The 55,978-nt window shown below is 61.8% G+C and carries 57 protein-coding genes and 1 pseudogene (1 of these 58 cut by a window edge); 26 read left to right on the top strand and 32 right to left on the bottom strand.

The window, feature by feature from the left end; translation table 11 throughout:
- Window positions 1–379 precede the first annotated feature (379 nt).
- The 3 genes from BQ4436_RS02015 to BQ4436_RS02025 are packed head-to-tail and all read right to left on the bottom strand — an operon-like array spanning window position 380 to window position 2,520.
- Window positions 380–1,396, bottom strand: coding sequence for a hypothetical protein (locus BQ4436_RS02015; RefSeq protein ID WP_070975346.1), 1,017 nt, complete (start codon window positions 1,394–1,396; stop codon window positions 380–382).
- Window positions 1,397–2,146, bottom strand: coding sequence for an ATP-binding cassette domain-containing protein (locus tag BQ4436_RS02020; protein ID WP_070975347.1), 750 nt, complete (start codon window positions 2,144–2,146; stop codon window positions 1,397–1,399).
- Window positions 2,143–2,520, bottom strand: coding sequence for a GntR family transcriptional regulator (locus BQ4436_RS02025; RefSeq protein WP_070361735.1), 378 nt, complete (start codon window positions 2,518–2,520; stop codon window positions 2,143–2,145). Before BQ4436_RS02025 ends, BQ4436_RS02020 begins: the two co-directional genes overlap by 4 nt.
- Window positions 2,521–2,698: 178 nt before the next feature.
- Between BQ4436_RS02025 and BQ4436_RS02030 the strand changes: the two genes are divergently transcribed.
- Window positions 2,699–3,952, top strand: a complete 1,254-nt coding sequence (locus tag BQ4436_RS02030) for an NYN domain-containing protein (RefSeq protein ID WP_070975348.1) — start codon at window positions 2,699–2,701, stop codon at window positions 3,950–3,952.
- 182 nt (window positions 3,953–4,134) lie between these two features.
- Here the strand turns inward: BQ4436_RS02030 and BQ4436_RS02035 are convergent, their stop codons facing one another.
- A complete protein-coding gene (locus tag BQ4436_RS02035; protein WP_070975349.1) occupies window positions 4,135–4,872 on the bottom strand; it encodes a PspA/IM30 family protein in 738 nt (245 codons plus the stop codon).
- Window positions 4,872–5,246: a thioredoxin gene (trxA, locus tag BQ4436_RS02040; protein WP_070975350.1), complete on the bottom strand. Its 375-nt coding sequence runs from the start codon at window positions 5,244–5,246 to the stop codon at window positions 4,872–4,874. The genes BQ4436_RS02035 and trxA overlap by 1 nt, the downstream gene beginning before the upstream one ends.
- A 93-nt stretch (window positions 5,247–5,339) precedes the next feature.
- On the opposite strand from trxA, the gene BQ4436_RS02045 reads away from it, so the two are divergent.
- Together BQ4436_RS02045 and BQ4436_RS02050 are read left to right on the top strand one after the other, a co-directional pair.
- Window positions 5,340–5,540, top strand: coding sequence for a heavy-metal-associated domain-containing protein (locus BQ4436_RS02045; protein WP_070361731.1), 201 nt, complete (start codon window positions 5,340–5,342; stop codon window positions 5,538–5,540).
- Window positions 5,540–7,729, top strand: coding sequence for a heavy metal translocating P-type ATPase (locus BQ4436_RS02050; RefSeq protein ID WP_070975351.1), 2,190 nt, complete (start codon window positions 5,540–5,542; stop codon window positions 7,727–7,729). The genes BQ4436_RS02045 and BQ4436_RS02050 overlap by 1 nt, the downstream gene beginning before the upstream one ends.
- Here BQ4436_RS02050 and BQ4436_RS02055 read toward each other — a convergent pair.
- The 9 genes from BQ4436_RS02055 to BQ4436_RS02090 form a co-directional block, all read right to left on the bottom strand.
- Entirely contained in the window at window positions 7,719–7,913 is a 195-nt protein-coding gene (locus BQ4436_RS02055) for a hypothetical protein (RefSeq protein ID WP_070361729.1), read from the bottom strand. The two genes, BQ4436_RS02050 and BQ4436_RS02055, sit on opposite strands and share 11 nt — an antisense overlap.
- A gap of 129 nt (window positions 7,914–8,042) precedes the next feature.
- Entirely contained in the window at window positions 8,043–9,515 is a 1,473-nt protein-coding gene (dnaB, locus tag BQ4436_RS02060) for a replicative DNA helicase (RefSeq protein WP_070975352.1), read from the bottom strand.
- 436 nt (window positions 9,516–9,951) lie between these two features.
- Window positions 9,952–10,404: a 50S ribosomal protein L9 gene (gene rplI / locus BQ4436_RS02065; protein WP_070975353.1), complete on the bottom strand. Its 453-nt coding sequence runs from the start codon at window positions 10,402–10,404 to the stop codon at window positions 9,952–9,954.
- A gap of 47 nt (window positions 10,405–10,451) precedes the next feature.
- Window positions 10,452–11,021 (bottom strand): single-stranded DNA-binding protein, encoded by a 570-nt coding sequence (locus BQ4436_RS02070; protein ID WP_070361726.1) that lies wholly within the window; start codon window positions 11,019–11,021, stop codon window positions 10,452–10,454.
- A 41-nt stretch (window positions 11,022–11,062) separates the two neighbouring features.
- Window positions 11,063–11,359 (bottom strand): 30S ribosomal protein S6, encoded by a 297-nt coding sequence (rpsF, locus tag BQ4436_RS02075; RefSeq protein WP_070361725.1) that lies wholly within the window; start codon window positions 11,357–11,359, stop codon window positions 11,063–11,065.
- 136 nt (window positions 11,360–11,495) lie between these two features.
- Window positions 11,496–11,684, bottom strand: coding sequence for a hypothetical protein (locus tag BQ4436_RS11475; RefSeq protein ID WP_083329391.1), 189 nt, complete (start codon window positions 11,682–11,684; stop codon window positions 11,496–11,498).
- Entirely contained in the window at window positions 11,612–13,126 is a 1,515-nt protein-coding gene (locus tag BQ4436_RS02080; protein ID WP_070975354.1) for a glycosyltransferase family 87 protein, read from the bottom strand. Before BQ4436_RS02080 ends, BQ4436_RS11475 begins: the two co-directional genes overlap by 73 nt.
- Window positions 13,127–13,153: 27 nt before the next feature.
- Complete coding sequence (locus BQ4436_RS02085; protein WP_369822020.1) at window positions 13,154–15,295, bottom strand: transglycosylase domain-containing protein; 2,142 nt, start codon at window positions 15,293–15,295, stop codon at window positions 13,154–13,156.
- Between the two features lie 63 nt (window positions 15,296–15,358).
- Window positions 15,359–15,721, bottom strand: a complete 363-nt coding sequence (locus BQ4436_RS02090) for a DUF5318 family protein (protein WP_070478730.1) — start codon at window positions 15,719–15,721, stop codon at window positions 15,359–15,361.
- Window positions 15,722–15,818: 97 nt separating this feature from the next.
- On the opposite strand from BQ4436_RS02090, the gene BQ4436_RS02095 reads away from it, so the two are divergent.
- From BQ4436_RS02095 to BQ4436_RS02105, 3 genes are read left to right on the top strand one after another with little or no spacing between them, the layout of a single operon-like run.
- On the top strand, window positions 15,819–16,268 hold the full coding sequence (locus BQ4436_RS02095; RefSeq protein ID WP_070361721.1) for a MarR family winged helix-turn-helix transcriptional regulator: 450 nt from the start codon (window positions 15,819–15,821) through the stop codon (window positions 16,266–16,268).
- Window positions 16,269–16,282: 14 nt separating this feature from the next.
- Complete coding sequence (locus BQ4436_RS02100; protein WP_070478591.1) at window positions 16,283–17,242, top strand: universal stress protein; 960 nt, start codon at window positions 16,283–16,285, stop codon at window positions 17,240–17,242.
- Window positions 17,243–17,244: 2 nt separating this feature from the next.
- Window positions 17,245–17,727: a hypothetical protein gene (locus BQ4436_RS02105; RefSeq protein WP_070478589.1), complete on the top strand. Its 483-nt coding sequence runs from the start codon at window positions 17,245–17,247 to the stop codon at window positions 17,725–17,727.
- On the opposite strand, the gene BQ4436_RS02110 is transcribed toward BQ4436_RS02105, so the two are convergent.
- Window positions 17,690–18,598 (bottom strand): oxygen-dependent tRNA uridine(34) hydroxylase TrhO, encoded by a 909-nt coding sequence (locus BQ4436_RS02110; protein ID WP_070975355.1) that lies wholly within the window; start codon window positions 18,596–18,598, stop codon window positions 17,690–17,692. The two genes, BQ4436_RS02105 and BQ4436_RS02110, sit on opposite strands and share 38 nt — an antisense overlap.
- A gap of 10 nt (window positions 18,599–18,608) precedes the next feature.
- Window positions 18,609–20,102 (bottom strand): DUF1846 domain-containing protein, encoded by a 1,494-nt coding sequence (locus BQ4436_RS02115; protein ID WP_070975356.1) that lies wholly within the window; start codon window positions 20,100–20,102, stop codon window positions 18,609–18,611.
- 237 nt (window positions 20,103–20,339) lie between these two features.
- On the opposite strand from BQ4436_RS02115, the gene BQ4436_RS02120 reads away from it, so the two are divergent.
- The 5 genes from BQ4436_RS02120 to BQ4436_RS02140 all read left to right on the top strand — a co-directional run bounded on the left by BQ4436_RS02120 (window position 20,340) and on the right by BQ4436_RS02140 (window position 26,107).
- The gene (locus tag BQ4436_RS02120; RefSeq protein WP_070975357.1) at window positions 20,340–21,134 is read left to right on the top strand and encodes an Fpg/Nei family DNA glycosylase; all 795 of its coding nucleotides are present in this window, start codon (window positions 20,340–20,342) and stop codon (window positions 21,132–21,134) included.
- Window positions 21,135–21,150: 16 nt separating this feature from the next.
- Entirely contained in the window at window positions 21,151–22,578 is a 1,428-nt protein-coding gene (locus tag BQ4436_RS02125; protein ID WP_070975358.1) for a bifunctional ADP-dependent NAD(P)H-hydrate dehydratase/NAD(P)H-hydrate epimerase, read from the top strand.
- Window positions 22,579–22,860: 282 nt separating this feature from the next.
- The gene (locus tag BQ4436_RS02130) at window positions 22,861–23,868 is read left to right on the top strand and encodes a hypothetical protein (protein ID WP_070975359.1); all 1,008 of its coding nucleotides are present in this window, start codon (window positions 22,861–22,863) and stop codon (window positions 23,866–23,868) included.
- 10 nt (window positions 23,869–23,878) lie between these two features.
- Entirely contained in the window at window positions 23,879–24,928 is a 1,050-nt protein-coding gene (locus BQ4436_RS02135) for a hypothetical protein (RefSeq protein WP_143000767.1), read from the top strand.
- Between the two features lie 66 nt (window positions 24,929–24,994).
- Complete coding sequence (locus tag BQ4436_RS02140; RefSeq protein ID WP_083329415.1) at window positions 24,995–26,107, top strand: MFS transporter; 1,113 nt, start codon at window positions 24,995–24,997, stop codon at window positions 26,105–26,107.
- Here BQ4436_RS02140 and BQ4436_RS12135 read toward each other — a convergent pair.
- Window positions 26,099–26,752 carry an ABC transporter ATP-binding protein gene (locus tag BQ4436_RS12135; protein WP_070975362.1) on the bottom strand — a complete coding sequence of 218 codons (654 nt, stop codon included), beginning with the start codon at window positions 26,750–26,752 and terminating at the stop codon, window positions 26,099–26,101. The two genes, BQ4436_RS02140 and BQ4436_RS12135, sit on opposite strands and share 9 nt — an antisense overlap.
- Window positions 26,753–27,724, bottom strand: a complete 972-nt coding sequence (locus BQ4436_RS12140; RefSeq protein ID WP_070975363.1) for an ABC transporter permease — start codon at window positions 27,722–27,724, stop codon at window positions 26,753–26,755.
- Between the two features lie 120 nt (window positions 27,725–27,844).
- On the opposite strand from BQ4436_RS12140, the gene BQ4436_RS02155 reads away from it, so the two are divergent.
- The 3 genes from BQ4436_RS02155 (at window position 27,845) to BQ4436_RS02170 (ending at window position 30,039) form a co-directional block, all read left to right on the top strand.
- On the top strand, window positions 27,845–28,408 hold the full coding sequence (locus BQ4436_RS02155) for a hypothetical protein (RefSeq protein ID WP_143000768.1): 564 nt from the start codon (window positions 27,845–27,847) through the stop codon (window positions 28,406–28,408).
- A gap of 422 nt (window positions 28,409–28,830) precedes the next feature.
- The gene (locus BQ4436_RS02165) at window positions 28,831–29,442 is read left to right on the top strand and encodes a response regulator (protein ID WP_218117849.1); all 612 of its coding nucleotides are present in this window, start codon (window positions 28,831–28,833) and stop codon (window positions 29,440–29,442) included.
- A gap of 195 nt (window positions 29,443–29,637) precedes the next feature.
- Window positions 29,638–30,039, top strand: a complete 402-nt coding sequence (locus BQ4436_RS02170; protein ID WP_070975366.1) for a hypothetical protein — start codon at window positions 29,638–29,640, stop codon at window positions 30,037–30,039.
- Between the two features lie 365 nt (window positions 30,040–30,404).
- Here BQ4436_RS02170 and BQ4436_RS02175 read toward each other — a convergent pair whose 3' ends face one another.
- Complete coding sequence (locus tag BQ4436_RS02175; RefSeq protein ID WP_070975367.1) at window positions 30,405–31,598, bottom strand: multidrug effflux MFS transporter; 1,194 nt, start codon at window positions 31,596–31,598, stop codon at window positions 30,405–30,407.
- 17 nt (window positions 31,599–31,615) lie between these two features.
- Here BQ4436_RS02175 and BQ4436_RS02180 point away from each other — a divergent pair, with 17 nt between their 5' ends.
- From BQ4436_RS02180 to BQ4436_RS02195, 4 genes are all read left to right on the top strand, one after another.
- Window positions 31,616–32,017, top strand: a complete 402-nt coding sequence (locus BQ4436_RS02180) for a hypothetical protein (RefSeq protein WP_070478569.1) — start codon at window positions 31,616–31,618, stop codon at window positions 32,015–32,017.
- A gap of 250 nt (window positions 32,018–32,267) precedes the next feature.
- Complete coding sequence (locus BQ4436_RS02185; protein ID WP_246814932.1) at window positions 32,268–32,942, top strand: SLAC1 family transporter; 675 nt, start codon at window positions 32,268–32,270, stop codon at window positions 32,940–32,942.
- Window positions 32,939–33,868 carry an SLAC1 family transporter gene (locus BQ4436_RS02190; RefSeq protein ID WP_246814931.1) on the top strand — a complete coding sequence of 310 codons (930 nt, stop codon included), beginning with the start codon at window positions 32,939–32,941 and terminating at the stop codon, window positions 33,866–33,868. Before BQ4436_RS02185 ends, BQ4436_RS02190 begins: the two co-directional genes overlap by 4 nt.
- A 27-nt stretch (window positions 33,869–33,895) precedes the next feature.
- Complete coding sequence (locus BQ4436_RS02195) at window positions 33,896–35,092, top strand: plasmid pRiA4b ORF-3 family protein (protein WP_143000769.1); 1,197 nt, start codon at window positions 33,896–33,898, stop codon at window positions 35,090–35,092.
- A gap of 157 nt (window positions 35,093–35,249) precedes the next feature.
- Here the strand turns inward: BQ4436_RS02195 and BQ4436_RS02200 are convergent, their stop codons facing one another.
- From BQ4436_RS02200 to BQ4436_RS02225, 6 genes and pseudogenes are all read right to left on the bottom strand, one after another.
- Complete coding sequence (locus BQ4436_RS02200; protein WP_070975511.1) at window positions 35,250–36,773, bottom strand: ABC-F family ATP-binding cassette domain-containing protein; 1,524 nt, start codon at window positions 36,771–36,773, stop codon at window positions 35,250–35,252.
- Window positions 36,774–37,264: 491 nt separating this feature from the next.
- Window positions 37,265–37,585, bottom strand: coding sequence for a DUF202 domain-containing protein (locus BQ4436_RS02205; protein WP_070975369.1), 321 nt, complete (start codon window positions 37,583–37,585; stop codon window positions 37,265–37,267).
- Window positions 37,586–37,740: 155 nt separating this feature from the next.
- Window positions 37,741–38,373: pseudogene (locus tag BQ4436_RS12595) on the bottom strand (VanZ family protein); the annotation flags it as partial.
- A gap of 22 nt (window positions 38,374–38,395) precedes the next feature.
- On the bottom strand, window positions 38,396–39,517 hold the full coding sequence (locus BQ4436_RS02215) for a hypothetical protein (RefSeq protein WP_143000770.1): 1,122 nt from the start codon (window positions 39,515–39,517) through the stop codon (window positions 38,396–38,398).
- Window positions 39,518–39,571: 54 nt separating this feature from the next.
- The gene (gene leuS / locus BQ4436_RS02220) at window positions 39,572–42,397 is read right to left on the bottom strand and encodes a leucine--tRNA ligase (protein ID WP_070975371.1); all 2,826 of its coding nucleotides are present in this window, start codon (window positions 42,395–42,397) and stop codon (window positions 39,572–39,574) included.
- A gap of 705 nt (window positions 42,398–43,102) precedes the next feature.
- The gene (locus BQ4436_RS02225) at window positions 43,103–44,314 is read right to left on the bottom strand and encodes an IS1249 family transposase (RefSeq protein WP_083329395.1); all 1,212 of its coding nucleotides are present in this window, start codon (window positions 44,312–44,314) and stop codon (window positions 43,103–43,105) included.
- Window positions 44,315–45,536: 1,222 nt separating this feature from the next.
- Between BQ4436_RS02225 and BQ4436_RS02230 the strand changes: the two genes are divergently transcribed.
- The 3 genes from BQ4436_RS02230 to BQ4436_RS02240 all read left to right on the top strand — a co-directional run bounded on the left by BQ4436_RS02230 (window position 45,537) and on the right by BQ4436_RS02240 (window position 47,132).
- Window positions 45,537–46,016, top strand: coding sequence for a hypothetical protein (locus BQ4436_RS02230; RefSeq protein ID WP_070975372.1), 480 nt, complete (start codon window positions 45,537–45,539; stop codon window positions 46,014–46,016).
- A 95-nt stretch (window positions 46,017–46,111) separates the two neighbouring features.
- The gene (locus BQ4436_RS02235; RefSeq protein WP_070975373.1) at window positions 46,112–46,603 is read left to right on the top strand and encodes a hypothetical protein; all 492 of its coding nucleotides are present in this window, start codon (window positions 46,112–46,114) and stop codon (window positions 46,601–46,603) included.
- Window positions 46,604–46,673: 70 nt separating this feature from the next.
- The gene (locus tag BQ4436_RS02240; RefSeq protein ID WP_070975374.1) at window positions 46,674–47,132 is read left to right on the top strand and encodes a hypothetical protein; all 459 of its coding nucleotides are present in this window, start codon (window positions 46,674–46,676) and stop codon (window positions 47,130–47,132) included.
- Here BQ4436_RS02240 and BQ4436_RS02245 read toward each other — a convergent pair.
- On the bottom strand, window positions 47,129–47,650 hold the full coding sequence (locus BQ4436_RS02245) for a flavodoxin domain-containing protein (protein ID WP_070975375.1): 522 nt from the start codon (window positions 47,648–47,650) through the stop codon (window positions 47,129–47,131). The two genes, BQ4436_RS02240 and BQ4436_RS02245, sit on opposite strands and share 4 nt — an antisense overlap.
- 39 nt (window positions 47,651–47,689) lie before the next feature.
- Between BQ4436_RS02245 and BQ4436_RS02250 the strand changes: the two genes are divergently transcribed.
- On the top strand, window positions 47,690–48,109 hold the full coding sequence (locus tag BQ4436_RS02250) for a YbaN family protein (RefSeq protein WP_070975376.1): 420 nt from the start codon (window positions 47,690–47,692) through the stop codon (window positions 48,107–48,109).
- Here BQ4436_RS02250 and BQ4436_RS11495 read toward each other — a convergent pair.
- From BQ4436_RS11495 to BQ4436_RS02260, 3 genes are read right to left on the bottom strand one after another with little or no spacing between them, the layout of a single operon-like run.
- A complete protein-coding gene (locus BQ4436_RS11495; RefSeq protein ID WP_143000771.1) occupies window positions 48,090–48,407 on the bottom strand; it encodes a hypothetical protein in 318 nt (105 codons plus the stop codon). The genes BQ4436_RS02250 and BQ4436_RS11495 overlap by 20 nt on opposite strands.
- 46 nt (window positions 48,408–48,453) lie before the next feature.
- Window positions 48,454–49,872 carry a hypothetical protein gene (locus BQ4436_RS02255; protein WP_143000772.1) on the bottom strand — a complete coding sequence of 473 codons (1,419 nt, stop codon included), beginning with the start codon at window positions 49,870–49,872 and terminating at the stop codon, window positions 48,454–48,456.
- A 27-nt stretch (window positions 49,873–49,899) separates the two neighbouring features.
- The gene (locus BQ4436_RS02260; protein WP_070975378.1) at window positions 49,900–50,511 is read right to left on the bottom strand and encodes a DUF3558 family protein; all 612 of its coding nucleotides are present in this window, start codon (window positions 50,509–50,511) and stop codon (window positions 49,900–49,902) included.
- A gap of 144 nt (window positions 50,512–50,655) precedes the next feature.
- Here BQ4436_RS02260 and panB point away from each other — a divergent pair, with 144 nt between their 5' ends.
- The 3 genes from panB to BQ4436_RS02275 all read left to right on the top strand — a co-directional run bounded on the left by panB (window position 50,656) and on the right by BQ4436_RS02275 (window position 53,072).
- Window positions 50,656–51,459 carry a 3-methyl-2-oxobutanoate hydroxymethyltransferase gene (panB, locus tag BQ4436_RS02265; RefSeq protein WP_070975379.1) on the top strand — a complete coding sequence of 268 codons (804 nt, stop codon included), beginning with the start codon at window positions 50,656–50,658 and terminating at the stop codon, window positions 51,457–51,459.
- Window positions 51,460–51,470: 11 nt separating this feature from the next.
- Window positions 51,471–52,295 (top strand): pantoate--beta-alanine ligase, encoded by an 825-nt coding sequence (gene panC / locus BQ4436_RS02270; protein WP_070975380.1) that lies wholly within the window; start codon window positions 51,471–51,473, stop codon window positions 52,293–52,295.
- 177 nt (window positions 52,296–52,472) lie between these two features.
- Complete coding sequence (locus BQ4436_RS02275) at window positions 52,473–53,072, top strand: hypothetical protein (protein WP_070975381.1); 600 nt, start codon at window positions 52,473–52,475, stop codon at window positions 53,070–53,072.
- 322 nt (window positions 53,073–53,394) lie between these two features.
- Here the strand turns inward: BQ4436_RS02275 and BQ4436_RS12400 are convergent, their stop codons facing one another.
- Window positions 53,395–53,520, bottom strand: coding sequence for a hypothetical protein (locus tag BQ4436_RS12400; RefSeq protein WP_255366090.1), 126 nt, complete (start codon window positions 53,518–53,520; stop codon window positions 53,395–53,397).
- Window positions 53,521–53,732: 212 nt separating this feature from the next.
- Window positions 53,733–55,058, bottom strand: a complete 1,326-nt coding sequence (locus BQ4436_RS11500) for an ATP-binding protein (protein WP_304439929.1) — start codon at window positions 55,056–55,058, stop codon at window positions 53,733–53,735.
- A 270-nt stretch (window positions 55,059–55,328) separates the two neighbouring features.
- Between BQ4436_RS11500 and BQ4436_RS12150 the strand changes: the two genes are divergently transcribed.
- Complete coding sequence (locus BQ4436_RS12150) at window positions 55,329–55,472, top strand: hypothetical protein (protein ID WP_176754794.1); 144 nt, start codon at window positions 55,329–55,331, stop codon at window positions 55,470–55,472.
- A 217-nt stretch (window positions 55,473–55,689) separates the two neighbouring features.
- Here the strand turns inward: BQ4436_RS12150 and BQ4436_RS02300 are convergent, their stop codons facing one another.
- Window positions 55,690–55,978: the 3' end of a hypothetical protein gene (locus BQ4436_RS02300; RefSeq protein WP_255366091.1), read on the bottom strand. The gene runs 509 nt beyond the window's last position; the window shows 289 of its 798 coding nt (coding positions 510–798); its start codon lies off the right edge, out of view; its stop codon occupies window positions 55,690–55,692.

Consider the following 55,978-nt stretch of genomic DNA (forward strand, 5'->3'; position numbering starts at 1 on the left):
TTCAAGCATCACCGCCGGCACACACCAAAACATGGCACACAGCACGCAACCAAAAGTCAATGCAATCAAAAATATAAAAAGTACATTGGCACACTATCGAGTTCTCAAACAACAACCGCACACCCAAACACACCACAAAACACAGTGGCGCGTTCAAAGCGACGAAGATTGACACTAACAAAACATTCTCAACAACGCAAATACGCGCCGCATCACAGAACCTATTTCATTATGTCGGCCAGCGGTAGTTTTCCTAACCGCCATCTCACCAAACCACTCTCTTCAGAGCCTGTCTGGCGGGGCGTTGTCGGTCTCGCTGACTCACATAAAGTTACACACACACCAACAACAACACAAATCGCCAGCCCAGACAACATTTTTACAACTTCATATCAGGGTTCTTTTGGGCGCCATTGACGCGCCCACTGACGTACAGGGCGAGCGTCACAAGCGCCAGCAGTAACGCACATCCGGCCACACTGAGCGCTCCTTTCCAGGGCACGGGATCGCGGAGGAATTGCCAGAGAATCATGACGGCCATGAACGTCACCAGTTGGTTGCGTCCCCAGGCCAACGGGATCGCAAGTCCAGTGAGGATCAAGATGAACGTTGCCCAGAGGGGCACGGTGGGCAGGGTGTGGGCGTCGAGAAGTGTAGGAAGGGTACGCAGCGCAACGTAGATCCCCGCGGCCACCGCCGCTGCACCCAGTTCATGCAGAGCCCACGTGCGACGGGGAATGCCGTACGCTCGGGCCGTCGTCGGCGAGCTTGTGCCCCAAGAATAGATAGCCGCGAAGCAACCGAAAAGGAAAAGGTCAGGGATGGTTGCGACGAACGGTATCCATGTTTTGTCGGCGAACGAGCGCACCGCAAACTGCACGGCGACCGAGCCAAGGCCAAAGGCCACGGCCAAGAGGAGCGGCTGTTTCCAGAAGAGTTGGAAGATGAGGGGCTGGTCCAGACGCAGCCCCATGATGGCCGAACCGTTGTCGGAAGAGTTGAGTTCTTCGCCGGTGGTGGAGTCGTTAGCTACGTATAGGGCAAGCCAGCCGGTGACCAGTGCGATGGCGAGCAGGCCGTACAGCGATGGGCTCACGATCAGCGTCGGGATGCAAAGTACGGCCCAGACCACGAGGGCGGCGCGGCGCTTGTACGCGAGGGCGCGCTTGCGGTTCATCCCATAGGAGCGAAAAACGTCCGATTCGGGGATGAAGGTCGCGTAGAGGAGGAGCGAGGAGAATGTCGCGGCTGTAATGACCAGCGGGACGCTGCCCAACCAGTCGGCAAAGATGGTCGCTGCGCCCATGAGCAGGCCGAAGAGTGTCATCCAGAAGCGCCATTTGGAGCCTGCGAACATTTGGGCGCGGAAGAAGCCGGGGCGGACAAAGGTCTGCATTTAGCTCACCTCCAGGAGGTGCTCGATGACGTCGCCGAAATCGACAGGTCGCAGGGGGTTGCTCAGGTCGAGGCGCTCGGCGTGGGCGTCGGCATCATCGGCGGTCACGTGCGCGCTGGCCTTGCCGTCGCGGCCCAGCACCAGGGCGCTGCTCAGAATTTTCGACGCCTCTTCGATATGGTGCGTGGCCATCACGAACGTGCGTCCGTCCTCGGCCACGTCGAGGAGGTGGCGATAGAACACGTTGGTGTTGTGGACATCGAGGCCGACGTAGGGCTCGTCGAGAAGCGTGAGCTCGGCGCCGGACGCGATGCCGATAATGTTGCCCACCATCGCGCGCTGGCCCCGCGACATCTTGTTGTACGCGGCGCCGAGCGCCTCGCCGAGGTCGAAGTCGTCGATGAGGCGGCGCGCGAGCCCATCGTCCCAGTTCGGGTACCGCAGCTGCGCGCCTTTCAGGATGTCCTTGCCGCTCCAGCTCGCCGGGTAGCCGACGTCGACGCCGGTGAGCGCGACGCGGTCCATCACCGCAGCATTATCGAACGGTGCCAGGCTGAACACCTCGACGGCGCCACCGGAGGATTTCAGTTGGCCCGCGACGATCTGCAACAACGTCGACTTACCGACGCCATTTCGCCCCAGCAGCCCGTGAATACCACCAGACGGCAGGTCGAAGGCCACCCCGTTGAGGACGTGCTTCTTACCAAAGTGCTTCTCTAGCCCATCGGCGCGGATAATCATGGCGTTCATTGATACATTCCTCTACTTTCTGCTACTCGATGTACAAGGTCGATCAAGTCGTCGCGGCTCAGGCCGACGCGGACGGCTTCGTCGATAAGAGGGGCGACGAACGTACCCGGGAACGCTTCCCGGCGGGTTTCCAGGATCCGTTCGCGCGCGTCCGGGGTGACGAACATCCCGAGGCCGCGGCGCTTCTCGAGGACCTGGGCGTCGACAAGTAAACCGAGGCCCTTGCGCGCTGTCGCGGGGTTGATGTTGTGGAAGGCTGCGAGCTCGTTTGTCGACGGTGCCCGCTCGCCCGACTTCAGTGTCCCGTCGACGATGAGGTCCTCCACCAACTTCGCGATCTGCACGAAGAGTGGCTCTGAATCCCCAACCACCATTTCTCCCTTCGAGCTCGTTGGTTAGTTACTGCACTAACTAACTATAGAACTGCGGTCAGGTAGCTCGCAAGGACCCCTACGAAATTTCTTGAACTACTAGCATGAGTAGGCACACAAACATATGTAGCCTTGTGATGAAAAGAATTTAACGACAATAAAGAATCGGAATTTAGGAGCCATGCTTGAACGCACACTGGTGTTCGTCGACACTTCTTACCTACTGGCGAGCTTTTACAACTCATGGGAAATCGGCGCGCGAGCACAATTAGAAATCGACTTACCCGAGGTAGTCGCCAACCTCGGAGTCATGATCAGCCACCAACTCCACCAACCCATCCACCGTCAAATGTGGTACGACGGCATCCCCGACTCCGGACCCCACCGCTACCAGCGCGCCCTGCGCTCCTGCGACGGGGTCCAACTCCGCACCGGGCAACTCATCGAATGGGGTGAACGACGCACACAGAAAGGCGTCGACACCCGACTCGTCGCAGACCTGGTGATCAACGCTACGCGTGGCCAGTTCAGCGACTTCGTCCTTGTCTCCGGCGACGCCGACATGATCCCAGGCGTCGAAGAAGCCACCAACAACGGCGTACGCGTCCACCTCTACGGATTCGGCTGGGACTCCATGTCCTCCGCCCTCCGCCACGCCTGCGACACCACCACCATCCTCGACCCACGCGAAGACTTCGCAGACTCCATGCAACTCCGCGTCCTCGAAGGGCCCCTCCCACCAAGCATCCGGGAACGCCCGATCGCCGACGCCGAACCCGTCGAAGACAACCAAGGCCCCACCGAAGTACCCGGCCTGGGACCCGACCCACTCGCTGCGCCGGAGGAGCCTGCTGCTGAGGATCCCGCTTCAGACGAGCCGGTCGATCCACCGGCCACGGAAACCCCAGTTACCCCGGCGGCCCCGCCGACCCCATCGCCTGCCGATATGCCGAAGCCCGGCCCAAAGCCTGGCCCGGTCCTCACGGAACCACCGACACCGGTCAAGTCGGCAGAGCCTGCAACACCTGCCGAGGACCCGAAGCCGGAAACCATCTCCGACGAGGATACCGACGACGTACCGGCCCCCAAACCGGCACCGAAGCCGTCGATGATGGCACCGCGCCGCAAACTCCGCTCGCGCTACGTGCCGCTTCCGGAAGAAGTCTGGACGTCCTCCGGCTTCCAAACCCCCTACGACGTGGGACAACAGTACGCAGCCTGGTGGTTCGAGAACGCCGCCTCCAGCGAGCAGCGCGACAAGGCCCACATGCTTTCCGGCGGGGGGCTACCACCGGAGATCGATAGGCCACTGCTCCAGTTCGCCTGCGAAACCCTGCACGAATACACCCTGACGGAAACCCAGCGCGTCAACCTTCGCGACGGCTTCCACTCCGGCATCCGGGGCGTACTCATCAATATTCGCCGCGAAAGCTAACACACTTTCGAGACAGCAAGGCCCCTGTCCGACACATTCAGGTCGGGCAGGGGCGTTCTTTTTGCGTTGTGCGCTGCGGTTTTTCTAAATGTGAGCAACAGGATTGTAGTAATCCCCATTTCGAACGTATTTTCGGGGATTACTACAATCCTGTTACTACAGTTTGCGGCGCTGAGGTTTTCCTAGTCCTTGTTGTCCTCGATTTCCTTCGGAGCCTCGGATGAGGATGAGGAGGACTTGCCGCCGGAAAGCTCAGCGCGGATCTGATCCAGGCGGGCGCTGGCGGCGACATCGCTGCCAGCGGACTCGATTTCGGCCATGCGGTCGGTCATGGAGGACTTGGCCAGCTCCTGCTCGCCGAGCGCCTGGGAGTAGCGGCGTTCGATCTTGTCCCGGACGCCGTCGAGGGTCGGGACGTTGTCGTTGCCACCGAACTGGTTCATGGAGTCCATGGTTGCGGTGGTCTGCTCTTGCATTTTCGCCTGGTCAAGCTGGGACTCCAGCTGGGAGACCTGGGCGAGCTGCTCCTGCAGGCGCGCCTCGGATTCCTTCTGCTTCGCTTGGGCTTCCTGTGCGGCTTGCTCGGCGGCGGCGTAGGCCTGCTTGGTTTGCTCGAGTTCCTGCTCGACGGACACCAGCTGGGTGGCGATGACCTCGGCGGCGGCGTCGTCGTTCGTTTGGAGGGCGGTCTTGGTCTTCGCCTCAAGGTCCTGTTGGGATTTGAGCAGGCGGTCCAGTTTCATGCTGAGCTGGTTGCGGTTGCCAATGATGGCGGCTGCGTGCTCAGTGATTTCTTGGTGCTGCTTCTTAGCGGCGGCGACGGCCTGCTGGATTTGCACCTTCGGGTCGGCGTTTTCGTCGATCTTGGTGTCGAAGGACTGCATCAGGTACTTCCAGCCCTTTACGAATGGGTTTGCCATTACTGTCCCTCCTGCGCGTTTTGGGCCTCGACCTGGCGGCGGACCTCGTCCATGTCGAGTGCTTTGACCTGTTCGACGAGGTCGTTGAATGCGGATTCCGGCAGGGCACCGGCTTCGCGGTAGACCATGATTCCGTCGCGGAACACCATGAGCGTCGGGATTGCCTGGATATCCAGGGCGACCGCTACTTGCTGGTATTCCTCGGTGTTGAGCTTCGCGAAGGTCACATCCGGGTGCTTCTCGGAGACCTTTTCGTAAACAGGCGCGAACTGGCGGCAGGGGCCGCACCAGGACGCCCAGCAGTCGACGATGACAATGCCCTCTCCGAGAACGGTTTCCTGGAATGTTTCCTCAGTGAGGTCGGTTGTGGCCATTAGGTAGCTCCTTTTCGTTTTTTGTTAGATTGGCAGCTATCAATGCAACACTAACAAGTGCGGGGCGATTCCCGCAGGAAGGAAGGAAATATTATGGCAACGCAAACATTCCAGGTTGAGGGCATGAGCTGCGGGCATTGCGAGCTCAGCATCCAGGAAGAGGTTGGGGAAATCCCGGGCGTGACCTCGGTGAAGGCTGATCACACAACCGGCGAGGTTGTGGTTGAGGGTGCAGAGGTGAGCAGGGAGGACGTCGATAAGGCGGTTGAGGAAGCGGGGTTCAAGCTGCTCTAATGTCGAATGCACAGATAGAACTCGGCGTTTCGGGCATGACGTGTACGTCGTGCTCGTCGCGGGTGCAGCGAAAGCTGAACAAGATGGAGGGGGTCGAGGCGTCGGTGAACTTTTCGACGGAGACCGCCTCCGTCGAGTACGATCCGGCGCTCGCGGACCCTGATGCGTTGATCAAAACGATTCGGAACGCGGGCTACGACGCCTTCACGTTCTCCGACGCCGACGAGCCGCTTGCCGACGCCCCCTCCGAACCCGAGCGCGACACCCTCCTGTGGACCATCGTGTGGTCCGCGGTGGTGTCACTGCCGGTGATGCTGGTGTCGATGATTCCGGCGTTGCAGTTCACGTACTGGCAGTGGGCGGCGTTTGCTGCCACGACCCTGGTGTATTTCTCGGCAGGGTCGCTGTTCCACCGCAATGCGCTGTTGAACTTGCGTCACGGCAGCATGACCATGGACACGCTGATTTCCATGGGCACCACGGCCGCCTACGGGTGGTCGATCTATGCGCTGTTCTTCGGCAACGCGGGCGAGCCGGGCATGAAAATGCACATGAGCCTCATGCCGAACTCGGCGGCGATGGACGAGGTCTATCTGGAGACGGTGTGCGTCGTCATCACGTTTTTGCTGCTTGGGCGCTGGTTCGAGCACCGCGCGAAGGGGCGTAGCTCCGAGGCGTTGCGCAACCTGCTGCACATGGGGGCGAAGGACGCGACGGTGCTGCGCGACGGCGTGGAGACGCGCGTGCCGATCGCCGACGTGAAGGTCGGCGACACGTTCGTGGTGCGCCCGGGCGAGAAGGTCGCGACGGACGGCACGGTGGTCGAGGGACGCTCGGCGATCGACGCCTCGATGCTCACCGGCGAGTCTGTCCCCGTCGACGTCAAGGAAGGCGACGACGTCACGGGCGCGACCCTGAACACACACGGGCGCCTCCTTGTACGGGCGACACGCGTTGGTTCGGACACGACGCTCGCGCAGATGGGTCAACTGGTCAAGGACGCGCAGGCAGGCAAAGCGCCGGTAGAGCGGCTGGTAGACAGGATCGCGCAGATCTTCGTCCCGACCGTGATCGCTATCTCGGCGGTATCCCTGGTGGTGCACCTGCTGCTCGGATATAGCGTGGCCGCGGCGTTTACGGCGGCGGTGGCGGTGCTGATCATCGCGTGCCCGTGCGCGCTCGGCCTGGCGACCCCGACCGCCATCCTGGTAGGCACCGGGCGCGGCGCCGAGCTCGGGTTGTTGATCCGCGGCCCGGAGATTCTGGAGTCCACCCGCCAGGTGGACACTATCGTGATGGACAAGACCGGGACCGTCACTACCGGCGAAATGACTGTGGTTGACGCGAATGGCAGCAGCGACGCCCTCGCACTCGCCGCCGCGGTGGAGGCGCACTCGGAGCACCCCATCGCCCGTGCCATCACCGCTTACGTTCAGGACGCGCCCACAGCAACCGCAACCGACTTCCGGAACGAGCCCGGCATTGGCGCCAGCGCGACCGTTGACGGCAAGCACGTCCGGGTTGGACGCCCAACGGTTGACCTCGGCGAATACCAGGACGCCTTCGAGTCCATGGAGGCGACGGGCGCGACCGTAGTCGCTGTCGAGGTCGACGGCGCGCTCACGGGAGTGATCGCGGTGCGCGACGCCGTGAAGGAAGACTCCCGGGTGGGCGTCGAGAAGCTGAAGGAGCTGGGGCTCGAGCCGCACCTGCTCACGGGCGACAACCGCGCGACAGCGCTCGCCGTGGCGAAGGAAGTGGGTATCGACGCCGCCAACGTCACCGCCGGCGTGCTTCCCGCCGACAAAGTCGACCTGGTACGCAGCCTGCAGGACGCGGGCAAACGCGTGGCGATGATCGGTGACGGCGTGAACGACGCCGCAGCGCTCGCCCAGGCCGACCTCGGCATGGCGATGGGCGCCGGTACCGACGTGGCCATCGAGGCCTCCGACATCACCCTGATGAATAACTCGCTGGTCAGCGCCGCCGACGGCATCCGCCTGTCGCGCGCGACGCTGCGCACCATCAAAGGCAACCTGTTCTGGGCCTTTGCGTACAACGTGGTGCTCATCCCCGTGGCAGCCATCGGGCTGCTCAACCCCCTGCTTGCAGGCATAGCGATGGCCTGCTCATCCGTGTTCGTGGTGACGAACTCGCTGCGGCTGCGCCGCTTCCGCGCTACGCGCTAAACAGGCCGCGGAGGCGGTGCAGGACACCGCTTGGCTGGGAGGTGGCGGCCAGCTCGTCGATGCTGCGGGGGAGGTTCAGCAGCATCGTCGAATCCTGGTTCTTCGCGACGGTAATACGTTCCTCTAATTGGGCCACCGTGTGGGCGCACGCGGACGGTGCGTCGTGCATCATTCGGACAGACATTGTGACTTTTCCTTCGTTCGTAACTGTGTTAGGCCACAATGCTAGCCAGAAACGCGCAGCGTGTCATGCATGGCGAGCCAACCCTAAGCAAGGGCAGCCTTGGCTGTCCACCCCCGGACGGGTGCAGGATTAGCCGTGCGCCATGTTCACGAAGCGCGAGTAGTGCAGCTGGTGCGCAACCGGAATCGTGTCGATTGGCCCGCCGCGGTGCTTCGCCACGATGATGTCGGCTTCGCCGGCGCGCTCATCGTCACGATCCTGGGAATCTGGACGGTACAGCAGGAACACCATGTCGGCGTCCTGCTCCAGGGAGCCCGACTCGCGGAGGTCGGCGAGCTGAGGCTTCTTGTCCGTACGTGCCTCGGGTCCACGGTTGAGCTGCGAAATCGCGATCACAGGGACCTCGAGTTCCTTCGCCAACAGCTTCAAGTTACGGGAGAACTCGGAAACCTCCTGCTGGCGCGACTCCACACGCTTGCCGGAGCTCATCAGCTGCAGGTAGTCCAGCACGATCAGGTCGAGGCCCTGCTGCTGCTTCAACCGGCGCGCCTTCGAGCGGATCTCCATCATGGTGAGGTTGGGGGAGTCGTCGATAAATAGTGGGGCGTCCTGGATCTCCTCGAGACGACGGGTGAGCTTCTCCCAGTCCTGTTCCCCCATCTGGCCCGAGCGCATCGAGGACAGCTTGATCTCCGTTTCGGCGGAGAGCATGCGCATGATGATTTCGGACGCGCTCATTTCCAGCGAGAAAACCACTGAGGTCTTGCCCTGCTGGATTGAGCAGGAGCGCATGAAGTCCAGCGCCAGCGTCGACTTACCGACGCCCGGGCGCGCCGCGATGATGATCATCTGCCCTGCGTGCAGACCGTTGGTGAGTTTATCCAGGTCGATGAAGCCGGTCGGCACGCCCTGCTCCAGGCCACCGCCCTGCGCGATGGCCGCGAGCTCGTCGACGGTGTCCTGCAGCAGGTCGCCGAGCACCTTGTAGTCCTCGCCAGCGTTCTTGCGGGAGATCTGGAAGAGCTCCTGCTGAGCGCGGTCCACGACCGCGTCGATCTCCATGCCGTCTTCGCCCTCATAGCCGAGCTGCACAACGTGCGTACCGGCATTGACCAGCTGGCGGAGGATCGACTTCTCCTCGACGATCTCCGCGTAGTAGCGGGCGTTGGCGGCCGTCGGCACCTCGGAGATGAGCGTATGCAGGTAGGGGGCGCCGCCGACACGCTCAAGCTCGTTGTTGCGGTCCAGCTGGCCTGCGACGACCACCGCGTCAATGTCGGATCCGTGCGAGTACAGGTCCGTGATCGTCCTGTACACCAGCTGGTTCGCCGGGAAGTAGAAGTCCTCCGGGCGCAACGCGTCCGAAACATCAGTGATGACGTCCTGGTTGAGCAGCATGGCGCCAAGCACAGAACGCTCCGCGCGCTCGTCGTGCGGGGGCTGGCGGTACTCCTTCAGGTCCTTGCGGCCCCGGTTAAAGTTCGACGATCCGCCGTCCCACTGGCGTGGCTCCGGTGGCGCCGAGGACTCCGGAGGCTCCGGTGGTGGAACGTAGTCGTCGTCAAAATCGTCGAAGCTCGCGGCACTCGAGTTCTCAGCCATGCAGCACCCTTTACCCTTTCGTATTGCACAACAGCGTACCGGATACCCCAGACATTCACGTACCGCCAGTTGAGTTATCCACAGGGGCTGTGAATACTTTTCCATTGTGCCTGGGGTCTATCCACAGGGGGTGTGCACAACGTGTGGAGAGTGTGTGGAAAAGCCATCGAAGGCGCGCTCTACAGCAACCCCTTCGCAGGTCACACCACTTTTATTCAAGACGATACCCATTGGCACCCCCGGTGGATAACCCGCTACCAGCCGGTTTGACTAGGCGCTTGCGGTGCGCTAAATACACCGTCGCATGAGGGGCACACCGCCTCGCTGTGGAGAGTTATCCACAAGCGCAGGCAGGCAAACGAAAACGGGCCCCGCTCCTCACAAGCGGGACCCGTTCTCAAGCTGTTGTCGTTGGACTACCTATCGGTAATCGTCGTTATTTGCTAACGACCTCGAAGTTCACTTTGCCTTCCACGCTGTCGTGGAGGTTCACCTTGACCTGGTATCCACCGGTCTTGGTAACAAGGCCCTTCGGTACATTGATGCGGCGCTTGTCCAGGGACGGACCGCCGGCTGTCTTGACAGCTGCTGCGATGTCGCCAGGCTTGACGGAGCCGAACAGCTTGCCCTTCTCGGAGGTACGCACTGGCACCTTCACGCCGGTGAGCTGGTCGAGCTGATCACGCAGCTCCTTTGCGTGGTCCAAGTCGCGGACCTCGCGCTCCTTCTGTACACGCTGAATATCACGGATCTGCTTCTCTGCACCGCGGGTGGCTGGGATAGCCAGGCCACGTGGGAGCAGGAAGTTACGGCCATAGCCGCCCTTGACCTCGACGATCTCGCCTGCCTCGCCAAGGTTATCAACGGCAGCGGTGAGGATCAGTTTCATGAATCCTAACCTTCCTTGAGTTGAAAATGCTTATGTGTGGGAAATGCTTAGAACGGGGGCTCGTCGTCCATCCCGCCGAATCCACCGGCAGGTGGAGCGGAATTCCACGGATCGTTTTGCGGCTGCGACTGCTGTGCCTGCTGCTGTTGCTGTGCAGGCTGCTGCGGCGCCTGACCAAACCCACCCATGTTCTGAGGCTGCTGCTGTTGCTGTTGCTGCTGTGGGCGACCGTAACCCGAGTTGCCTTCGCGTGGCGTGCGCTGCACGTTCGCGGTGGCGTACTTCAGGGACGGGCCTACCTCATCAACTTCGACCTCAAACACGGTGCGGTTTTCACCCTCGCGGGTCTGGTAGGAGCGCTGCTTCAGGCGACCGTTGACGATAACGCGCATGCCCTTGGTGAGGGACTCCGCCACGTTCTCCGCCATCTGACGCCAGCAGTTACAGGTCAAAAACAGGGCCTCGCCGTCTTCCCACTGATTCGTGTCGCGGTTGAACTGGCGTGGCGTGGAAGCGATGCGGAAGTTCGCTACCGCTGCACCACTTGGAATAAACCGCAGTTCCGGGTCCGCAACCAGGTTGCCGACGACGGTGATCGGTGTATCGCCTTGTGCCATTGTTTTGACTCCTTCGTTTCCGTGGTTCCGAAAGCCGTTCTTTACTTGTCGGTTCGCAGAACCTTGGTGCGCAGCACTGATTCGCTCAGGCTCAGCACACGATCGAGCTCTTGGACGGTATCTGCTGCGCATTCAAGATTGATGACAGCGTAGATGCCCTCTTCCTTCTTGTTGATTGGGTACGCAAGACGCTGCTTGCCCCACACATCAACGTTTTCTACCTTGCCGTTTTCCTTACGGACGATCTCGAGGAACTTGTCCAGGGACGGGGCAACGGTGCGTTCATCCTGCTGTGGATCGAGGATGATCATTACTTCGTAGTGACGCACGGACCTCATCACCTCCTATGGTCTAGATTTGAATGTTTTCGGCCGCCGCATCGTGCGGTGGCAGGAGGGTCGTTGCGTCAAGCAACCCCACCAGCGTACCCCACCCGTTACGCTGGGCAAAATACTTCTCGACGCCCCATCCGCCCTACTGCGGGTTCGGCGCTGCAACGAAGACCGCGAGGATCACCGGAATGACGGTAATGAAGACAAAAGCGGCAAGACCGTAGCCAACGGCGCGAGGGATTTCTTGACGGTTCGTCGCTACGAACGCTGCGGCGATGAAACCGAATCCGACTGCGATTGAGGCGATTCCGGTAACGGTTGCGGATCCCATGCTGGCTCCTTCCAATCTTCAGGGGTAGTCAGAAGCGGGTCGTGGCCGTTGTGTGCGGCAGCAACTTTGTCCTCGCGCTTGCCAAACATCTGCTGGATAACCAGCACCATAATGGCGATGATGAGTGCGTCGCGGGAGATGATGACGGTGTCCAGCAGCGCGCCAGGAGCACCCTTTTGGTCCTCGCCCATCATGTGCCACATCAGCACTGGCCACACCATCATGTCCACGGTCATCCAGGTCAGCAGCAGGCGCCAGTACGGCAGGGCAAGGACAGCGGGAACGATGAACCAGATGGAGTACTGGGGGCTCCACACCTTGTTGAAGAGGAGGAAGAAGCCGACGATGAGCACGAACAGCTCGGCGACGCGCGGCGTGCGCGGCGCCTTCAGGCCAAGCACGAGGACGGCTGCGCAGCCCGCGAGGAAGAGCACCAGCGTAACCGTGTTCAGGATGACGGGGGCTCCTTCGCCACTGTCGAATCCGCTCCACCCGAAGACGCGGTTGATCACTGCGTAGATGGTGGTCCACTCCCAGCCGCGGTCAGTGTTCAAGCGGTTGAACTCGTTCCATGCCTCCGGGTTGTGCAGGTACACCGGCAGGTTCACCGCCACCCAGGTCAGTGCGGTGGCGGCCACCATCTTCAGGAAGGGCACGAAGGTGCGCTTCCTGATCGCCAGCACCAGGTAGGCCCCGAGGATGAACAGCGGCCACAGCTTGAACGCGGTACCGGCGCCAATCAGCACGCCTGCCAGCCAGTACTTCTTATTGCGCACGGCGAGCATCGCCGCCACCACGAAAAAGATTGAGGGGATGTCCCAGTTAGTGAACAGGTGCATGATCAGCAACGGGGAACCGACAACGAGCAGCGTGTCCCAGATTCGGTTGCCGGCAAGCTCCGCCACCATGCGCGCCGTAACCACCCAGATGGCGGCCAGGATAAGCACAGTGATGTAGAAGTACCAACCGGACTCCGGCAGGATGCGCGAGACTGCGAAGTAGGTGTTGCGGGAGATGAACGCGCAGAACTGCTGGAACAGGCCGGCGAGCACCGGGTACTCCATGTAGCGAGTCAGGTCACCCTCAACCCAGGAGAAGTCGTAGACGAAGCCCGGCTGGTCCAGGCCGCGGCCGCCGTACAGCGGCAGAATGTCGTTATAGCAAAAGGAGGTGTACTGGCGGTTGCCGTCCCAGTTGACCTGCATCACGCCGGCGTCGTCAAGCTTGCCCATCGCGCAGTTCGACTTTGAGAGCGCGCCGAGGCCGATGAAGACGTAGGCGAGCGCGAAAATGGTGCGCAGCGGCGTCCAGAACTTGGAGCGTCCAATTTGGGCGAAGCGCCCCATCGGTCCGCCGAGGAACTCCACCCACCCGTGCGCGGCGGGTTCGGTGAGGGCTGGCTGGACGCGATCCTTCGGGTCAGGCCACGTGGTTGCTGTCATCGTTGCTCCGTTATCCAAAGATATCGTTTATAACCTGGTCGATTGCGTCCTGTACCGGGTCCGGCCGCGGCGCGGGCGCCGGTGCTGGCGCCGGAGCCGGAGCCGGTGCGCCTCGCCCGTCGGCGCGTTGGCGTCGGCGCTTGGCGACGCCGCATCAGCCGGAGCACCCGTGGTCGAATTACCGGAGAAGCCACCGTAGTAGCCGCCCAGGTTCACGCCGCCCGAGTAGGGGTTGACGCCCCAGTACACAGGGGATGCCTCAGGGAAGTACTCGAAGTCCTGGCCCTGCAGGAGGGAGTCCAGCACGTTCTTCCAGATCCGGCCTGGAGTGTCGGCGCCGAACATGTTGCCGCCGTAGGAGTTGAAGATCGCCGAGGTGTTGTCGGCGGTACCGACCCACACGGCCACGGCGAGCTGCGGCGTCGAGCCGACGGTCCACGCATCCTTGTTCAGGCCGGTGTTACCAAGCTGGGCGGTACCGGTCTTCGCGGCGGACGGGCGACCGCCTGCCAGCACGGCGTTGGAGTACGGGACGACGGACTGCATCGCCTTGATCACGTTGTCAGCGACCTGCTGGGAAACGCGGCGTTCCGTGTAGCCGGGGTCGAACTCGTAGAGGACCTCGCCGTAGGCGTCGGTGACGCGCTGCACGAAGTGCGTCGGGTGCGCCAGGCCGCGGTTCGTCAGCGTGGAGACGGCGGTGGCCATGTCGAGTACACGGGACTGATACTGGCCCAGCACGATGCCCTCGTAGGGCTGGCCACCGTTTTCACGCAGCGTGACCGGGATGCCCGGGATGGAGCGGGCCACGCCGAGGGCGTGCGCCATGTCCGCGGTGTCCTGCGTGGTGTTGTCCAGGTCATCCTGGATGCGCATGAACGCGGTGTTCGAGGAGGTGCGGGTGGCGTCGAGCATGGAGAGCATGCCGGAGCCGCCGCCGTCCCAGTTGGTCACTACGTGGCCGCCTGGCAGCGTCACCGGGGTGGCCGAGTACATCGCGTTGAGCGGGATGCCCTGCTGCAAGGCCGCGGCCAGCGCGAAGATCTTGAAGGTGGAACCGGTCTGCAGACCTGCGTTGGCGTAGTCCCAGCCGGAGGGGTCGTCGCCACCGTAGTAGGCGCGTACTGCGCCCGTCTTCGGGTCGATGGCCACGACGCCGGTGCGGGCGTCGTCCTGCAGGAGCGAAAGCTGCTCGCGGGAAATCCGCTCGACCTCTGCCTGCGAGTTCGGGTCAATCGTGGTGGTGATCTTCAAACCACGGTTGGTAAGGTCCGACTCGGAGATGCCGATGGTGGCCAGCTCCGTCATCACCTGGTTCTTAATCAGGCCGTTCGGGCCGCTGGCCTCGGTGTAGGCGGAGTAGGTCGACGGATCGCGGGTCTCCGGGTACTGCAGCCCGGCGCGCTTCGCAGGGTCGAGCTTGTTCGTCTCAACGAGCCCATCCATCACGTAGTTCCAGCGGGCCTTCGCACCGTCCGGGTTGGTCCACGGGTCAAGCTGGCTCGGCAGCTGGATGGAGGACGCAAGCACGCCGCCCTCCTCCAGCGTCAGCTCGCTGGCCGGCTTGTCGAAGAATGCGTGCGCGGCAGCTTCGATGCCGTATGCGTTGCGCCCGAAGTAGACGGTGTTGAGGTAGGCGTTGAGGATTTCTTCCTTGGTCCAAGAGTGGGTCATCTTGATGGAGTAGACGAGCTCTTTGGCCTTGCGCTCATAGGAGTGCTCATTGCCGACCAGGGCGTTCTTCACGTACTGCTGCGTAATCGTGGAGCCACCACCGGCTGATGCGTTGCCGGTAATCTGGCCGATCACGGCGCGACCGAAGCCGGTGAAGGAGAAGCCGGAGTTGTCCCAGAAGTCGCGGTCCTCGGCAGCGAGGACGGCGTTTTGCACGTCAACTGGCACCTGCTCCAGCGGGATCTGAACGCGGTTGCCCTCCGGCGGCACGATGCGAGCCAGGTCGGTTTTGCCGTCGTTAAAGTAGAGGTTTGAGATCTGCGCCGTTTCGATCTCATGCGGCTCCGGGATGTTCGCCCGCTGGTAGTTCCAGATAAACCACACAGCTGGGATGCTGGCCAGCAACACCACGAGCAGGAGCATGGCTAGGACCCATTGGCCCGTCCGCGACCGGGACTTGGATGGGGTCTTGGTTTTCTCGTCTACGTTAGTCACACATTGTCCCTGTACGATCACCTACAGAATTGCTACAGCACACACTACCCGTACCGGGCGTTTTTACCGCACTGGAGTGGCGGTCCATTCTTGCAACAAGTGGTTCCAGTGGCAGTGGGGGCACACTTCCACCTTGTGCACGGTGATGGGGCCGACCTCACCAACGAGGGTGTCAATCTCGGCCTCGCTGCGTGCGGTGCCGGTGCGACGTCCAAGCTTTTCGCTGTACACCCAGCGCACTTCTCGCATGTCACGGCCGCAAATTGGGCAGTTTCTTTTCGACGCCTCTCCGTGATGTTCTGCGGCTGCGCGGAGGAGGAAGTCGGCGTCGCAAAGCTCTTCTTTGGGAATGTGCCCGGCGTGATAGGCGCGAAGGGCCGCCCGGCGTTGCCATTCGTGCGAAACTTCGTGCTGGTAGGTGAACATCGCCGCCATACTAGCGCAACAACATAGTTTCCTTCGCCTATGTATAGAATGATGCGTTGCACGTTTTGTTCGTCTCTTTTGTACAAGGCAGGTCCTTATGGCTGATCGTCCTGACCCGTTGGAGTTGGCACAGCGTATTCGCCCGGCGATGACGAGTTTGTATGTCGCGTATTTCCGAAATACGGAACGCTCCGACCTCACCGGCCCCCAGCTTTCGATCTTGCGTCGCCTCGAGGTGGAAGGGCCAAGCCGGATCAGCCATATCGCCACGTCAGAGGGCGTGCGAATGCCGACGGCCTCGAACACCATCAACCAGCTGGAGAAGCGCGGCCTAGTGCACCGCACGCGCTCCGCGGAGGACAGGCGCGGCGTGCTCGTCGACCTAACTGACCAGGGCAAACGCGAGCTGAGGCGAGTGGGCAAGGAGCGCACGCAGTACCTCGCGGATATGCTCGCCACGCTTGATGACGCCTCGCTGCAGCAGCTCGACGCCGCCACCGAGGCAATTAATACCCTGGCAGACGTCTACGCGAACCCGGAAAGCTAATACACTAGGTCGGTATGGCGCCACGATCTTTCTCTTCTGAACTAGCCCAGTCCTTTGAGTCTGAGCGCCCACTTCGAGTGCTCGTTGGTTGGGATGCTTCCAACTCGGAGGCGATCGAGTTCGCCGCCTGGCTGGGGCGGAGCCTGCCCGTGACGGTGCGGGTTGCGGCGTCGGTGTCGGGTTCGTGGACGAAGTCGCTGTCGTCGAAGAAGTACGACAAGTGGCTGCAGAAGCAGCGAGACACCATCAGCGAGAAGGCCACGAAGGCGCTGAAGCACGAGTTGCCGCGTTCGCAGTGGGCGGACCCGGTGGCGCAGGTGCTGGAGCGCGGCAGCCTCGCGGAGTGCCTGTTCGAGATGGCGGACGGTTTCGAGGCTGATATTTTGCTGCTCGGCTCGAAGTCGAAGACATCGAAAGGCCGCTTCCGGCCGACCTCCGACGCGGACGAGATGATGCACTCCTCCCCGCTTCCGCTGGGCCTGGCGCCGAAGGGCGTGCAGCTTTCGAAGAAGGGCATCACCCGCGTCACCTACTCGCTCATCGACTCTGGCGCGGTGCAGCCGAGCTTCTCCGGCCTGGCGTACGCCACCACGCTCGCCTGCCTTCTCGACGTCCCGCTGCGCATCATCGCGTTTTCCCCCAGCGAGGGCGGCGGTTTCGACGATCAGGAAGACCAGATGGAGTGGAACGAGGCCGCGCTCGGCCTGTTGGACCGCGCACGCGACTCGGCGTTTGCTGTCGCGGAACACCTCGGGCCGGAGCACACCGAACGTCTCGACGTCTCCAACTTCGTCGCCACCGGCAAGGGTTGGAAGAAGGCCATCGACTCGGTGAAGTGGAAGAAGGGCGACATCTTGTGCCTGGGCTCGAAGTCCTCGGGCCCGCTCAAGCGCGTGTTCGTTGGCACCCGCGAGGGCGAGTTCATCCGCTTCGCCCCCGTGCCCGTCATCGTGTACCCACGAGGGAAGCACTAACCATGGCTGACGTATTTGACCACCCCGAAAACGATCTGCATTCCGGCGCGGACCGCTTCTCCCGCGTCCGGCCGGAGCCTGCCAGCTTCGACGAGCTTGCCCTAGAGCCGGACCCGCTGGAGGTCGCGCGGCGCAACAAGGCGTCGACGAAGCAGGCGATCACGCTTGCGGTGGTGACGGTGCTTGGCACGCTGCTGTTCGCGTGGGCACTCGCCGCCGTCGCCCGCGTGCAGGGCGGCCCCCTGTGTGAGGCCGGGGACGCGACGTGGCTGTGCACCGAGTCGTGGCGGACCTGGTGGGCCGTCGTCACCTCGATTCCGCCGGTGGCGGGCCTGCTCACCTGCGCGGTGCTGATGGTGCGCAAGCTCAACCGCTACGAGCGCTGGATCCCCTGGATGGGCGTGTTCTGGCTGCCCATCGTGCCGTTCACCATGTGGTGGCTGACGGTCACGATTGGGATGCTGGCGCTTGATGCGACGCACTAGCGCAATCAGCGCAGTACGGGTTCTCCTCCCGGCAGGCCTCGCAGCTTAAGTACTGGTGGCGGCACTCCGGTTCGTTCGCGCAGTTATAGAACATGTTCGACGGCGCCCCGCAGTGCACGCAGTGGCCCAGCTGCACATAGTCCGGGTCATTCTCCGGGCCGAACTCGGTGTGCATCCGCTTATCGAACACGTACAGCGAGCCCTCCCACAGGCCCGAGTTGCCGTACTTCTCGCCGTAGCGGACGATGCCGCCGTCGATCTGGTAGACCTCCTCGAAGCCGCGGTTCTTCATCAGGCTGGACAGGATCTCGCAGCGGATACCGCCGGTGCAGTAGGAGATGACTGGTTTGTCCTTCATCCAGTCGTACTTGCCGCTCTCCAGCTCCTTGATGAAGTCGTGGGTGGTTTCCACGTCCGGGACCACGGCGTTCTTAAACTTGCCAATCTCAGCCTCGCGGGCGTTGCGGCCGTCGAAAAACACAACATCCGGGTTGTTGGCCACCAGCTCGTTGACCTCCTCCGGCTTCAGGTGTGTGCCGCCCCCGACGACGCCATGCTCGTCCACCTTCAGCTCGCCCGGCGCGCCGAACGCCACGATCTCATCGCGCGCCTTGACCGACAGCTTCGGGAAGTCCTCCGCGCCGCCCTCAGACCACTTGAACTCGATGCCCCGGAAATACTCCTTCGTCTTCTTCACGTAGGTCTTGCAGGCCTTAATGTCGCCACCGACGGTGCCGTTGATACCGTCCTTGGAGATCAGGATGCGGCCGGTCAGTCCCAGGCCCTCGCAGAGGTCGCGCTGCCAGAGGCGTACCGCGTCCGGGTCCGCGATGGGCTGGAACTTGTAATACAGGAGGATCTTGCTCGTCATGCCCACGAGTTTAGCGCTTGTGGTAGAGCCCCTTCTTCCAGTACTTCGGCTCGGAAGTCACCAGCACGCCGAGGTTGCGGAAAATGCCCTCGTCGACGGAGCCAAGAATGGTGCTGGTGTGCGCGTCGCAGCCACGCAGGTTCTTCAGCTGCTCCAGCGCCGCCGCCGCATCACTGCTTGTCGACGCCGACACCGACAACGCAATGAGCACCTCATCAGTATGCAACCGCGGGTTCACGGACCCGAGGTGGCGCGTCTTCAGCGTCTGGATCGGCTCGATGGAATCCGGCGACAGGAGGTGGACAGAATCGTCGATGCCCGCGAGCACCTTCAGCGCATTGAGCAGCACCGCCGCCGATGGCCCCAGCAGGTCCGTCGTCTTGCCGGTCACGATGGTGCCGTCCGGCAGCTCCAGCGCAGCGCCTGGCGAGCCGGTGGTTTGTGCGACCTCCAGGGCCGGAGCGACCACCACGCGGTCCTGCGGGGTCACCTCCGCCTTGCGCATGATGTTCAGGATCCGGTCGGAGACGGTGTGGTCGGTGTCGTCGCGACGCTCGTCCACGAGCGTCTTGTAGTACCGGCGCACGATCTCCTGCTTCGCCGCGTGGCGGCAGGCGGCGTCATCACTGATGCAGTAGCCAGCCATGTTCACGCCCATGTCCGTCGGTGACTGGTACGGCTCCTCCCCCGTCACCTCACGCAGCAACGCCTTGAGCAACGGGAACACTTCGATATCACGGTTGTAGCTGGTGACGGTCTCCCCGTAGGCGTCCAGGTGGTATTGGTCGATCACGTTGACGTCATCAAGGTCGGCCGTCGCGGCCTCGTAGGCCAGGTTCACCGGGTGCGACAGCGGCAGGTTCCAGATGGGGAACGTCTCAAACTTGGCGTAGCCAGCGTTAATACCGCGACGGTGCTCGTGGTAAATCTGGCTCAGGCACGTGGCCAGCTTGCCGGAGCCCGGGCCCGGTGCCGTCATCACGATCAGGTCGCGGGACGTCTCCACGTACTCGTTGCGGCCGAAGCCCTCCTCGGACACGATGCGCTGCGTATCGTGCGGGTACCCGGCAATCATGTAGTGGCGCGACACTGTCAGGCCCAGACGCTGCAGCCTCTCAATGAACGCCTCCACCAGCGGGTTCTCACCCTCCAGCTGGGTCACCACCACATTCTCGACGAGGAACCCTCGCTCCCGGAACACGTCCACGAGGCGCAGCACGTCCTCCTCGTAAGAAATCCCGAGGTCCGCCCGCATCTTCTGACGCACCACGTCACCCGCGTTAAACGCGATCACGATCTCGACCTCATCCTTGATGCGGTCCAACATCGCAATCTTGTTATCCGGCGTAAACCCCGGCAGCACGCGGGAGGCATGATTGTCGTCGAAGAGCTTGCCACCCATCTCTAGGTAGAGCTTTCCCCCAATTGCTTTTCGTCGGGCCGAAATGTGCTCCGACTGCATCGCAATGTACTTATCCCGATCAAATCCAACGCTATATGGCATGGAACCTGAAGTATACCGGGCCAGCCCGCGCATCTCTATTTGTGCACGTTGGGGCGGGGTTGGTTCCCGTCGACCTCTTACGGTCGACCAACCCTGGTCAGGGCGAAATCAGGTTTTTGGCGTCGAAAAGCCCCAAATTGCCGTGACCTGCATTGGTCGACGCTAAGAGGTCGACCGGAGCGGAAGCGGGTGCGCACTGTACCTTAATCGGTGAGATATAAGGAGTAGCAGAGTCCAATGCCCGAAGGCCACGTCATCCACCGCCTCGCCCGCCACTTGAACGACACGTTTGCGGGGCAGCCCATCGAGATTTCCTCCCCGCAAGGACGTTTCGACGTCTCCCCGCTCGCTGGCGCCACCCTGACGGAGGCCCGCGCGGTGGGCAAGCACCTGTTCCTGGAGTTCTCCACGGCGACGGTGCATGTGCACCTGGGCCTGATTGGTTCCTTCCGTTTCGAACCGGCGGAGGACGTGTGGGGCCAGATCCGGCTGCGGCTGGCCAACGAGGACGTGGCGGCGAACCTGCGCGGCCCGCAGTACTGCCGCTACGTCTCCCCGCCGGAGGAGCAGGCGATCCTGGACCGCAGCGGCGAGGATCCCCTCGATCCGGGCGCGGATCCGGAGGCGTTGTGGAAGCGGGTGCGGGCGTCGAGACGCACGATTGGGTCATTGATGATGGACCAGCAGTACTTCGCGGGCGTGGGCAATATATACCGTGCGGAGCCGCTGTTCCGCGTGGGTATTTCCCCGTTCGTGCCGGGCCGCGCGTTGGACCACGAGGAGTTCCTGCAACTGTGGCAAGACGTGCGCGAGCTGATGGAGTATGGGGTGGAGCACGGCCGGATAGATACTGTGCGCCCCGAGCACACCCCTGAGGCGATGGGCAGGCCGCCCCGGAAGGACGACCACGGCGGGGAGGTGTACGTGTACCGCCGCGCCGGCGAGCCCTGCTTCGTCTGCGGCACACCGATCGAGGTGCGCAAGTACGAGGGCCGCAATTTGTTCTGGTGCCCCTCTTGCCAGGCGGAATAGCGCGTAGAATGGCGGAATGTTTGCTGCACCGTTTGCCTATTCCGCCGCGGAGATTCGGGCCGCGGAAGCTCCCCTCCTTGCCGCTGAGGCGTCTCCAGATGCGTTGATGCAACGCGCCGCGCATGCTGTGGCGCGCGTGGCGCGCGAGATGTCGGGGCCGCGGGAGCGTGTGCTGCTGCTGGTGGGCCCAGGCGGCAACGGTGGGGATGCGCTGTACGCGGGCGCGGAGCTCGCCAGGGAGGGGTGGCAGGTCGAGGCTTGGCTGCCGCTGGGCCGGGCACAGCAGCGGGCGTTGGATGCGTTTGTGGGGGCCGGAGGGGGCGTCGTCAAGGAGCCACAAGACTGCGACCTTCTTATCGACGGCCTCTTCGGCCTCGGCGGGGCCGGCGACCTGCCCGACGCTGTCGCCGACATCGACGCGAACCAGGTGCTGGCCGTGGACGTGCCGAGCGGCGTGGATGCCGACACCGGCAAGGCCGGCCGCAACGCGCTGCAGGCCAACGTGACGGTGACGTTCGGCGGGTGGCGCTACGCGCATGCCCTCTCGACGCGCTGCGGGAATGTGCTGTGCGCGGACATTGGCCTACCACTGCCGGAGAGCCACGTGCGGGCGTACCGCGCGGTGCCCAACACGGGCCTGGACCTCGAGGGCATCAGGCCGATGGGCCCGGTGCCGGTGAGCGTCAAGGAGCCCGGCGCCGATGACGACAAATACACAGGCGGTGTGGTCGGCATCCACGCTGGCAGCGGCACGTATCCGGGCGCGGCGCTGCTGTGCACGGCTGGGGCGGTGACGGCGACACCGGCGATGGTGCGGTTCGCGGGCGCGCAGGCGCTTGAGGTGGTACGGGCGCGGCCGGAGGTCGTGGCCACCCGCGAGTTGGAGCAAGCCGGTCAGGTGCAGGCGTGGGTGTGCGGCCCTGGTATCGGGATCGATGGGGAGGCGGATGCTGCCGTCGATTGGGTGTTGCGGCAGGGTGTGCCGGTGGTGCTCGACGCGGATGCGCTCACCCTTGTGGCCCGCGCGCCGCGTAAGTTGGCGCGGGTTGTGGTGACCCCGCACGACGGTGAATTTTCACGCCTATATACAGGTATGACCAACGATCGCGTCGAGGAGACTGCCGACTGCGCACGGGCGCTCGGCTGCACGGTGGTCCGGAAGGGGCGTGCCACGGTCGTTTCAGACGGCCAGGAATCCATCCTTATCGACGCCGGCTCCTCCTGGGCCGCCACACCCGGCTCCGGCGATGTGCTTGCCGGGATTATTGGGGCTCGTGTGGCGCGCGACGGGATAGACGACGTCCTACTTTTGGCCCAGTCGGTTCAGGTACACGCGGTGGCTGCGTGGCTCGCTTCCCGGACACCGTACGGCCACGCACAGACTTCTGCTAGCGAAATTGCATCCAATGTGCGTAGCGCTACGGCGTGGTGCGCACGTTTTTAGCAAAAGCAGTGTATGTGGGCCTAAATTACACCGCTGTAATTTAATGCCGATGAACTGCATTTTCACCCTCCACACCCCCAGAAAGGGTTAGGTGGGGTATGGTCCCTTTGTTTGGTTTGTGGCTTCCTTAAATGTAGATGTTGAACAATCCCGCAAACACATGTCATGGACCTGCGAGTATGTGAATATTAAGGTTTATTTACGGTTTTTCCTGGATAAATACAGAAACACGCGTCAACGAACGAATACGTTTCCGCAGCTCCCTCGGCTACACTCAGAAATATGTTCAACAATCGGAGACTCCAAGCAATCGCAATCGCGCTCTCGCTCGGCGCGTGCGCCATGGTCGCCCCTTCCGCTGAAGGTGCCACCGTTGGCGAGAATGTCTCCGGCGTATGCTCCATCCGCCTTAACGCCGAAGAGACAAAGCTTTATGAGCAGTCGAAGGGCAAGGCAGCAAGCTTCGACGTCGACAAGGCGTGGAAGCTCGCATTCGAGCAGGCTTTCCCAGCAGCCAAGATGCACGGCGAGAAGCTGTACAACGATCTGAAGTCGGACTTTGCGTACCAGCAGCAGTTCCAGCCAGATCCTCGCCCGAAGCTCGCTGAGCTCGCTAAGCAGGTCGCTGAGGACTCGGAACTGCCAGAGTCTGTCGCACTCGACTACGTCACCCACAAGTGGAGCGACGCAGTCGTGGCAGGCTTCGAGAACCCGGGTCGCCTCCCAGAGATCCTGGAGTACGACAAGTACTTCGAGAACGGCGAGATCCCAGCCTCGAAGCAGTCGTTCCGCGCACCGGAACCAGTCTTCCCGACCATCGGTGACCGCGACGCCCTGATCCAGGAGAAGAAGGACCAGTTCAAGGGCCTCACCGACGAACAGGCAGCTGCTTGGGTTGACCAGTTCGAGAACCAGGAAGGCGTCGCAGAGACCCGCACCATGGCGGAGGTCGAAGCAGCGCTGAACCAGTCGAAGGACAACTGCCGCGACGGCAAGTCCGGCATCGTGCTCTTCCCAACGCAGCACTCCAACCCGGACGCAGTCTCGCAGGGTGCTGAGGGCACTGAGCGCAGCAAGGAGCAGCCAACCACCACGCCTTCCTCTCCGACCACCACGGTTTCCGTTGACGTTCAGGTCAACCCATTGAACGGGAAGACCACCGTGAACCAGGAGCCTTCGAAGACAGTCGATACGAGCGATAACTCGGCTGCCCTCATCGGTGGCATTGTTGGCACCATCGTGATTGCAATCCTGGCGGTCCTCGGCCTGACGGCAGCCAAGATGCTGTAATCTCATCTCCATGGAGTCTCGGAGATTTTTCACTGGCGTTGTAGCCCTCGGGCTCAGCGCCAGTTTGTTGTCTCCGGTCGCGGACGCCGCCGTCATCGGCCCCCAAGATCCCGCGACGAAACTCTGCGCGTTCTACCTCTCCCCCGCCGAATACGCCCGCCTCATGAACGCGGCGCGGCTCCACTTCTCCGCGCCCGAGAAAGAGTACGCGCTGGACTATCAAACATTCCGGCAAGCGTTTCCGGAGCTGGGGAAGGTCGAAGAGGACGTCTATAAGCGGATTAGGGAAGAGGAAGGGCGAGAGTTTCTCGCTCCCAGCAACTTCGCGCGGCCCGACTCGCTGCAGCACACGTACGCGGTTGAGGCCTTCACAGAGGCGGGGCTGCCCGCGAGTGTCGCCGAGTGGTACCTCTTCAAGTACAGTCCGCAGCGCACCACACCGCAGGCGTCGGCGGATGACGTGCTGACCTACCACTACTACGAACTCATGGGGCAATACCAGGTGCTCGGGCCAGGGCAACGCGCCCTGTTCCGGCCGGTCACCCAAGCCACTGAAACCCCAGACATCGCGCGCGAGCTCCAAACCCGCTTCCCCGGGCTCAGCGACGCCGCCGCAACCGCCTGGGCGCAGCAGTACGCAGACACGTTCTTCTACACCAACCTGCGGCGCGTCAAGGAATACGTCAGCCTACGGGAGCGGGCTGAGCAGCTCTGTGCCGCCGGCGGCGACGCCACCCTGGCGCTCCCGATCCCGCCGAACGCGGTGAATACGGTGGTGCCGCCGATCCCGACGCTGACTACCAGCACGGCACCAAAGCCCACGCCCACGACACCGGCCACGCCAACCACCCAAGCACCCGAGCCGACCGCAACGGCCACAACGAAGCCAGCCCCAACCACAACCACGCCCGCGCCCACAACCACGACCCCGCCCGAGACCGAGGAAGAGAAGGAGCTCACCCCGCTCGCGATCGCCGGGATCGTGCTCGGAGTGCTGGGCGCGGTGCTGGCGGGAGGCACCGTAATCATGCAGGCTCTCAACCTGGGGGCGTTCGCCTAACACGCCCGGTGTAGGTTGTCACGTGTGAGTAAACAGTCGTCGCTTCCTATGCTGCCGTTGTCCGCGATGAGCTTCGCGGCGTTCGTCTACGTCACCTACGAGATGTTCGCGGTCGGCCTGATTCGGCCCATGGCGCAGGACCTCGGGGTGACGGAAGGCCAGATCGGCCTCCTCATGAGCGTGTACGCCGGCCTGGTCGCCGTAGTGACCATCCCGCTGATGCACTTCACGCGCAACTGGGACCGCAGGCCCGTCTTCCTGGCCACGCTCGGCTTCCTCGCCGGGGGCGTGATCCTGCAGGGCATCGCGAACAGTTACGCGGTGCTCGTCGCTGCCCGCGTGACCGCGGCGTTTACGCACGGGCTGTTCTGGTCGCTGATCAACCCGATGGCGGCACGGCTGGCGCCGAAGGGGATGACGGGCAAGGCGGTGGCGACGGTGTCGTTCGGGTCGACGATGTCGGCGGTGATCGGTACGCCGTTGACCACCATGCTCGGCGGGTGGATCGGGTGGCGCGGCGCCACCTGGGTGCTGGGTGTCGCGGTGATTTTCTCGGTGGTGGCGTTGGTGGCGTCGCTACCCTCGATGCCGGCGAAGCACCCGGAGTCGGCAGCGGGTGCGAAGCGGACAAAGTCGGCGATCCCGTCGCTGGTCCTCTTCCTGACGTTCAACGTCACCGCCGTGTTCACCACCTTTACCTACCTGGCGCTGCTCATGACGACGACAGCCGGGCCGAAGCTGGTCCCGTTCGGGCTGTCGCTCTTCGGCATCTGCGGGGTGATTGGCGTGTTGACGGCGGGCAACACGGTGGACCGGCGCATGATCCGGGTCAACGGGTTCGTCGCCATGCTGTTGGTGGGGTCGGCAGCACTGGGGCTGCTCGCGCTGGAGACGAAATCGGTGCTGCTCATCATCGCGATGATCATCGTGTTCGGGCTGGCGAACGGGGCGCTGCCGCCGTCGGCAACCACCATCTTCCTGCACGCCGGAAAACGCAACGAAGACCTGGCAAGCTCCATCTACGTGGTGACCTACCAGGTCGGGATCGCGGCCGGATCCGCGCTCGGCGCCGCGGTGGTGGACGCCGGCTTCCTGCCCGGCACGCTGTGCATGACGGCCGGACTGGCGGCCTGCGCGTTCATCACCTTGGCGCTTGGGTCGCGCCCGAAGCTACGCTAGCGCGCGTTCCCGCGACACGTGGCCGTCGCGGACGCGGACAACCTCGTCACTGTCGGAAATCAGGCTGGCGTTGTGGGTGACGAACCCACAGGCAATATTGTGCTCCTCCACCAGGGTGCGCAGCAGCGCCACGATCTCGTGGGAGCGCTCGGAGTCGAGCGCCGCGGTCGGCTCGTCCGCCAGGATCAGCTTCGGCTCCCCCATCAGCGCGCGGGCGATGCCGACGCGCTGGCGCTGCCCGCCGGAGAGCTGCTGCATGCTGCGGTCCCCAAGCCCGTCGAGGCCGACTTCCGCGAGCAGCTCGTTCGCGCGGTCCACGCGGGGCTTCACACCACGAATATGGTCGGTGACCAGCAGCTGATCCCGGACGTTCAGCGCCCCGATCAGGTTGGCCTGCTGGAAAATCATTCCGATCTTCTGCAGGCGGACTTCGTCGGAGACCGGGGTGGCGTCGACAAGAATGGTGCCACTGTCGGGCTTCAGTAGCCCGGCCGCTGCGGAAAGCAGCGTGGACTTGCCGGAGCCGGACTCGCCGATGATGAAGGTGAGGTGGCCAGGGTTGGCGTCGAAACTGATGTTATCCAGCGCCGTGAGTGTGTCCTCGCCGTCTTGGTACGTGACGGTGACGTGTTCCATGTGCAACATTTACGCAATACCTCCCAGTGCGAGCTGCGGCTCAACTTTTGTAATTTGGCGCGTCGCGATGAACGCGCCTACCATCCCAATCGCCCAAATCGCCAGCGGCGGCCCCGCGACCGTGAGCACCGTCAGCGAGAACGGCGCCACCTTCGACGCCGCCAGCCCAATGCCCAGCGCAATCAGGGCACCAACCGCCGCGCCGATGCCCAGCAGCACCGCCGCCTGACCCAGCGCATCCTTGCGCAAGTAGCTATTCGACGCCCCAATCGCCTTCAAAATGGCCAGGTCACGGGTGCGCTGCATGGTCCACACCGTCAAGAAGGCCACGATGACCAGCGCCGCGATGGCGTACAGGAAGCCCAGGATCATGTTGAAGGACGCCTGCTCCGACTTGTACGCGGCCAGGCCGTTGAAGGAGTCCTTCATGCTCATGCCTCGGTCATCGCTAGCGAGCAGCACCGTGCCGTCCGCATCGGTGTGCATGGCGGCCTTCCAGTCCTCCGTGTTCACCCACAGGACCGCGGTGTGGGAGAAGTACAGGTCATCCGTGACGGCGTCGACGGTGATCGGGGTGCCGCCGACGGAGAGCTCGTCGCCAGGAGCGACGTGCAGCTCACGCGACGCGACCGCGCCGTCGCCAAGCACCTCCCCACCCGGAAGCTCAGTGCCCTTCGGCAGACCCAGGATGGAGATGGACTCCTCCTTGCCGTTCTCGCGCAGCAGCAACGTCTGGCCGGTGCCCAGCGGGACCGTGCCCTCCTCCGCCGTCACGCGCGACGTCATATAGGAAGGCTCATCCATGTCCTGGAAGACGACCGACTTTGCATCCAGTGCCTCCAGGGCCTCCGTGTTCTGCTTGCCCAACCCGTTGGTCAACCCGGTCAGCATCACCACGAGCAACGTGATCAGGCCAACCGTGCCAACAATGAGGCCGAAGCGGCCTCGCGCTTTCACAATTTCTCTCAATCCGACGAACATGCCCACATTGTGCGTGTGAGCAGGCATAATCCACATCGGGAGCGGGGTTGAACCTCGAATCAACCGTCCGGTTGATGCGCTCTCAATCGGATGTCGGGTGCAGCGTCTAAGGTGATCTGCGTGAACACCACCAACCGGATCCTCACCTTCCTGCGCGTCAGCCTGCACGTACTCGTTGCCGTGCTGCTGCTCGTCGGCGTTGTCTCCAGCGGGTGGAACCCGCTGGCCATCTGCATGGCGGTCCCCTTCGCGTTGCTCTACCTCGCCGGGACCGTGGCCTACAACGAAGGCAAGCGCTTCCCCCGCGCTGCTATGTACACCTGGCTCGCCGCCGTCCTCGCGCTGTGGGTGGTCATGGCGCTGCACGCCGCCGAGTTCGTCTGGCTGGAGTTCCCGCTGGTCATCCTGGTCTCCGTGGTGCTGCCCACCTGGTCCGGTATCGCGGTGGCGGCGCTGCTGCTGGCATTCACGCTGTCGGTCACAGTGCCGGGCGCGGGAATCGGCGGGGTAGTCGGACCGTTGCTCGGCACCGTGCTGGCGCTACTGATCTACCACTCCTACCGGGCACTCCGCGCCGAAGCCGACCACTACAAGCACCTCGCCTACGAACTCCAGGCCACCCACATGGAACTCGCCGCCGCCGAACACGCCTCCGGCGTCCTCGAGGAACGCGCTGACCGTTGACTTCCACACCAGTGGTATCACGAAGACGAGCCCGCCGAGGACCGCAAACGTGGCCAGGTAGACGGCCACCCAGCTCGGGCGCACGAGCGTGTTGGGGTTGATCGCAGCGCTCGCCAGCATCACGGCGGCGAATCCGCCCAGAGCACACACGAACCACGGCGAGTAGGCACTGTAGATCGTGGTGGAGACGATGACGAGCGCTACGATAATCGTGCGCGGGTCGGGAAGTTTAGACAAGACCGGCCCGTTCAAAGTGCTTACGCGCCACCCTGGTTCCCAACAGACCAGCAAGCCAGCCCACGATGANGGGCCCGAAGGCTACGGCCTGCGCGGGCTGCGGGCGCGCGTCGCGGAGGTCGGCGGCACCCTCAGCGTCGAAGGTAACGTACTAGCAGCAAGCATCCCCCTGGGAAAGGACACCCATGAGTGAGATCAACGTCATGCTTCTCGACGACCACCCCGTCGTCCGCGCCGGCCTCCGCGCAGTACTCGACTCCTTCGGCGACATCACCGTTGTTGGCGAAGGCGCGGACGGGCGCGCCATCGAGCACATGCCCGACAACGTCGACGTCGTGGTCACCGACATCCAAATGCCACACGTGGACGGCATCGAAGTCACCCGACGCCTCGGCGAAGCAGGCGGCCCGCCCGTGCTCATCCTGACCACCTACGACACCGAAGCCGACGTCGTCGCCGCCGTCGAAGCCGGCGCCCTCGGCTACCTGCTCAAAGACGCCCCCGAGGACGAACTCCACGACGCCATCATCGCCGCCGCCCAGCGCAAACGCGTCCTCTCCCAGGAAGTCGCCGGAGTCCTCGCCGAGCGCCTCATGCGCCCCGACGAAGCCTTAAGCGCCCGCGAAATCGAAATCCTGCGCGCCCTGCAGACCGGCGCCTCCAACCGCGCCATCGCCGACCGGCTCTTCATCTCGCAGGCCACGGTGAAAACCCACCTGATCCACATCTATAACAAGCTCGGCGTGGACAACCGGACCGCCGCCGTGGACCGGGCGAGGGAGCGCAAGATTATTTAGGTGTTGGTTGGGCGCTAGATTGCTCGGCAGTGCTTGAGCTTGAATCCTTTTCCTCGTGGAGGCTTTTTCTGCGCTGGGAAGACTTCCGATGCTGGCTTCGGTACATAAGCACTAGCACTCGGCGCAACCGAAATTGCTGCCCCCGTGAAAGCTAAACTTACTATCCCAACTACTCATGAACGGAGCGGCTTTCGAATGACCAGTCTTTCTTCCTTGTCAAATGGTGAGCTGCAAGGCTTTTACGAAGAGCTTTACGTGTATTGCTCTGAAAAGGATTCTTACCACATTGCAGAGCGTTTCCAGAAGGAACTCAAACTCTCCTCCTCCGAAATTGACGCTCTTCCTGATTTCACAGTTAGTGAATGCGATGAAGACGAGTACGAACTTGCTAAAGAATTAGAACCTGGTAGCAATCAGGAGAGCTTTCGTCCATACGTGATTACCCAGCACTTCTTCTTGGAAGTCTTAAACCTAAGTGACCAGGTAATTGACCCTATTAGTGATGCTGTTTTCGAAGCCGTTCAACGAGCGACAGAAGATGTCCCATACTTCAGTTTCATGGGCTTTCTCAAGGACAATCGCTCTGAGGATAAGTAGAACCGGATCGAAATCGATAGCTCTTTTTCTCTAAGTTCGAGCGTTGAGCTGGATGTGCACGCAAAAGACCAGGTCGCTGATTGTTAATGTGGGTATTTGGCGCTAACCGCGGCAGAACGTGCACCAAATTCCCGATTTTCCGGAAAGGTGCCTGGCTATTTCCCCAGGTCGCGATCTCTGCGCAAAGGAATTTGGTGTCACCCTCGCCGACCCGAGTGACAAAAGACGCAACCCACTTTTCACGACCTGGGCTTTTACCGGGTTCAGCCGACAGGATTGCGTCCATTGTCACTCGCTCCCCACTCCATGCACCAAATTCCAGCATTTGAAAAGCGGCCCCAGGATACCTGCACGCCACAGAAGTGCTAGATGTTTTTAGGCCTGGAATGTGGTGCAGCGCTACCCAAAAGCACTCCCAAAAGGGCCAGGCCGGCGCAGGTGAGGATGCCATTGGCCATCGATGCGGTCGGGTTGGACCCGAGCGCCACCAGGGGAGGGACCAGGCCGCCGATGATGAATTGGAAGAAGCCCATCGCGCCGGTGCCGGCGCCGATCCCGATGTCCCGGATCTCCTCCACGGCGAGCGCCGAGGCGTTGGCCATGATGAACCCGGCCATGGCGGACAGCGTGGCGATGAAGGGGAGCATCGTGAGGTTGGGACCGAGCTGGCTGTAAGCGAGCAGGATCAGCCCGGCGAGGATGTCAACAGATAACGCCACGACGAGCAGGGTGCGTGGCTGGTGGGTCTTGACCAGGCGCATGTTGATGGAGTTCGACAGCGGGATGAGCAGGGCGATGCCGCCGAAGATGAGGGAGAAGGTAGTTGGTGTAACGCCGAGTTGTACCTGCAGGACCAGCGGTGATGCCGAGATGTACGAGAACAGGGTGCCGAAGCCGAGGCCGGCGGCGAACATGTAGCCGAGGAAGGCGGGGCGACGCAGGCATTGGCCCATGCGGGGGAAGATGGTGCGGAGGGTGCCGCGGGTGCGCTTGGCGGGCGGGAGGGTTTCGGGGACGAAGCGCCAGGCGATGAGGATTTGGGCGAGGTTGACGGCGGCGATGGTCCAGAAGACGCCTCGCCAGGTGAAGGTGGGGATGATCAGGCCGCCGAGTACGGGGGCGATTGCGGGCATGAAGCCGGAGATCGCCATGAGGCCTGACAGGCCGCGGGCGGCCTCGCGGCCGTGGGCGATGTCGGGGATGACGGCTCGCGTAACGACGACGGCGCAGCCCCCTGCCAGGCCTTGGAGGAATCGGGCGGCGATCAGGAAGGAGATCGTGGGGGCGACGGCGCACGCCACCGACGCCGCGAGCGCCACCGCGGAGGCGACCAGGATGGCGGGTTTGCGGCCCGTCCCGTCAGAGATAGCGCCGAAGACTAGGTTGCCGAGTGCCATCCCGAGCATGAACCCTGAGATGGTCAGTTGGGCGGAGGAGGGGGACGTCGATAATTGGGTGGCGAGCTCGGGCATGCCGGGCAAGTACATGTCGATGCCGAGCGGGCCCGCCGCGGTGAGCAGGGCGAGCGCGAACAGGAGGCCACCGGAAAGTTTCTGCACGCCGGTAGGATAGTCGCATGCGTGCAACTGTAGAAATCTGTTCGATCGACGATGTGCCGGAGTCGCTGCAGGCGCTCACAGACCGCGAGCCCTCAGCGTGGGTGGCGCTGCGCGCGGTGGACACCACGCCGGGCGGGAAGCTGCGCGTCCACGCGGGGCGCCTGGCCGGGCAGGAGGTGCCGGGGCCCAAGGGAAGGCTTGCCGCGGAGCTGCGGGTGGCGCCCGGCGCGCAGGTCACCGTGTGGGTCAACGACGAGTACGAGCACCACGTGCTGGCCCAGTCGGAGGGGCTGCGCCTGGAGGGTGTGGCGCTGAAGCCGGGCCAGGTCGGGCGGATTGCGGCTGGGCACCTGGCCGTCACGGTGCGCAATACGGGGGAGGAAACCGGCCGAGCGCTGCTGTTTGGCCGCGTTGCGTAGTTGGCCAAACGGGCCCGGCGGGCTTAGCGTAGGTGCATGCAATTGCCTAAGTATGGCCCCGCGTGGGCCGGGTCCCTGATGGGGACGTCGATCGCCTCTACACTGTCCGGGTTGCACGGGTTCCGCCTCGGACAGGTTGCGTTTGCACTGGTGGCGGCGGTGTTGCTGGCGGTGTTCACGGTGGGCATCCGTAACGAGCCGCCGCGGCACCAGAACATGGCGGCGTGGGGCATGTACACGATGGGGGCTTTTGGCGTGCGGCTCGGCGTGGACGGCGCTGACCGGCAACGACATCTTCCAGCTGATCAGTTGGTGGATCGGCGCGCCACTATCGATCGTGGTGTGTCTATGGCAACTGTGGGGCTTCTGGAAGGTCTCGGAGCACTACACCACCCCGGCGTTCCCGTGGGGGCTGGCGCCGGTCACGCCGATGGTCGCCGCGACATCGGGCGGGCAGCTCGCCGCAGAGCACGGCATGTTCTACCACCACGCGGGCATCGTGTGCTTCTTCTTCACGTTCATCCCGGCGATCCCACTGTTCGCCTATTGCTACTGGTCGCTGTGGCGGCGTCGCGAACGCCCGCGCGGCGCGGCGGCCGGCACAGCCTGGATTCCGCTCGGGGTTGTCGGCCAGTCGACGGCCGCCTCCACCTTCCTTTTCGACGCCCACCTCTACGGCATCATCATGTTCGCCATCGGCGTACCGTGCGTCCTCTTCGGCATGTACTGCTTCTACCAGGCGGTCTTCACCTGGGCGCCGTACGGCCCGGGCTGGTGGGGCTCCACATTCCCGGTGGGCACCCTGTGCCTGGGCTCCTGGACCGAGGGCTGGCACGCCCTCTCCTTCGGGCTGCTGCTCCTGCTGCTGTTCCACTGGTGCGCGTGCGCACTCCGATTCCGTTCCTGGCAGCGTGAGCGCGTGTGAAAACCAGGACCAGCTATAGCCTGCCGCCAGCGGGCCCGGCGTGGGGCGGCAGCCTCATGGGGACCTCGCTGGTGGCGACGCTGCTGGTCATCAGCGGACTCGACCCTCTGGCGTGGGTCGTGGCCTGTATCGGGGTGGCCATCCTGGTGGCGCTCGTCGTCGGGTTCATCATCTACCGCACGCCCCGCTTCCACCAGGACATGATGGCGCCGTGGGCCATGACGTTCATCGGGATCATGTCGCTCGGCACCGCGTGGACCAACCTCACCGACAACCTCGCCTTCATCCTGGTTGGCTTCTGGGTCGGGGCGCCCGCCTGCCTCGCCGTGTACGCCAACCAGCTCCGCGGCTTCCAAGGGGAACCGAACTTCGCGTGGGGGCTCGCGCTCGTCGGCCCCATCATGGCGGCCAACACGGCCGGGACGACCCACGCCAAAGGCGGCGGCGACATCTACTGGATACTCGGCGTGTGCTGCTTGGTGGCGTCGATAGGCGCAGCGTATCCGCTGTTTGCCAGGGTGTATGTGGCGGCGTGGCGTCGAAAAGTGGACCTGAGCGGGCCGAACGCGGCGACCGCCTGGATCCCCCTCGGCGTCGTCGGGCAGACAGTGTCCGCCGTGGACCTGCTGTTCGGCAAGGATGCCGAGCTTATCGTTGGCACCGTGCTGCTCATCATCGCGATCCCCATGATCGCCTTCGCCATGTGGCACTTCTACCCCGCCGTCGCGCACTGGGTGCGATACTCCCCCGCCTGGTGGGCCTCCACCTTCCCCACCGGCACCATCAGCGTCGGCAGCCACCACCTCGCCGAAGTCTGGAACCTCGAATGGCTCACCATCATCGCCACCGCACTGCCAGCCCTCCTCGTCTTCCACTGGCTCCTCTGCGTCACCCGCTGCACATTCTGGGTAGTTCGCGAGCGCTAAAAGATACAAAACTATAGAGTGAACGACATGAACATCTCTCTATTAATCACCGTAGAAAACTCCCGACCCGAGATTTCACGATGCATTAATGTTGATCACTCGATGTACCTGGGGGAACTCGCACTCATTATCGACGCCACCCTCGGCTTCTCGAGCGCAGCAACACACATGTTTTCGGGGAACATCAACGGCGAACAACGCGTCTACACCGCCCAACCAGCCGCCGGCGAATACGACGAAAACGACCTCACCGTCCAAGACATGCCCGAAACCATGAGTTACATCTACGACGCCGGCGCCAACTGGAACATCAACGTCCAAGTACTCGGGCCATCCACCATCGCAGGCCCGACCCCCGTCCTCATCTCCGCACTCGGCCCCGACGTCATCGAGCACCTCAAAGGCCCCGCCATGATGAGCGAGCTCTATGACGAAGCCGTCCGCCTCGCAGCCGGCCAACCCGCCGACATGCACATCACGCCAACCCTGTTCTCCGCGATGCCCGTCATGTCGCCGGGCCACATGGTGGACAGGCTTACCAAGGCAGACCCGGTCAGTATCTCGAACCGCATGTACTACAGCGTCGAAACCATGGTCGCCCGCAACATGATGAACCCCGAGGCTGCCGCCGAAGAAGACGAAGACGTTCGCGAAGCGCTCCGCGAATACCTGGCCAACCGCGAAGACCTCAAAGACATCATGGCCATCGACCCCAACCCCGAAAGCAACCCCGCCGTCATGACCGCCATCGGCGAATTCCTCGAGGACTACTACGGGCCCAACCCAACCTTCGACTCCCCCGTCTACACCGGCATCACCGAAGCCCTCTACAACCTCATGGACGGACTCCTCCCCGACGACCCCATCTGGCGCAGGCACCTCCACAACTTCTTCGTCGAATCCGGCTTCATGCGCGCCGAGCAAACCGGGCGCTACACCATCACCAACGAGGGCGTCGAGCTGCTCAGCGGCGGCGACAACCCATTCGACTTCGCCGAAAACATCGCCCGCGGATTCTACGCGACCTTCGGCCGCGAAAACTGGAACCAACTCATGTTCAACCTCATCTCCGACTCCCCCCACCTCCCGGACTCAACCATCTATAAAGAAGGCACCGCGATGCTCGAGGCCTTCGGGTTCGGCGAGGACACCGGCGACGGGTTCGCCCTCAACGGGGATGGCTACGACATGCTGAAGTGCATCGCCATCGACTTTTCTTCGTAGTACTTGTGCGGTGCGGGGTACGCGGGGCGGGGTACGCGCACCAAATTCCTTGTTTTCCCTTAGCGCCCCACAACGGCGGTGTTTCTCCAGGTCGGCTGTCCGGAGACGCAAGAAAGTTCCCGGTTTCGCTTTTCTGGCGGGAGGATGCCTGGAGGCATCAGGTCAGATCATCGATGGAAACTTCCCTGTCAAGGTTCATACGCTCACAGAAGTCTTCGTCGTGACTGACGAGAAGAACCGCACCTGCATAACTCTCAAGAGCGGAAACAAGCCAGTTCACGGTTGAGATATCGATGTTGTTGGTGGGCTCGTCGAGAAGCAATAGCTGCGGAGCAGGCGACGAAAGAAGAACACGGGCAAACTCAACGCGGAAACGCTCACCACCCGAAAGCGTTCCAATAGGCGCGTGCACAGTCTCATTCTGAAACAACAGTTGCGCGAGTTGGTCCCTAATATACTGCGGGTCAGCAGAAGCGTTGGCCTCCGAGACCAACTCCAAGACTGTCTGATTAGGGTCAAGAACAATGCGTTGCCGGAGGTACCCCACATTCCTAATCACATACCCCGCGCTACCGTCTGCAACAGAGTTGAGCAGGGTCGTCTTTCCGCTGCCGTTCGGCCCAGTGATCCGGACACGCTCGGGGCCCACAACAGTGAGCCCTGGGATTTCCATAACACGGGTTCCGTTCGGAAGCGCCGTACCGGGAAGCTCAATGAACACATGCTGATCGTCGCGAACCTTGTCTTGCGCGTGACGATACGCAGCGAGAGCCGACTCCACAGACTCGGCATGAGCCGCACCACGCCGAGCAGCAGTTTTCTCAGACCGATCCTTGTCCAGCCCCATCGCCATGCCAGGTTTGCGTTTGTTAACCGCGAACTTCTTTCCGCGACGAGCGTCCCGAGCAATGCGAGTTTGCATTGCCTCACGCTCCCGAACCTGCCTACTGTGAATTGCCTTCTTGTCCCGCACCTCCCGCATCGCTGCGTCCTGTTCGTTGGCCAGAGTTTCGCGGTAGGCAGAGTAGTTGCCGAGGAAAAGACGTAGCTTCCCGTCGTGAAGTTCTGCAATTTCGTCCACGGAATCCAATAAGTCGCGATCATGGCTCACCACAATCGCAGGAACAGTGGATTTGGAAAGAGAACGGATCAGCTGGGCTTTCGCTTCCGCATCGAGGTTGTTCGTGGGCTCGTCCATCACGATGAAATCGGGGTTGTCAGCCATGAGCGCAGCTAGTGCAACACGAACAGCCTCTCCACCGGACATAGTAGACAGTGACCTGTCCAAGTTGAGCTCGAGTCCATGAGCTGACAACACAGCCTGAGTCTCTTCAGCAGCATCCCACCGGTCGCCAATGAGCTCGAACAATTCGGGATTGAACTGGCCACCTTCGACGGCGTTGATTGCCTCGATGATTTCGGTGACCCCAAAAATGTCTGAAACCGTAGTGCCCGGTTGCAGTCCAAGATCCTGAGGTAGGTAAGCGATTTTCGACGGGCGTTCGACCGAACCAGTGCTCGGCTGTAGCTCGCCGAGAATGATCCTGATCAGAGTCGTTTTTCCGGAACCGTTATCGCCGATCAGGCCGGTGAGGTGACTTGAGAATATGGCATTTAAGTCCGAGAAGCACGAGGTTCCGTTAGGCCACTCGAGGGAGACGTTATTCAGGGTAATAGGCATGCTCATTCAACTTTCTGTTTCGTGTTAGGCGGAAACACGGAACATGAGCACGGCCTACTCCTTCCCTCGGGGACAACTCCTCGTCGATACTATCACGGTCCCCGTTGGGGTCAAGGGGTTTGCGCTGCTGTGAGTCGGGGTAGGGCCGGGCTGACAGATTCCGGCGGACTTTGTCAGCGGTCGGCATCGTGCCTGGTCAGAAATTGGTCCTGACAGACTTTGCGAAGTTCCGCGCACGGCCCGGCGCGTTTGCCCAGGGCGCGGATTTTTTAGGCAGGAAAAGGTGCGCAGGCCTGACGGCGAGTGACAAAAGACGCACACTAATTTGGTGCAGATATTCATATTTGCAGGTCAGAAAAGGGCTACCTTTTGCTAGCTGCGTGATTTGTCACTGCATCGGGCCGAGTGACACCAAATTCCTTGTTTTCGCCCACGGCCCGGCGCGTTTGCCTAGGTCGCGGATTCCTCGGGTAGGAAAAAGGTGCGCACACCTACTGCGCAAGGACCAGGCACAGACCCAACCCACCCAGACCGACTAGCGCACACGCAGTGGCGAAGACGGAAACCGTGTTTGGTTGGGAGCGCTCCTGGGCGAGGTTGTGCGCTTCGGTGCGGTAGAGGCGTCGATATCTGGAGATGAGCACCACTGCCAGGGTGAGCAGGAGCCCGATGGCACCGAAGACGGGTACGGGGTAGGCGTAGGACCAGCGCAGGAGCACCATCGAGCAGACGAGCATGGCCAGGGCGGTGCGGGTCCAGCTCAGGGCGGTGCGCTCGGGCTGGAGGCCGGGGTCGGCAACTGGGATGGTCACGAGAGGAGCCCCACTAACACCTGTCTCTGATACACAACTCTACCGCGCACCCCGCTTCCACCAGGACATGATGGCGCCAAGGGCCATGACGTTCATCGGGATCATATCGCTCGGCACCGGGTAGACCAACCTCACCGACAACCTCGCCGTCATCCTAGTTGGCTTCTGGGTCGGAGCGCCCGGACCCAGCGGATGGCGGCGCCGGCGGCGATGGCCATGCCGATCACGATCACGGTGGCGGCGGCGAAGGTTTGAGTCTCTGGGGTGATGCCGGTGACGTCGAAGGCGCCGAGGGCGATGCCGCCTGCCAGGAATGCCAGCGCGGTGCGGGTCCAGGCGAGGAAGGTGCGCTCGTTGGCGAGGGTGAAGCGGGCGTCGGGCTCGTTGCCGTCGGGGAAGATGGTGCGGGTGAAGCTGGGCATGTGGGCAAGTGTAGCGCCCAGGGTGCCGCCGGCGGTGTTGATGATGAGGTCGTCGATATCTGAGTAGCCGGCGGCGAGCACGTACTGGGCTACTTCAATGCTTAGTGACGCCACCATCGACACCAGGGCGGCCTTCCAGACCTTGCCGAGCCGGAGGCGTGCCAGGTAGCCGACTGGGAGGAAGAGGACGATGTTGCCGATGAGGTTGAGCCACGGCCCCCACCAGACTCGGTAGTAGATGAAGGAGCCGAAGGGGATAAGGCGCAGGTGGCGGACCTCGTGGGAGATTGTGTCCCACACCCCGGGCAGGCCAACGTACGCCTTGCCGATGGTAAAAAAGAGCACGGCCGCGGCGGTCAGTGCCACGGCCGTGTAGTAGGTGCTGCGCTTAGGCAACGGCTACCTCGTGCGGGACGGGGCCTCCGGAAACCTGGCGGTAGGCGTATACCATCGCCAGGAGTGCTGGGGCGGCCAGCAGCGTGCCCAGCACCAGAGAGACAAAAGCGGCCACGCCGGAGGCGGCGCCACTGCCGGAGACGGTGGCCATCAGGATCCCGCAGACGATCATCAGGCCGAGCAGACCACCGTAGTTGCGCTTCGCTGTGGTGAAGCCGGCCTTGAAGGCGTCGCCGAAAGTGCCGTTGTTGTCGGCTGCGTAGAACGACTGGAAGATGAAGAACGGCGAGATAAGCAACATGATCAGCACCGCGATGCCGATCCCAACGAATAGGGTCACGAACGCGGATGGGTCGATAGCGCTGAGATCACCGCTCGAGGCGGTCAGGAGCGCCTCCGGGTCCGCGCCGGCGAAACCAGCGACGAACCCGATCACCATGAGCAGGGCGAAGATCAGAGTCGTGATGATGCCGACGACCACCGACATACCCAGCGTCTTGCCGTAGGCAGCCGACTTGATGTCCTTCAGGACGAACTGCTTCGGGCCGACCAGGGTCTGCTGCAGCGCGGCGGCCAGGAACAGCGGCGTGACGAAGAATAGGGCCAGCATGCCCAGGGCGCTGACCGTGTCGCTCTGGAAGACGGCCCCGATGTTGTTCAGCAGCGCGTACACAAACGCGAGCACCAGCCAGGTGCCCGGGTTTCCGTAGGCGGTTTTGAAGCCGTACTTCAGCGCGGCGCCGACGGACAGCTTCCCGGTGCCCAGCTGGTGGGCGACGCCGTTGACGGCCGGGTTGCTGATCGGGTGCGGGGTCACGCCGTCGCCGTACTGGGAAGGCGTGATGCCGACGAAGCCGTCGTCGTTAGCAAGCATGGCTGCTGCGGGGCTCGTCGGGACGGCGAGCTGGGCGCCGTGGTAGCGCAACGCGCTCTCCCCGGACGCCTGCGCGGCCGAGTTGACGTCAAACGCACCGAAATCGGCCTGCTCCTCAGAGAACTGCTCCCCGTAGGGCTGTCCCGAGGACTGGCCGTATGGCGACGCGCCGTATTCCGGGTAGGACGGGATGCCGCCCGGGTTCTGCGGATCGTTGTTAGGTGTATTTGGTTCAGTCATGGTGCCCAACAGTACACACAAACGCTCCGCAGCACCTACACGTTTCCTGAACGTTTACTTAACGACCAGGTTCACCATACGGCCCGGCACCACAATCACCTTGACCACGTTCTTGCCGTCAGTCAGCTCCTTGACGCGCGTATCCGCCAGCGCAACCGCCTCGGTGTCCTCCTTCGATACGTCCGTCGGGACGTTGATCCTGGCCTTCACCTTGCCGTTGATCTGGACGGGTAGTTCGATGGTGGCGTCGACAAGGAATGATTCCTCGAAGGTCGGGAACGGCTCGAACGTGATGGTGTCGGCGTGGCCGAGCTTTGCCCAGAGTTCCTCGGCGATGTGCGGGGCGAGCGGCGCGACCATCTGCACCAGCGGAGTGACCGCCGCGCGCGGGGCGCCCGACGGGTACGTCTTGGTCAGGTAGTTCGTGAACTCAATCAGCTTTGCGACGACCGTGTTGTCCCGCAGGTGCTCGTAATCGTCGCGGACACCGGCGATGGTGCGGTGCAGCTGCTTGTTGTCATCCTCGGTGAGCGCGGCGTCGGTGACGGTGACCTCGCCGGACTCCTCGTCCACAACCAGGCGCCACAGGCGCTGCAGGAAACGGTGCGCGCCGACGACGTCCTTCGTCGCCCACGGGCGCGACGTGTCCAGCGGGCCCATCGACATCTCGTAAACACGCAGGGTATCCGCACCGTAATCGCGGCAGATGTCATCCGGCGCGACGGCGTTCTTCAGGGACTTGCCCATCTTGCCGTACTCGCGGTTGACCTCCTCGCCGTCGCGGTAGAACTTGCCGTCCTTCTCCTCCACCTCGGCGGCCGGGACGTACACGCCACGCGAATCCGTGTAGGCGTACGCCTGGATATAACCCTGGTTGAACAGGCGGCGGTACGGCTCCTTCGAGGACACAAAGCCCAGGTCATAGAGCACCTTGTGCCAGAAACGGGCGTAGAGCAGGTGCAGCACCGCGTGCTCCACACCGCCGACGTAGAGGTCCACGCCGCCCGGATCGTTCTCGCTGCGGGGGCCGGTCCAGTAGCGCTCGTTCTCGATGTCGCAGAACGCGTCCTGGTTCGTCGGGTCGATGTAGCGCAGCTGGTACCAGGAGGAACCCGCCCACTGCGGCATCACGTTCGTGTCGCGCCAGTACTTCTTCGTGCCCTCACCCAGGTCGAGCTCGACCTCGACCCAGTCGGTGGCCTTCGCCAGCGGCGGCGCCGGCTCAGAATCCGCGTCCTCCGGATCGAAGGACACCGGGTTGTAGTCCTCTACCTGCGGCAACTCGACCGGCAGCATGTCCTCCGGCAGGCCGTGCGCCTGGCCGTTCTCGTCGTACACGATCGGGAACGGCTCGCCCCAGTAGCGCTGGCGGGCAAAGAGCCAGTCGCGAAGCTTGTACTGGATCTTCTCCTCACCAGCACCGTTGGCGACCAGCCACTCGACCGCCTTCGCGATGCCCTCGTCCTTACCCAGGCCGTTGAGGTCCAGGCCCTGCTCGTTCGCCGAGTTAATGTGCGGCGCGTCGCCAGTAAAGGCGGCTTCCGTGACGTCGCCGTCGAGCACCGGCACAATCGGCAGGCCAAAGACGGTCGCGAACTCATAGTCGCGCTCATCATGCGCCGGCACCGCCATAATCGCGCCCGTACCATAACCGGTCAGCACATAATCCGCGATAAAAATCGGGACCTGCTCGCCGCTCACCGGGTTCGTCGCAAACGAACCCAAGAACACGCCAGTCTTCTCCTTATTCTCCTGGCGCTCCAAGTCACTCTTGGCAGCAATCGCCGCCCTATACTTCTCGACGGCCACCTTCGGCGACTCCGCCCCATTCGTCCAACGCTCATCCGTGTCGGCCGGGAAGGCATCGGCCGTGAGGGCGTCGACAAGCGGGTGCTCAGGCGCGAGCACCATGTAGGTCGCGCCGAACAGGGTGTCCGGGCGCGTCGTGAAGACCTCGAGCGGGCCTGCCTCCGACGCGAACGCCACCTGCGCACCACGCGAACGACCAATCCAATTACGCTGCATCGCCTTGACCTTCTCTGGCCAATCCAACAAGTCAAGGTCATCGAGCAGACGATCCGAGTAGTCAGTAATACGCATCATCCACTGACGCAGCCGCTTCCGGAACACCGGGAAGTTCCCGCGCTCCGAACGGCCCTCCGCCGTGACCTCCTCATTCGCCAGCACCGTGCCCAGGCCAGGGCACCAGTTCACCATCGAATCGGACAGGTAGACCAAGCGGAACTCATCAATCGCCTTGTGCTTCTCCGCATGCGTCAAATCGCGGAAGCTACGGCCATCCTTGGTCAGGCGGGCGCCCGTGAGCAGGTCACGGACCAGCTCCTCAATCGGACGCGCCTTCTGCAGCTCCTCATCAAACCAGGCGTTATAAATCTGCAGGAAAATCCACTGCGTCCACTTATAAAACTCCGGGTCGGTCGTCGCCACCGAACGACGCGGATCATGCCCCAACCCCAACTGACCCAGCTGACGCTTCATATTCTGGGTATTCGCCTCAGTCGTCGTCCGCGGATGCGTACCCGTCTGAATCGCGTACTGCTCCGCCGGCAAACCAAACGCGTCATAGCCCAACGTATGCAGCACGTTCTTGCCCAACATGCGGTTGTAGCGGGCAAACACGTCCGTCGCGATGTAGCCAAGCGGGTGCCCCACATGCAGCCCCGCCCCCGACGGGTACGGGAACATGTCCTGCACATTCAGCTTGTCCTCGGGCAGTGGGTCACCGGTAGCGAGGTCGCCGACCGGGTTCGGCGCGTTAAACGTGCCGTTGTCCTTCCAGAACGTCTGCCACTTCTGCTCAATCTGATTTGCCAGGCCAGCGCCGTAACGGTGCGCTGGGGTTTCGCTCGCGTTAGTCATGGATACACAGTGTAGTGGGTGCAGTGGGGCGGGGTGGGATGTGGCTGGGTGGGTTTGTTGGCCGGGTGGGGTGTGGTGGGTTGGGTTTGTTGGCTGGGTGGGATGTGTCGTCTAAACGTTGCTAGAGAATTCGTGAACAGAATTGCATGCGGCTTGGCTGGTGGGGTGTTGGGGGCTGGGCTGTTCCGGTCGACCTCTTAGCGTCGACCAATGCAGGTCAGCACAAGATGGGGGAATTGGCGTCGAAAAGCCTCAAAATGCCGTGACCTGCGTTGGTCGACCGGAAGAGGTCGACGGGAACCTCGACGGGTTGCGGGCCCTGCGCTTTAGAGAGACGCTCAGCTGGCAGACCCTTCTGCCGCCATCGGGTTAGGAATAGCTTGCATTGAGCGTTTCCAGGAGTACTGTGAATCTGCAGAAAGTGAGGACAAGGTCCCTCGCTATGAGTGGAGAAAGCTCTACAGGACAATTGGCGCCTGTAGGGCTTTCTCCTTTTTACTGAGGGTGCGAGGCTTAAGGGACATTTTGTGTGTTTTTACGGCGTGTCGCGATAAGGGACATTTTGTGTGTGTTTAGCTGCGTCCAGCCCACCCTTTTCTCACGCCTAAGCTGGGGTTCCACTGATGATCAATGCCGGTATCGAGGCTTAAGGGACATTTTGTGTGTTTTTACGGCGTGTCGCGATAAGGGACATTTTGTGTGTGTTTAGCTGCGTCCAGCCCACCCTTTTCTCACGCCTAAGCTGGGGTTCCACTGATGATCAATGCCGGTATCGAATTCTTTCGGCCGCCCATCCAGGTGACCGCGGCGTTGTAATTCTTCTCTGGCCCACGCAGCTCGTGCGGCCTTCTCGCCGACGCGTCCGAAGTCTTGTTGCCGGGCAAGCTCAAGAGGCGGTACCGGGTCTTGCGTGTGCATGTATAGCCACCAGTCCATGGTGATGCGTTGATGTTCATCGAACATGCCACGGTGCTGGCCAGCTTTGTCTTTGAGCTGCTTGTTTATCCCGCCTTCTAACAGGTTCGTGGTGGCTTTTACATCTTGTGTCACGCCCTCTGGTGGGGCGAGGAAGACAAAGAGTTGGTCGTCTTGGATGAGCTTTTCAAACCTGCGTAGTGCACGGCGTGCATTGCGGTGGGTGTACCACCATTGTTGGGTGTCGTTGACCCATGTTGGTACTTGACCTTGGGGGATATCACGGCGATAGGTGCGTTGTTTGAGCCAGTCGTCAAAGGTGATGCGGGTGGTGTGTACGGCTGCGATAAACCGTGCGGCATCGTCGGTATCAGCAACGTTGACGAGCATGTAGCCAAGCTTGCGGATTGCTTTATGTGCTGGGTGGATCGGGTTTTTACTGATATCGCTAAACGTGTTGCGTTGTACGTGGACTAGGCAGCGCTGGATGGCTACGTGGGGCCATTTACTCCGGATTGCTTTTAAGGCTCCTCCTGAGCCGTCAGTGGTGATGATTAGCGGTGGGGCGATCTTGTCGAGGAGTTTGAGGTACTCCGATGAGCTTTCCCGCAAACACCAGTGCCAGGCAATGACGTGTGTGTCCGTACATGCAACGAGCAGGCATTTCTTGTGGAAGTAGGTGCCGTCGATAAAGACTTGGTCGTAGACGCGATATGGGTCTGTCATGTTGGGCACGGTGATAAACCACAGCAGTTGAAACCATCTGGTTAAGGTGCGTCTGGTCACCTTGTGTCGTTGAGCGACGCGGTCTGCGGGTTCCCCGGAAAGGATCCAGTCGAGAAAGATTTTGAAGTGGCGTACATCGTTGGTGCGGGCGCGGGGGTTGATTGTGGATGCGTTGCAGTTCGGGCAGCGCCAGCGTTGTGTGCCTGCGGTTGTGGTTCCGTTTTTTATCAGTGTGTGGCCGCATAGTGGGCAAGACGGCCGGTTTGTGATTGCCATAGCAATTGGCCTTACCGCACCACGGTCGGAGCCTATACCACAGGTGTGGTGGTATTCGGTGTTGATTTCTCGAAACGGGCGAATGGAACTGTTTTGGAAACCATATCGGACTGTTAGGCGAGGTCATCCCAGGAAACCGGACAGATTTATACACACAAAATGTCCCTTAAGCCGGGTGCGACCTGTAAATTTGGCTTAGGGGGTCGCTAGATCCAAGCAGTCGGAAATGAAAAACGGCCCCAAACAAAAATGTTCGGGACCGGAATTTCCTTTAATTTGCAGGTGATTCCTGCTCAATGACCGCAATCATACCCATCCCTTTTCTACAGAGCAAACCAGCCAACGCTGACATAATGAAGGAAAACAAATGCAACCGTCTTCATATCAAAAGCTCATCACAAATATCCCTGCCCCACGGTTTCAAACCTATCTTGATGCAGCACACCAGGAACCAGAAAAAGCCCTCGCACTATATCAATGGAATATCGATGCAGCCGCCGCAGTGACAAGCACCCTAGCGCTAGTTGAAGTTGCGCTGCGGGATACGATTGATCAACAGCTACGAGCATGGAACATGCAAGTCGGCGGTACACCAGAATGGATTACCCAGCCACAGGTACCCTTATCACATATTGTCCGCCGCACTCCACCATCCAGCTGGACCAATAGCCCCCACAGGCGCCAAGGAGACCTTCATGGATCATGGTGGGAAGCAAAAGCAAAGGCTTCGATGAGAGATCCACTGAACGGGCATGCAGTCAAACCACACCCAACCCACGACGACCTCGTGGCCGCGCTAACTTTTGGGTCATGGAGGCACCTCATACCGAAACCAATTCGGCTCGGAGGTCGTGCGAACGCTCCACAATTCGATATCTGGGACCAGGCAATAGATCTTCGGACAAATATCTGCGCAACAGGCAAAGGATTCGACGCTTCAGCTGGTACCGCCTATTTCTGGTGCTCAACCCTCCTACATGCCAGAAATAGGGCCTCACACCTCGAGCCGCTTCTAGATACCGGCACGCTGCAGCACTGGCACCGAATTGCCAGCCGTACGGTTCACGCACTATGGCCTGGCGCTGAAGTTTGGATTACCGGCCCTGCACGCATACCCGAAGTCATCAAACGCAAGCCCTAACCTAACTCGAGCCGCAAGAAACGATCGTTATCTCAAGAAGGCAAGAACTACACCACCAACGCTGTTGACTCGCTGCCCTCCGTGGTTGAGCCGCACGAGGCTCGCGCAGCTGCATACTGCCTGTCAATCATTGTGCCTACGCTCCTCGGCATCGTGGCGCTGGCCGTCTCCAGGCTTGCACCGGCTACGGATGCCGCGTCAAACAAGATGAGCTACCAGTATGGCCAGAAGTACTACACACTGAAGCTCGATTCTAAAAATATAAACGCCACCTTCCTGCAAAGTGAGGTCAAGAAGGACAAGACCTTGACTGCTCTTGCAAACAAGGCTCTCCCACGCGCCCAGCAGTCGTCCGAGCCCAGCGAGGCATTCGGCTCTTCGCACGGTAACGACGCAGCGCGCATGAACGACGCCCTGGCGATCCAGGCATGCCTGCAGGGCAAGGACTTCCAGTCCACACCGATGGACGAAGGAAAGAAAGCCGGCATCATCATCGGGTTCGTGCTTGGCATCTTTGGCCTGCTCGGGGGAATCGTGCAGCAGGCTGGACTGTTCCGCTAGACCCCTGCATCTCCCCCGCCTTGACAAATGATGAGGGGGGGGGCTTGAATATACAAGAACCTTATTTCTTCCTGTCAACTAAAGGAGATCTCACTGTGAAGAAGTTCGCAACCGCAGCCGTAGCTGCAACCATGGCACTCGGCCTGGCGGCCCCTGCGGCCGAAGCGGCCGATACCGTCACTGTCACAAATACAATGGTCAACGGTAACTGTGTTATCAAAGTGCTTGACGGTGGGACTTTGACCTACAACCAGACGTTCACCCCTACCCAGGCAGAGGCCGAGCTGGCTGCAGATCCAGGGGACGGTTCTGAATTTGCTGACCGCCTCGGCTTCCTGTCCGGTATCGACGAAGGCTCCTGGAAGACCGCTAAGTGGGAATCCCGAAAAGCAATGAGCGCCTGCACCAAGAGCCGGAACTACAAGACCGACGGTATCACCGCGCTCTCCCTCAGAATGGACCGCACGGCACGTCTGGCTACTTTCTGGACGCTGACCGGCGTTGGCCTGCTCACAGGCATCGTTGCCCTCGCTCTACCAGCGCTGAAGCCAATGCTGCCAGCCAACATTGCAGCGATGCTGCCATAGGCACACGTTCCACCTGGAATGCTCGCCCCGCACCATGCGGGGCTTTCTCTCTACAAAAAGGAAAATACTCATGAAGAAGATCACCGCCACTATTGTCGCCGCCACTTTGGCTGCCTCCATGCTCGCGCCGGCTGCCGATGCGGCGTCGAACACGATGAGCACGAAGAACTACCAGAAGTACTGCACACTGAAGTTCGACAGCGCGGACATGACCCAAAACAACGGAACGTACACTCAGGACGCCATCAAAAAATGGGTGTCAAAGCAAGATGGCCTCAAGAAGCTGGCAGATACGGACATCTCAAATGTGCAGCAGTCGTCGCAGCTCAGCGAGGCGTTTGGATCCTCGACTGCTGAGGAAACCGCAGCCATCAATGACGGCATGGCACTCCAGGCATGCCTGCAGGGCAAGGATTTCAAGGCTGAGCCGATGGATGACGGCACGAAAGCCGGCATCATCATCGGGTTCGTGCTTGGCATCCTCGGCCTGCTCGGGGGAATCGCGCAGCAGGCTGGGCTACTCCGCTAAGCGTTGTCGCGCACCCAGGCCTCGACGGGGGCGAGGCGGGTGAAGTCAACGCGGTCGACGTCCTTGTTATAGGTGTCGATCATCATGCGGTCGTTCGCGGACTTGCGCGGTTTGAGTCGCAAAGCGCCGACGACGCCCGCCATCGTGGCGGCGTGGGCGGCCGACAGCTCGGAGTAGTTCATGCGCCCGGGCAGGTAGAAGCGGGTGACGCTGTCCGCACGGCTGCCCAAAAGTTTCGCGGAAAAGTCCTTATCGACGGCCACTTCGTCCAGGCTCATGCCGACGGTGACGAGGGAGACGGAGTGGGCGTCGAAAAGTGGGTCAGGGAGCTTGCGGATGAAGCTGGCGCCGGGGTTGTTCGGGCCGTGGATGGGGGCGAGGACCACGATGGGGCCTTCGGGAGAGAAGTCGGCGTCGGGGATTGGCTCGGCGGCAGTGACGAGGCGTTTCGCCAGCTCATCGGCGTATTCCTTGGTGGATCCGTAGAACGAGGCGTACAGGATAGTGCAGGCAGTCATACAACTATTGTTGCATGTTGCGGCTAGAATGTGGCGACGATGCGATACGTGTACATGATTGTGGGGCTGGTGGCGCTTGCCCTGGGAGCGGTCGGCGTGTGGGTTCCGATCCTGCCCACGACGCCGTTTCTGCTGCTTGCGCTGGTGTGCTTCACGCGGAGCTCGCCAAGGCTGGAGCGCTACCTGCTGCGCCATGACACGTTCGGGCCATTCATTATTGACTACTACTCAGGACAGCTCACGCGGGCGCAGAAGCTGCGGATTCTGGGGCTGCTGTGGTTGGGGATGGGCGCCTCCATCTGGGTGGTGATTGTGGTGGTCGGGCTGTGGCCGGTGGCGTTGCTGCTCGCTGTGATTGGTGCCGGGGTGAGCGCGCACATCTGGCGGCTGCGGCCACGCCCCGAGCGCGCCGCCGAACTACGCCAGCGCGCTGGGCTGCCTACTGACCACGCACGTTGAAGCCGATGACGCCGGGGTTGACCAAGGGGGCGTCGCCAAGAAGGGCGTGGATGTTGCCCTCCCTCTCGACGGCACTGGTGACCGCTTTGGGGCGTTGCTTCTTGTCATCTTTGCCGCGGCCCTGCGACATTGGTGCACCCATGAAGCCGCCTCGCTGACCTTGCTGACCTGCGGTGTTGGTGGCAGAACCTGTGGCACCCGCTGCGCCTGGTTGGCCGCCGAAGCCGCCTGTGGACCCGGCGCCCGGCCGACCGGCGAAGCCCCCTGCGCTGTGTTTTTTTATTAGGGGTCCGGCCACCACCGGTATTTCCCCTTTTCCCCTACCCGACGCTCTTCGGTTCTATCTAGATGTGTATAAGGTACAGGCCTGAGGCTGCGGGTGAGCCCGCGCCTGTGCCTGTCGACGAGCCGAAGCCTGGCGCCTGCTGGTGCAACGACCCGGCGCGGTGGCGACCACCACCGCCTGCGCCACCCATCGGCATGCCGCCGAATGCGCCTTGGCCTGCACCTACGCCGGAGCCTGCTGCGGAGGCGGCGCTGGTCGTCGCGCCGCCGAGGCCACCGGCACCAGAGGCGAGACCACCGTGGAGACCAGCGCCCGGCGCGACATTCGCCGCCGGGGCATTCAGCGCCCCTGGTGGAGGAAGCGTCGGGGCCTGCGCCGAGGCGACTTGGGTCGGGGTGGCGCCGGACGCGATAGCGTTGAGCATGTCCGGGTTCGGTTTCCCAAACTGCTGCAACACATCCTGCGGGCCACGCGCGTTCGCGAGATCCGTGTAGCCGTTGTGCGCAAAGATGCTGGCGAGCCCCGCTGGCATTGGGGCGTCTGCAAACTCAGGGGCGGTGGGGCTCGGCGGGCCGCTGATAGAGAAGTCGGAACCGGTGACGTCGGTGAGGTCCGGAAGCAGTTTGACGAACGTCGGGTTTGTCGCTGGCAGGTACGAGTTGACGTACATCGGGTAGGAACTGACGAAGGCCTCCTTCACGGCCTTCACCGCGGCCGGGGATACGGCCTCAGCAGCTAGGGCCGCAGCCTGAGCTGCCGCCGCCATAAGTTGCGACGACGACGCCAACGCCGCCAACCCCGTGTTATTCCCAGCAAGCGCCGCCGAGTTGGCCGCGTACTCGGAACCCGCCGCCTGAATCAGTTGGAGACGCGCAATCGCCTGGGCCACGAACTCGGTCTCAGACGAAGATTCCAGGGACGCGATGGCCGGGGCGATGGCCTCCACCATCTCGTAAATACGCTGCGCGTTCGACGTCCAATTCGACGCCAACCCCGTCGGCACCGCGGTATTCGTGGTCAGGATGTTGCTCACCAGCGACTCGAAGCTCCCATCCGTCGACGCGTACACCGAACTGTTATTGAACGGCTGCGTCTTGTAACTCCTCGCGACAGCCGCCGCCGACGACATCCCAAGATTGGAACCCAACCCACTCAAACCCGGCGTCGCACTGAGCCCTACCGCCTTCACAATCCCCGCAATCGAATCGTCCGCCATCACCGTATTGTCCAGGCAGACCTTCAGCACCTTTGCCGACGACTTCACATTCCCCGTGAACGCGTCCGTCGCAAGTGGAGCGTGCTCGGAGTAAATCGCGCCGTGCTTCTCCCCTGCCTCGCGGAGGCCGGAGACGGCGGAGAAGGTAGCTCCTCCACCGACTGCACGGCCGCCAATAGCCCGATTTCCGCCTTGAGCTACTGCCAACAGATCCCGTACAGCAGAATTAACGTCATCAACTTCAATCAATATTTTTGTCATTTTCCCCCTAAAAATGGTGACTAGTTTCTAACTTTGCAATAAATACAGTGATTCAAGAGCCTCGATAGCAATTTGGCAATGTTCATCGAATGAGACGTTCTCATGAACTGTATTAAAGAAAGCTCCAATGGCGCCTCGCTCCGTATCTATCTGCGCAATACACACGTGGAGAGATGAATAATCAATCCCGTCGTTATAGACATAAATTTCTGGCAACACCTCAGACTGGAACTCAGGGAGCAGCGTTCTCGCCGATCGCGCGAACTCTTCATTACCGTCAACGCTCAAGAGCTCGACGCTGCTGAACGCGTCGCCCTTAGCAAATGAACATGCCGAAGTGCCGTACATGGAGTCAATCTCCCCGTCCGTGCTCCGCTTGATTTCCCCGGTGAAGCCCGCGCGGCGGAATTCCTCCTCGGTGATGTCGTTGCAGGGATCGAAGTAGTCCTCGGGTGCAAGCGTGAATGGGTCGAAGGCGCCGATTGGGACGGTGCCAGACTCAAACACGAAGGCTTTCTGGCCCGCGGAATCCGAGGGAGGGGCGTTGGAGGGGGCGGAGGGGGCGTCGATAAGGGTGGTGCTGGAACAGCCAGCGAGAAGTGTGGCGGCGAGCAGTGGTGCCAAGGTATAGGTGCGCAAAGTGTCCCCCCGTTTTTTCTAAGTGTTTCTACACAACCTAGTGCATTTCGCGCGATTGTAAAGGGTTTTGTGTACACCATGGTGGACATCCGGTTTTCAAAAACCGCCAGCGGGGCGCCACCCAGCGTCCTAATATAAGGCCCTATGAAACGCCTTCGTACTCGTTACTTCGCCCAGGCCAAGGCCGAGGGTCGCAAATTTACGGCGCTGACCAGCTACGACACCATGACCGCCCAGATCTTCGACGAGGCCGGCATCGACTTCCTGCTCGTCGGGGATTCGGCAGCCAACGTGGTGCTCGGCCACACCAGTACCCTACCGATCACGCTCGACGAAATGATCACGTTCGCCTCGGCCGTGGTGCGCTCGACGCAGCGTGCGTTTGTGGTGGTTGACCTGCCGTTCGGCACGTATGAGGAGTCGCCGGCACAGGCGCTCGCCGCGGCGGTGCGCGTCATGAAGGAGACCGGGGCGCAGGCAGTGAAGCTGGAGGGCGGCGTCGAGATGGCGCCGACTATCAAAACGCTTGTCGACGCCGGCATTCCCGTCTGTGCCCACATCGGGTTCACGCCGCAGTCCGAGCACGCGCTCGGCGGCTACGTGGTCCAAGGTCGCGGTGACGCAGCTCAACAACTACTTGACGACGCCACCGCCGTCGCAACCGCGGGTGCTTTCGCGGTCGTTTTGGAGATGGTGCCTTCGGAGATCGCGACGCGGGTAACGAACGAGGTTCCGATCCCGACCATCGGCATCGGCGCAGGTAACGGCACTGACGGGCAGGTGCTCGTGTGGCAGGACGCGTTCGGGTTCCGCGCCGGCGGAAAAACGCCGCGGTTTGTACGTCAGTATGCGGACCTGGGCGCGCAGCTGCTGGAGGGCGCGCGGAGGTACCGGGAGGACGTCGAAAAGGGGGACTTTCCTGCTGCTGCCGAATCGTTCGAGGACTAAGGAAGGCCACCATGCGAGTCATTACCACTGTTGAAGAACTGCGCGCGGCGCGCGCCGAAGCGACCGGGACCGTCGGCCTGGTGCCGACAATGGGCGCGCTGCACTCCGGGCACGGCACGCTGATTGAGCGGGCCCGGGGAGAGGTCGACACGCTGATTACCAGCGTGTTCCTCAACCCACTGCAGTTCACCGACCTCGGCGACTGCGACGACTACCGCAACTACCCACGCGATATTGAGGCGGACTCAACGTTTTGCGAGGAGCGCGGCGTCGACATCGTGTTCGCGCCCAGTGTCGAGGAGATGTACCCGGGAGGGGTGCCGCAGATCTGGGTTCGCACCGGCGAGATGGGCACCGTCCTGGAAGGCGCGTCGCGGCCGGGGCACTTCGACGGCGTAGCGACCGTCGTAAACAAACTGTTCAACCTGGCCAAACCGGACGTGGCCTACTTCGGCCAGAAGGACGCGCAGCAGGTAGCGGTGCTGCGCCGGATGGTTCACGACCTGAACCACGACGTGGAGATCCGCACCCTGCCCATCGCACGCGCCGCGGACGGACTGGCGCAGTCTTCCCGCAACGTGCGTCTCTCTGAGGCGGGGCGCTCGCAGGCGCTGGCACTGTCGCGTTCGCTGCGGACGCTGCAGGAACAGGTCGACGCGGGCGCGTTGGACGTGGATGCCGTGCGTGCGGAGCTCGCGGCTTCGGAGGGCGTGACGCTGGACTACCTGGTGGTCGTCGATCCGGATACGTTGCAGCCGACGTCCGAGCCCGGCCTGGCGCTCGTTGCGGCGACGGTGGACGGCGTGCGGCTCATCGACAACGCGCTGCTTGGGTAGGCCGGGGCGCTGCGAGTTCCGGGGTTTTGGAGTGGAAGGTGTGCTGACAAGCTTGCTCGGGATTTTGTGAACAGAATTGCACTTGACTTCGCGCCCGGGCCGCAGCCTTGACAACCGCTGAGGGGGCTTGAATATACAAGAACCTTGTTTTTCCTGTCGCCCAAAGGAGTTTTCGGTGTGAAGAAAATTGCAGCCGTAGCCCTCGCCGCAACCATGACCGTCGGGGCGCTCGCACTGACCACGGGCGCCGAAACTGAGAAGCACCCGATGGACTCCTACCTAATCTCTGCACCGCTGGGCAACAAGATGGTCGACAAAAATACGTGCAAGATTACAGAAACTAACATGTCAATTGTTCAGCGCCACCTCGATGACCCTAGCGAAGCTGCTTACTTTACGAAGCAAACCGACCGCACATGGGCGATAGAGAATCTTCCAAAGATCGAGGCACGTCTGAGGGAACTCCAAAGCACCAACCGCAGCCTGCTAATCCAGTTCTACACTGGCACCACCATCACCAAAGATGAGAAAATACTCAAGGAGTTCCCTGAACTCCTGTACACGATTGAAAGTTTCAAATCCTACATCGCCTGCGCCAAGGGCGAAAACTACGAGGCAAGCTTCATCACCCAGCAGTCCTCGAAGATGACAAACGCGGGTCGCGCGGCAACGTTCTGGACGCCGGTCGCGCTGCTGATCGCGGGCGTGCTCGGCGCGGTCGCGCTGCCAGCGCTCAAGCCGATGCTGCCAGCCAACATCGCTGCAATGCTGCCGTAACACCATCACGGCCTCTGTCAACACAAGCCGAATGCACCCGACTAATCGTCCATGGTTTCCCGGAGACACGGAAACCTTGGACGATTAGTTACGTCTAGACGGGCCGCATTATTGGGACGGAGTTGGACGTCGATTAGCTGCGGCAAGAGATTTACAGGAGTGCCGCAAAGCTATATCGCGATCGCAGGTCTTGTGCTTGCGGTGCCGGGCTTGATCGACTTGTGGCCGAGCGCTGAGGGGAGCCATACCGAGTTCTTGATCTCCCTGATCGCTGTGCTGGTGATAGGCGCGGTGCTCTTTTTCGACGCCGCGTTGTCCGCATCTACTCGTCTTGTTCACCAGAAAGCGCGTAGCGCTGGTTCTTCGCGTTCCAGTGCTTTTCTGTGAACGTAATGATGCCTTGCTGCTCCATTGCCTTCAGGGTCGGGGTTATTTGACCGTAACTCATGCCAGTGTGCTCGGCGATTTCACGTTTGGACAGTGGCTGTCCGGCGTGGTGGAGCGCTTTGCGGATCAGGTCGATTTTTTCCCCGCTCCGTAGGTACGCGCGGCTCCGTGATTGTGGAGATGTCGGAGTTGCTGACTCTGGGGCTTTCGGCGCAGATGTCTCTTCCGGGAGGAAAGAATAAACGGTGCCACCTGCTTGGCCAAGGGCGGTCGCTAGGCCGTATTCCACAAGCTGTTGTAACTCGGCGCGTGCTTGGGTGGAGTCCATCGGGAATTCTTGGCGATAGGACGCGTTGGTAAGCGTCTCACCATTGCGCATCCGGATGAGCGCATGGCGCTGCGCCGTGGAAAACACCTCTCCCCCCCCGGAAGATTCGTAGCCCAAGCGAGATCCGCTTCGGAAAGCATGGTCGAAGAGGTCAGGATCGCTTGGAAGTCGATGACTCTGTCTTTGAAATAGGGGGCGGGGAGGAAGGCGTCATGAAGAGCCTCACGTACTGCGGGAATGCCCGTCGCACTCGCCTCAATGACGCGGTGTCCTTTCGGCGTCTTTACTGCAGTACACATGCGGTACAAGACGGGATTGCGTGCCCGCGGTCCGGTGTTGCCAAGTTCGCTTTCGGTCAATCCCCAAAGTCCGCCAGGGTTGACCACGATGAGCTTGTCTGAGTGCTTTACTACTTGTGTGTAGGCAAGCATGCTAGCCGGAGACAGGTCACGGTGGACAAGTGCGTTGGCTACAATCTCGCGAATGGCCAACGTGGGAAGCTCTGGCACATCCTTGCCGTGGCCATCAGTAAAGACGGTGGTTGTTTGCAGGTGGTCGGTGACCCACTCGACTACCGCTTCAAGCAAATCGGGCACTGGTCCGGTGAATTCTTCCCTGTCCCGCATTCGCATTGCCCTGGGGTCATGTGGCCCGCGGGTAACGTGTGCTTTGACGTTGAGAGGCAAACACTGCTGAGGGTGTATACCAAGGGCATAGATTGCTGCCACCGTGGGCTCGCCTGTATCGGGTGCGACGACGTTGGTGCGAATCAACTGCTCTTCTCGCGGTAGTTGGGCAAGACGCCTGGATTGTGAGCGCTCTTGCTCCAGATACTGTTCAAGCAGATCCGGGTCGAGGTCTCGTTCTACGCTGGCGCCCTCCACAGGTGCCCGATCGTGCTTTGGGACTCCGCGTTGCGAAACAAGAAGCTGTTCCTCGTTTGGGTCAAGCTCGTAGTCACCGTCACCGGACCGGATGTAGGCGGGGCCGCCCTTCCCAACCCGGAATGGCTTACGGTCCGAGGGCTGCGGAGGAACGATGCACTGCAGCACAGTCTTGCCATCGACTGTTGCAGTTTCGATAGCACCGAGGTGGAGGGGAGGCACGATCTTCTGTCGTGCTTTATTTGCTAACTGACTCTCTACGGTCTTTGGGCTGGAAATACCTGTCACGGGGAAACTGCCGTCTTCTTCTGCCACACCGAGCAGGATGACTCCACCCTCTGGCATATTTCCAAACGCAGAGAGAGTTTCATCAATGCTCTTTGGCAAGCCATGCGAGGCATCTTTTGCTTCGATTTTTTAGGTGTCGTTGCCTATGTCTCGCAGTGTGTTGATGGTGGTTTTGATAGCGGTTTCGCTCATGTATAGAAGTATAACTCAAAATATAAATCAGAATCGCACTCAAAACCCGCAGGTTAAAGGCATATCTTACTGTGTAAGAGCGATTCTGAGTGCGATTTTGAAGAACAACACTCAAAATCACACTCAGACCCACTGCGCATTCTCCACTGCCCCACACACAGCCACGATGAGCCGTGGTTGATTACCAGGGTGGCGCAGCATGAACGCGCAGTAGCATTCTGGACGTCTATCGCGCTGCTGATCGCGGGCGTCCTCGGCACAGTCGCACTGCCAGCGCTCGAGCCGATGCTGCCAGCCAACATCGCTGCAATGCTGCCGTAATTCACCACGACACTTTGCCGATGCGCATCGGATGCCCGGGGGCCTGATCTAGCTGCTCCATTCGGCGTTCTGTGTCGAGATTGGCCGATGAAAAGCTTGCTCGGGATTTTGTGAACAGAATTGCGCCTGCCCCTAATCTCCCAAGGTTTTCCTGAAACGTCGAAACCTTGGACGATTAGCCCCCTCTATTCTCGTAATGGCTGGTCAGGACCTCGCCTTACCACGGCACCGACGAGCCCGCCGGGACCTCCCAATGCTTCGGAACCAGGTTCCTGATCTCGTTCGGCGTCTGCGGCGGCAACATATCAACAACTCGTCGGCCACCGCTCGGCCCCGGCATCACCGAGGTATCGACGGCACGCTGCGCATCGACCGTGTTCGCATGCACATCACCGTACGTGAGCACCGCGACCGCGAACCCGGCACCGTAACTAACCGTCGCGGTGGAGCTGCGACGGTCGTCGGCCCAGCCGAACTTCGTGCCCTGGACACCGGGCAGTCTCGAG

It is taken from the genome of Corynebacterium sp. MC3 (assembly GCF_900099485.1).
Lineage (GTDB): Bacteria > Actinomycetota > Actinomycetes > Mycobacteriales > Mycobacteriaceae > Corynebacterium > Corynebacterium pseudogenitalium.

Excerpts from the sequence above, each read along its gene's own strand:
- BQ4436_RS02015 (WP_070975346.1), bottom strand. The coding sequence starts at position 1,396 with ATGCAGACCTTTGTCCGCCCCGGCTTCTTCCGCGCCCAAATGTTCGCA.
- BQ4436_RS02020 (WP_070975347.1), bottom strand. The coding sequence starts at position 2,146 with ATGAACGCCATGATTATCCGCGCCGATGGGCTAGAGAAGCACTTTGGT.
- BQ4436_RS02025 (WP_070361735.1), bottom strand. The coding sequence starts at position 2,520 with ATGGTGGTTGGGGATTCAGAGCCACTCTTCGTGCAGATCGCGAAGTTG.
- BQ4436_RS02030 (WP_070975348.1), top strand. The coding sequence starts at position 2,699 with ATGCTTGAACGCACACTGGTGTTCGTCGACACTTCTTACCTACTGGCG.
- BQ4436_RS02035 (WP_070975349.1), bottom strand. The coding sequence starts at position 4,872 with ATGGCAAACCCATTCGTAAAGGGCTGGAAGTACCTGATGCAGTCCTTC.
- trxA (WP_070975350.1), bottom strand. The coding sequence starts at position 5,246 with ATGGCCACAACCGACCTCACTGAGGAAACATTCCAGGAAACCGTTCTC.
- BQ4436_RS02045 (WP_070361731.1), top strand. The coding sequence starts at position 5,340 with ATGGCAACGCAAACATTCCAGGTTGAGGGCATGAGCTGCGGGCATTGC.
- BQ4436_RS02050 (WP_070975351.1), top strand. The coding sequence starts at position 5,540 with ATGTCGAATGCACAGATAGAACTCGGCGTTTCGGGCATGACGTGTACG.
- BQ4436_RS02055 (WP_070361729.1), bottom strand. The coding sequence starts at position 7,913 with ATGTCTGTCCGAATGATGCACGACGCACCGTCCGCGTGCGCCCACACG.
- dnaB (WP_070975352.1), bottom strand. The coding sequence starts at position 9,515 with ATGGCTGAGAACTCGAGTGCCGCGAGCTTCGACGATTTTGACGACGAC.
- rplI (WP_070975353.1), bottom strand. The coding sequence starts at position 10,404 with ATGAAACTGATCCTCACCGCTGCCGTTGATAACCTTGGCGAGGCAGGC.
- BQ4436_RS02070 (WP_070361726.1), bottom strand. The coding sequence starts at position 11,021 with ATGGCACAAGGCGATACACCGATCACCGTCGTCGGCAACCTGGTTGCG.
- rpsF (WP_070361725.1), bottom strand. The coding sequence starts at position 11,359 with ATGAGGTCCGTGCGTCACTACGAAGTAATGATCATCCTCGATCCACAG.
- BQ4436_RS11475 (WP_083329391.1), bottom strand. The coding sequence starts at position 11,684 with ATGGGATCCGCAACCGTTACCGGAATCGCCTCAATCGCAGTCGGATTC.
- BQ4436_RS02080 (WP_070975354.1), bottom strand. The coding sequence starts at position 13,126 with ATGACAGCAACCACGTGGCCTGACCCGAAGGATCGCGTCCAGCCAGCC.
- BQ4436_RS02090 (WP_070478730.1), bottom strand. The coding sequence starts at position 15,721 with ATGTTCACCTACCAGCACGAAGTTTCGCACGAATGGCAACGCCGGGCG.
- BQ4436_RS02095 (WP_070361721.1), top strand. The coding sequence starts at position 15,819 with ATGGCTGATCGTCCTGACCCGTTGGAGTTGGCACAGCGTATTCGCCCG.
- BQ4436_RS02100 (WP_070478591.1), top strand. The coding sequence starts at position 16,283 with ATGGCGCCACGATCTTTCTCTTCTGAACTAGCCCAGTCCTTTGAGTCT.
- BQ4436_RS02105 (WP_070478589.1), top strand. The coding sequence starts at position 17,245 with ATGGCTGACGTATTTGACCACCCCGAAAACGATCTGCATTCCGGCGCG.
- BQ4436_RS02110 (WP_070975355.1), bottom strand. The coding sequence starts at position 18,598 with ATGACGAGCAAGATCCTCCTGTATTACAAGTTCCAGCCCATCGCGGAC.
- BQ4436_RS02115 (WP_070975356.1), bottom strand. The coding sequence starts at position 20,102 with ATGCCATATAGCGTTGGATTTGATCGGGATAAGTACATTGCGATGCAG.
- BQ4436_RS02120 (WP_070975357.1), top strand. The coding sequence starts at position 20,340 with ATGCCCGAAGGCCACGTCATCCACCGCCTCGCCCGCCACTTGAACGAC.
- BQ4436_RS02125 (WP_070975358.1), top strand. The coding sequence starts at position 21,151 with ATGTTTGCTGCACCGTTTGCCTATTCCGCCGCGGAGATTCGGGCCGCG.
- BQ4436_RS02130 (WP_070975359.1), top strand. The coding sequence starts at position 22,861 with ATGTTCAACAATCGGAGACTCCAAGCAATCGCAATCGCGCTCTCGCTC.
- BQ4436_RS02135 (WP_143000767.1), top strand. The coding sequence starts at position 23,879 with ATGGAGTCTCGGAGATTTTTCACTGGCGTTGTAGCCCTCGGGCTCAGC.
- BQ4436_RS02140 (WP_083329415.1), top strand. The coding sequence starts at position 24,995 with ATGAGCTTCGCGGCGTTCGTCTACGTCACCTACGAGATGTTCGCGGTC.
- BQ4436_RS12135 (WP_070975362.1), bottom strand. The coding sequence starts at position 26,752 with ATGTTGCACATGGAACACGTCACCGTCACGTACCAAGACGGCGAGGAC.
- BQ4436_RS12140 (WP_070975363.1), bottom strand. The coding sequence starts at position 27,724 with ATGTTCGTCGGATTGAGAGAAATTGTGAAAGCGCGAGGCCGCTTCGGC.
- BQ4436_RS02165 (WP_218117849.1), top strand. The coding sequence starts at position 28,831 with ATGAGTGAGATCAACGTCATGCTTCTCGACGACCACCCCGTCGTCCGC.
- BQ4436_RS02170 (WP_070975366.1), top strand. The coding sequence starts at position 29,638 with ATGACCAGTCTTTCTTCCTTGTCAAATGGTGAGCTGCAAGGCTTTTAC.
- BQ4436_RS02180 (WP_070478569.1), top strand. The coding sequence starts at position 31,616 with ATGCGTGCAACTGTAGAAATCTGTTCGATCGACGATGTGCCGGAGTCG.
- BQ4436_RS02195 (WP_143000769.1), top strand. The coding sequence starts at position 33,896 with ATGAACATCTCTCTATTAATCACCGTAGAAAACTCCCGACCCGAGATT.
- BQ4436_RS02200 (WP_070975511.1), bottom strand. The coding sequence starts at position 36,773 with ATGCCTATTACCCTGAATAACGTCTCCCTCGAGTGGCCTAACGGAACC.
- BQ4436_RS02215 (WP_143000770.1), bottom strand. The coding sequence starts at position 39,517 with ATGACTGAACCAAATACACCTAACAACGATCCGCAGAACCCGGGCGGC.
- leuS (WP_070975371.1), bottom strand. The coding sequence starts at position 42,397 with ATGACTAACGCGAGCGAAACCCCAGCGCACCGTTACGGCGCTGGCCTG.
- BQ4436_RS02225 (WP_083329395.1), bottom strand. The coding sequence starts at position 44,314 with ATGGCAATCACAAACCGGCCGTCTTGCCCACTATGCGGCCACACACTG.
- BQ4436_RS02240 (WP_070975374.1), top strand. The coding sequence starts at position 46,674 with ATGAAGAAGATCACCGCCACTATTGTCGCCGCCACTTTGGCTGCCTCC.
- BQ4436_RS02245 (WP_070975375.1), bottom strand. The coding sequence starts at position 47,650 with ATGACTGCCTGCACTATCCTGTACGCCTCGTTCTACGGATCCACCAAG.
- BQ4436_RS02250 (WP_070975376.1), top strand. The coding sequence starts at position 47,690 with ATGCGATACGTGTACATGATTGTGGGGCTGGTGGCGCTTGCCCTGGGA.
- BQ4436_RS02255 (WP_143000772.1), bottom strand. The coding sequence starts at position 49,872 with ATGACAAAAATATTGATTGAAGTTGATGACGTTAATTCTGCTGTACGG.
- panB (WP_070975379.1), top strand. The coding sequence starts at position 50,656 with ATGAAACGCCTTCGTACTCGTTACTTCGCCCAGGCCAAGGCCGAGGGT.
- panC (WP_070975380.1), top strand. The coding sequence starts at position 51,471 with ATGCGAGTCATTACCACTGTTGAAGAACTGCGCGCGGCGCGCGCCGAA.
- BQ4436_RS12400 (WP_255366090.1), bottom strand. The coding sequence starts at position 53,520 with ATGAGTTACGGTCAAATAACCCCGACCCTGAAGGCAATGGAGCAGCAA.